The sequence below is a fragment of the Magnetovibrio blakemorei genome, assembly GCF_001746755.1.
Lineage (GTDB): Bacteria > Pseudomonadota > Alphaproteobacteria > Rhodospirillales > Magnetovibrionaceae > Magnetovibrio > Magnetovibrio blakemorei.
The window spans coordinates 1-57,671 of the sequence record NZ_MCGG01000036.1 but is presented as its reverse complement, the minus strand read 5'-3'; the positions used below and the strand labels follow the sequence as shown (position 1 = coordinate 57,671).

Annotated in this window: 51 protein-coding genes and 1 pseudogene; 24 read left to right on the top strand and 28 right to left on the bottom strand. The window is 55.1% G+C overall.

Annotated features, from left to right (window positions below):
* Positions 1 to 249: 249 nt before the first annotated feature.
* Positions 250 to 1,689 carry a glycogen synthase GlgA gene (glgA, locus tag BEN30_RS11160; RefSeq protein WP_069958425.1) on the top strand — a complete coding sequence of 480 codons (1,440 nt, stop codon included), beginning with the start codon at positions 250 to 252 and terminating at the stop codon, positions 1,687 to 1,689.
* Positions 1,690 to 1,713: 24 nt separating this feature from the next.
* Entirely contained in the window at positions 1,714 to 4,206 is a 2,493-nt protein-coding gene (locus tag BEN30_RS11155) for a glycogen/starch/alpha-glucan phosphorylase (RefSeq protein ID WP_069958424.1), read from the top strand.
* Between the two features lie 74 nt (positions 4,207 to 4,280).
* Here the strand turns inward: BEN30_RS11155 and malQ are convergent, their stop codons facing one another.
* Genes malQ through glgB form a run of 3 tightly spaced genes read right to left on the bottom strand, consistent with a single transcriptional unit; the run spans position 4,281 to position 10,850 of the window.
* On the bottom strand, positions 4,281 to 6,452 hold the full coding sequence (malQ, locus tag BEN30_RS11150) for a 4-alpha-glucanotransferase (RefSeq protein ID WP_069958423.1): 2,172 nt from the start codon (positions 6,450 to 6,452) through the stop codon (positions 4,281 to 4,283).
* A 9-nt stretch (positions 6,453 to 6,461) separates the two neighbouring features.
* Entirely contained in the window at positions 6,462 to 8,624 is a 2,163-nt protein-coding gene (gene glgX / locus BEN30_RS11145) for a glycogen debranching protein GlgX (protein ID WP_245649043.1), read from the bottom strand.
* Between the two features lie 3 nt (positions 8,625 to 8,627).
* Complete coding sequence (gene glgB, locus BEN30_RS11140; RefSeq protein ID WP_069958422.1) at positions 8,628 to 10,850, bottom strand: 1,4-alpha-glucan branching protein GlgB; 2,223 nt, start codon at positions 10,848 to 10,850, stop codon at positions 8,628 to 8,630.
* 421 nt (positions 10,851 to 11,271) lie between these two features.
* Here glgB and BEN30_RS11135 point away from each other — a divergent pair, with 421 nt between their 5' ends.
* From BEN30_RS11135 to pgi, 3 genes are all read left to right on the top strand, one after another.
* Positions 11,272 to 11,478, top strand: coding sequence for a DUF2934 domain-containing protein (locus BEN30_RS11135; RefSeq protein WP_069958421.1), 207 nt, complete (start codon positions 11,272 to 11,274; stop codon positions 11,476 to 11,478).
* Between the two features lie 102 nt (positions 11,479 to 11,580).
* The gene (locus BEN30_RS11130) at positions 11,581 to 11,847 is read left to right on the top strand and encodes a hypothetical protein (RefSeq protein WP_139134993.1); all 267 of its coding nucleotides are present in this window, start codon (positions 11,581 to 11,583) and stop codon (positions 11,845 to 11,847) included.
* 373 nt (positions 11,848 to 12,220) lie between these two features.
* Positions 12,221 to 13,876, top strand: a complete 1,656-nt coding sequence (gene pgi, locus BEN30_RS11125; RefSeq protein ID WP_069958419.1) for a glucose-6-phosphate isomerase — start codon at positions 12,221 to 12,223, stop codon at positions 13,874 to 13,876.
* Between the two features lie 18 nt (positions 13,877 to 13,894).
* On the opposite strand, the gene BEN30_RS11120 is transcribed toward pgi, so the two are convergent.
* A complete protein-coding gene (locus BEN30_RS11120; protein WP_084005416.1) occupies positions 13,895 to 14,911 on the bottom strand; it encodes a class I fructose-bisphosphate aldolase in 1,017 nt (338 codons plus the stop codon).
* Between the two features lie 184 nt (positions 14,912 to 15,095).
* Between BEN30_RS11120 and BEN30_RS11115 the strand changes: the two genes are divergently transcribed.
* The 5 genes from BEN30_RS11115 (at position 15,096) to BEN30_RS11095 (ending at position 20,860) form a co-directional block, all read left to right on the top strand.
* A complete protein-coding gene (locus BEN30_RS11115) occupies positions 15,096 to 16,130 on the top strand; it encodes a hypothetical protein (protein ID WP_069958418.1) in 1,035 nt (344 codons plus the stop codon).
* A 248-nt stretch (positions 16,131 to 16,378) separates the two neighbouring features.
* Complete coding sequence (locus tag BEN30_RS11110; protein ID WP_069958417.1) at positions 16,379 to 16,939, top strand: 2-oxoacid:acceptor oxidoreductase family protein; 561 nt, start codon at positions 16,379 to 16,381, stop codon at positions 16,937 to 16,939.
* A gap of 12 nt (positions 16,940 to 16,951) precedes the next feature.
* Positions 16,952 to 18,196 (top strand): pyruvate ferredoxin oxidoreductase, encoded by a 1,245-nt coding sequence (locus tag BEN30_RS11105; protein WP_069958416.1) that lies wholly within the window; start codon positions 16,952 to 16,954, stop codon positions 18,194 to 18,196.
* 4 nt (positions 18,197 to 18,200) lie between these two features.
* The gene (locus BEN30_RS11100) at positions 18,201 to 19,217 is read left to right on the top strand and encodes a thiamine pyrophosphate-dependent enzyme (RefSeq protein ID WP_069958415.1); all 1,017 of its coding nucleotides are present in this window, start codon (positions 18,201 to 18,203) and stop codon (positions 19,215 to 19,217) included.
* On the top strand, positions 19,214 to 20,860 hold the full coding sequence (locus tag BEN30_RS11095; protein WP_069958414.1) for an NAD(P)-binding protein: 1,647 nt from the start codon (positions 19,214 to 19,216) through the stop codon (positions 20,858 to 20,860). Before BEN30_RS11100 ends, BEN30_RS11095 begins: the two co-directional genes overlap by 4 nt.
* Before the next feature lie 55 nt (positions 20,861 to 20,915).
* Here BEN30_RS11095 and BEN30_RS11090 read toward each other — a convergent pair whose 3' ends face one another.
* From BEN30_RS11090 to BEN30_RS11080, 3 genes are all read right to left on the bottom strand, one after another.
* Positions 20,916 to 21,395 (bottom strand): CBS domain-containing protein, encoded by a 480-nt coding sequence (locus tag BEN30_RS11090; protein WP_170827032.1) that lies wholly within the window; start codon positions 21,393 to 21,395, stop codon positions 20,916 to 20,918.
* Between the two features lie 180 nt (positions 21,396 to 21,575).
* Complete coding sequence (locus BEN30_RS11085; protein ID WP_069958412.1) at positions 21,576 to 21,791, bottom strand: hypothetical protein; 216 nt, start codon at positions 21,789 to 21,791, stop codon at positions 21,576 to 21,578.
* A 162-nt stretch (positions 21,792 to 21,953) separates the two neighbouring features.
* Positions 21,954 to 22,634, bottom strand: a complete 681-nt coding sequence (locus BEN30_RS11080; RefSeq protein ID WP_069958411.1) for a hypothetical protein — start codon at positions 22,632 to 22,634, stop codon at positions 21,954 to 21,956.
* 115 nt (positions 22,635 to 22,749) lie between these two features.
* On the opposite strand from BEN30_RS11080, the gene BEN30_RS11075 reads away from it, so the two are divergent.
* From BEN30_RS11075 to BEN30_RS11065, 3 genes are read left to right on the top strand one after another with little or no spacing between them, the layout of a single operon-like run.
* Positions 22,750 to 23,052, top strand: a complete 303-nt coding sequence (locus BEN30_RS11075) for an antibiotic biosynthesis monooxygenase (protein ID WP_069958410.1) — start codon at positions 22,750 to 22,752, stop codon at positions 23,050 to 23,052.
* On the top strand, positions 23,049 to 24,260 hold the full coding sequence (locus BEN30_RS11070) for an iron-containing alcohol dehydrogenase (RefSeq protein WP_069958409.1): 1,212 nt from the start codon (positions 23,049 to 23,051) through the stop codon (positions 24,258 to 24,260). The genes BEN30_RS11075 and BEN30_RS11070 overlap by 4 nt, the downstream gene beginning before the upstream one ends.
* A gap of 17 nt (positions 24,261 to 24,277) precedes the next feature.
* Positions 24,278 to 24,715 (top strand): hypothetical protein, encoded by a 438-nt coding sequence (locus BEN30_RS11065; protein ID WP_069958408.1) that lies wholly within the window; start codon positions 24,278 to 24,280, stop codon positions 24,713 to 24,715.
* Here the strand turns inward: BEN30_RS11065 and BEN30_RS11060 are convergent.
* Positions 24,712 to 26,091, bottom strand: a complete 1,380-nt coding sequence (locus BEN30_RS11060) for a mechanosensitive ion channel family protein (RefSeq protein ID WP_139134992.1) — start codon at positions 26,089 to 26,091, stop codon at positions 24,712 to 24,714. The two genes, BEN30_RS11065 and BEN30_RS11060, sit on opposite strands and share 4 nt — an antisense overlap.
* A 167-nt stretch (positions 26,092 to 26,258) precedes the next feature.
* Between BEN30_RS11060 and BEN30_RS11055 the strand changes: the two genes are divergently transcribed.
* Together BEN30_RS11055 and BEN30_RS11050 are read left to right on the top strand one after the other, a co-directional pair.
* Positions 26,259 to 27,020 carry an AzlC family ABC transporter permease gene (locus tag BEN30_RS11055; protein ID WP_069958490.1) on the top strand — a complete coding sequence of 254 codons (762 nt, stop codon included), beginning with the start codon at positions 26,259 to 26,261 and terminating at the stop codon, positions 27,018 to 27,020.
* Complete coding sequence (locus BEN30_RS11050; RefSeq protein ID WP_069958406.1) at positions 27,013 to 27,348, top strand: AzlD domain-containing protein; 336 nt, start codon at positions 27,013 to 27,015, stop codon at positions 27,346 to 27,348. Before BEN30_RS11055 ends, BEN30_RS11050 begins: the two co-directional genes overlap by 8 nt.
* A gap of 9 nt (positions 27,349 to 27,357) precedes the next feature.
* Here BEN30_RS11050 and BEN30_RS11045 read toward each other — a convergent pair whose 3' ends face one another.
* Positions 27,358 to 28,473: an ATP-binding response regulator gene (locus BEN30_RS11045; protein WP_069958405.1), complete on the bottom strand. Its 1,116-nt coding sequence runs from the start codon at positions 28,471 to 28,473 to the stop codon at positions 27,358 to 27,360.
* A 179-nt stretch (positions 28,474 to 28,652) separates the two neighbouring features.
* On the opposite strand from BEN30_RS11045, the gene BEN30_RS11040 reads away from it, so the two are divergent.
* Positions 28,653 to 29,006, top strand: coding sequence for a hypothetical protein (locus tag BEN30_RS11040; RefSeq protein ID WP_069958404.1), 354 nt, complete (start codon positions 28,653 to 28,655; stop codon positions 29,004 to 29,006).
* A 2-nt stretch (positions 29,007 to 29,008) separates the two neighbouring features.
* Here the strand turns inward: BEN30_RS11040 and BEN30_RS11035 are convergent, their stop codons facing one another.
* From BEN30_RS11035 to BEN30_RS11020, 4 genes are all read right to left on the bottom strand, one after another.
* The gene (locus BEN30_RS11035) at positions 29,009 to 29,887 is read right to left on the bottom strand and encodes a 50S ribosomal protein L11 methyltransferase (RefSeq protein WP_069958403.1); all 879 of its coding nucleotides are present in this window, start codon (positions 29,885 to 29,887) and stop codon (positions 29,009 to 29,011) included.
* 63 nt (positions 29,888 to 29,950) lie between these two features.
* Positions 29,951 to 32,227, bottom strand: a complete 2,277-nt coding sequence (locus BEN30_RS11030; protein WP_069958402.1) for an ATP-dependent helicase — start codon at positions 32,225 to 32,227, stop codon at positions 29,951 to 29,953.
* A 36-nt stretch (positions 32,228 to 32,263) separates the two neighbouring features.
* A complete protein-coding gene (locus BEN30_RS11025) occupies positions 32,264 to 34,039 on the bottom strand; it encodes a chloride channel protein (RefSeq protein ID WP_069958401.1) in 1,776 nt (591 codons plus the stop codon).
* A gap of 125 nt (positions 34,040 to 34,164) precedes the next feature.
* Positions 34,165 to 35,214, bottom strand: a complete 1,050-nt coding sequence (locus BEN30_RS11020) for a GGDEF domain-containing protein (protein WP_139134991.1) — start codon at positions 35,212 to 35,214, stop codon at positions 34,165 to 34,167.
* A gap of 226 nt (positions 35,215 to 35,440) precedes the next feature.
* Between BEN30_RS11020 and BEN30_RS11015 the strand changes: the two genes are divergently transcribed.
* The 5 genes from BEN30_RS11015 (at position 35,441) to groL (ending at position 40,900) form a co-directional block, all read left to right on the top strand.
* Positions 35,441 to 36,205, top strand: coding sequence for a glycosyltransferase family 2 protein (locus BEN30_RS11015; protein ID WP_069958399.1), 765 nt, complete (start codon positions 35,441 to 35,443; stop codon positions 36,203 to 36,205).
* Between the two features lie 23 nt (positions 36,206 to 36,228).
* Complete coding sequence (locus BEN30_RS11010; protein ID WP_084005410.1) at positions 36,229 to 36,969, top strand: TVP38/TMEM64 family protein; 741 nt, start codon at positions 36,229 to 36,231, stop codon at positions 36,967 to 36,969.
* Positions 36,966 to 38,672, top strand: a complete 1,707-nt coding sequence (locus tag BEN30_RS11005; RefSeq protein WP_069958398.1) for an ArnT family glycosyltransferase — start codon at positions 36,966 to 36,968, stop codon at positions 38,670 to 38,672. Before BEN30_RS11010 ends, BEN30_RS11005 begins: the two co-directional genes overlap by 4 nt.
* Positions 38,673 to 38,853: 181 nt before the next feature.
* Complete coding sequence (locus tag BEN30_RS11000; protein WP_069958397.1) at positions 38,854 to 39,165, top strand: co-chaperone GroES; 312 nt, start codon at positions 38,854 to 38,856, stop codon at positions 39,163 to 39,165.
* Positions 39,166 to 39,232: 67 nt separating this feature from the next.
* Positions 39,233 to 40,900: a chaperonin GroEL gene (groL, locus tag BEN30_RS10995; RefSeq protein ID WP_069958396.1), complete on the top strand. Its 1,668-nt coding sequence runs from the start codon at positions 39,233 to 39,235 to the stop codon at positions 40,898 to 40,900.
* Positions 40,901 to 41,004: 104 nt separating this feature from the next.
* On the opposite strand, the gene BEN30_RS10990 is transcribed toward groL, so the two are convergent.
* The 8 genes from BEN30_RS10990 to BEN30_RS10955 all read right to left on the bottom strand — a co-directional run bounded on the left by BEN30_RS10990 (position 41,005) and on the right by BEN30_RS10955 (position 50,170).
* Positions 41,005 to 42,423, bottom strand: coding sequence for a glutamine synthetase family protein (locus BEN30_RS10990; protein WP_245649042.1), 1,419 nt, complete (start codon positions 42,421 to 42,423; stop codon positions 41,005 to 41,007).
* A gap of 16 nt (positions 42,424 to 42,439) precedes the next feature.
* Positions 42,440 to 43,261: an ABC transporter permease subunit gene (locus BEN30_RS10985; protein WP_069958395.1), complete on the bottom strand. Its 822-nt coding sequence runs from the start codon at positions 43,259 to 43,261 to the stop codon at positions 42,440 to 42,442.
* A gap of 8 nt (positions 43,262 to 43,269) precedes the next feature.
* Positions 43,270 to 44,127 carry an ABC transporter permease subunit gene (locus BEN30_RS10980; RefSeq protein ID WP_069958487.1) on the bottom strand — a complete coding sequence of 286 codons (858 nt, stop codon included), beginning with the start codon at positions 44,125 to 44,127 and terminating at the stop codon, positions 43,270 to 43,272.
* Positions 44,128 to 44,288: 161 nt separating this feature from the next.
* Positions 44,289 to 45,437: an ABC transporter ATP-binding protein gene (locus BEN30_RS10975; protein ID WP_069958486.1), complete on the bottom strand. Its 1,149-nt coding sequence runs from the start codon at positions 45,435 to 45,437 to the stop codon at positions 44,289 to 44,291.
* Positions 45,438 to 45,509: 72 nt separating this feature from the next.
* A complete protein-coding gene (locus BEN30_RS10970; RefSeq protein WP_069958394.1) occupies positions 45,510 to 46,604 on the bottom strand; it encodes a polyamine ABC transporter substrate-binding protein in 1,095 nt (364 codons plus the stop codon).
* Positions 46,605 to 46,647: 43 nt separating this feature from the next.
* Entirely contained in the window at positions 46,648 to 48,018 is a 1,371-nt protein-coding gene (locus BEN30_RS10965) for an aspartate aminotransferase family protein (RefSeq protein ID WP_069958393.1), read from the bottom strand.
* Between the two features lie 35 nt (positions 48,019 to 48,053).
* Complete coding sequence (locus BEN30_RS10960) at positions 48,054 to 49,412, bottom strand: glutamine synthetase family protein (RefSeq protein WP_069958392.1); 1,359 nt, start codon at positions 49,410 to 49,412, stop codon at positions 48,054 to 48,056.
* Positions 49,409 to 50,170 carry a gamma-glutamyl-gamma-aminobutyrate hydrolase family protein gene (locus tag BEN30_RS10955; protein WP_069958391.1) on the bottom strand — a complete coding sequence of 254 codons (762 nt, stop codon included), beginning with the start codon at positions 50,168 to 50,170 and terminating at the stop codon, positions 49,409 to 49,411. Before BEN30_RS10955 ends, BEN30_RS10960 begins: the two co-directional genes overlap by 4 nt.
* A gap of 303 nt (positions 50,171 to 50,473) precedes the next feature.
* Here BEN30_RS10955 and BEN30_RS10950 point away from each other — a divergent pair, with 303 nt between their 5' ends.
* From BEN30_RS10950 to BEN30_RS10940, 3 genes are read left to right on the top strand one after another with little or no spacing between them, the layout of a single operon-like run.
* Complete coding sequence (locus BEN30_RS10950) at positions 50,474 to 51,763, top strand: NAD(P)/FAD-dependent oxidoreductase (protein WP_069958390.1); 1,290 nt, start codon at positions 50,474 to 50,476, stop codon at positions 51,761 to 51,763.
* A 60-nt stretch (positions 51,764 to 51,823) separates the two neighbouring features.
* Positions 51,824 to 52,795 (top strand): agmatinase, encoded by a 972-nt coding sequence (gene speB, locus BEN30_RS10945; protein WP_069958485.1) that lies wholly within the window; start codon positions 51,824 to 51,826, stop codon positions 52,793 to 52,795.
* A gap of 27 nt (positions 52,796 to 52,822) precedes the next feature.
* Complete coding sequence (locus tag BEN30_RS10940; RefSeq protein ID WP_281201835.1) at positions 52,823 to 53,704, top strand: bile acid:sodium symporter family protein; 882 nt, start codon at positions 52,823 to 52,825, stop codon at positions 53,702 to 53,704.
* A gap of 98 nt (positions 53,705 to 53,802) precedes the next feature.
* Here the strand turns inward: BEN30_RS10940 and BEN30_RS10935 are convergent, their stop codons facing one another.
* The 7 genes and pseudogenes from BEN30_RS10935 to BEN30_RS18655 all read right to left on the bottom strand — a co-directional run.
* Positions 53,803 to 54,306 (bottom strand): hemerythrin domain-containing protein, encoded by a 504-nt coding sequence (locus BEN30_RS10935; RefSeq protein WP_069958388.1) that lies wholly within the window; start codon positions 54,304 to 54,306, stop codon positions 53,803 to 53,805.
* Positions 54,307 to 54,327: 21 nt separating this feature from the next.
* On the bottom strand, positions 54,328 to 55,674 hold the full coding sequence (locus BEN30_RS10930; protein ID WP_069958387.1) for a hypothetical protein: 1,347 nt from the start codon (positions 55,672 to 55,674) through the stop codon (positions 54,328 to 54,330).
* Positions 55,671 to 55,934, bottom strand: coding sequence for a DUF2249 domain-containing protein (locus BEN30_RS10925; RefSeq protein ID WP_069958386.1), 264 nt, complete (start codon positions 55,932 to 55,934; stop codon positions 55,671 to 55,673). The genes BEN30_RS10930 and BEN30_RS10925 overlap by 4 nt, the downstream gene beginning before the upstream one ends.
* A 177-nt stretch (positions 55,935 to 56,111) precedes the next feature.
* Positions 56,112 to 56,420: a hypothetical protein gene (locus tag BEN30_RS10920; RefSeq protein ID WP_139134990.1), complete on the bottom strand. Its 309-nt coding sequence runs from the start codon at positions 56,418 to 56,420 to the stop codon at positions 56,112 to 56,114.
* Positions 56,421 to 56,755: 335 nt separating this feature from the next.
* Positions 56,756 to 57,007 (bottom strand): hypothetical protein, encoded by a 252-nt coding sequence (locus BEN30_RS10915; protein ID WP_069958384.1) that lies wholly within the window; start codon positions 57,005 to 57,007, stop codon positions 56,756 to 56,758.
* Complete coding sequence (locus tag BEN30_RS10910) at positions 56,995 to 57,297, bottom strand: DUF4270 domain-containing protein (RefSeq protein WP_139134989.1); 303 nt, start codon at positions 57,295 to 57,297, stop codon at positions 56,995 to 56,997. The genes BEN30_RS10915 and BEN30_RS10910 overlap by 13 nt, the downstream gene beginning before the upstream one ends.
* A pseudogene (locus BEN30_RS18655) lies at positions 57,285 to 57,671 on the bottom strand (hypothetical protein); the annotation flags it as partial. The gene BEN30_RS10910 and the pseudogene BEN30_RS18655, both read right to left, overlap by 13 nt.

The following is a 57,671-nucleotide window of genomic DNA, read 5'->3' as shown; positions in this document are numbered from 1 at the left end:
GAAAAGGCATAATCCGTTTTCCCAGATCAGCTCTAAAATATGGGCGAATACTTTGTTATCGAACGCGACGCTCCAACAGATAAATGCAGATCTCGCGGACCTACACTTTTGGGCATGCAAGCCAACATCGCCTTCAGCAAGCAACTTTTCCATTTGGAAATACCCATGGCACTGTATAGACTTTCCCCTGCACGAAGCAGTCTCCTCGTTTTGAGAGCCTGAGCAAGCTAGAGGATAGACTTACTTCCCATGAAAGTTCTTTTTGTTACCTCCGAAGCATTCCCATTGTTAAAAACGGGGGGACTGGGCGATGTCTCCGGCGCTCTGCCCGCCGCCTTGGCTGAGGCGGGTGAAGATGTTCATATGTTGCTCCCGGGCTATCCTCAAGCCCTTGAAAATGCTGATCATGTCGGTGTAACCATCGCTCTGGGAAATATCTTGGGGTTCGAAGACGTCAGCCTGATCGAAGCCCGTATGCCGGACAACGGGGTTCCCCTGTGGCTCATCAATTGCCCTCAACTTTATGACCGACCCGGCAACCCATATGTCCAAGACGGCAAAACGGACTGGCCCGACAACCATTTGCGGTTCGCTTTGCTGTCCTACGTCGCCGCCATACTCTCGGTACCCGATAACGCATGCGGTTGGACGGCGGACATTGTCCACACCAACGATTGGCAGGGAGGGCTGACCGCCGCGTATCTGCACTTCTGGGGGATACGCCAGCGCGCCCGCACCGTGTTCACCGTTCACAATCTTCAATATCTTGGGCTGTTCACGCCGGACGTTTTGCCTCAAGTGGGCCTTCCCGACGCTGCGTTTTCCATCGACGGTCTTGAATTCCACCATAAAGTCTCCTTCCTTAAAGCCGGACTCTATTACAGCGACGCCATCACCACGGTCAGCCCCACCTATGCAAAAGAAATCATGCTGCCTGAATTTGGCTGTGGTTTGGACGGTTTGCTGCGCCAGCGCGCCGATTCCGTGCACGGCATCTTGAACGGCATCGACGATGACATCTGGAATCCCAAAACGGACCCGCACATCCCCCACCATTTCTCCCTTGCGCGTCGCACCGGCAAAATTCAGAACAAAGCTGCCTTGCAGCATGAAATGGGACTGCCTGCCGATCTAGATGCCCCGCTGTTTTGCGTCGTCAGCCGCCTGACCGAACAAAAAGGCATTGAGCTGATCGCCAAGTCGGCAAGCGCGTTGCGCAAACTGGGCATCCAATTGGCCATTCTCGGCAGCGGTGATCACCATTTGGAAGAGCTACTCAGCGTTATCTCAGGCCTGGACTTGGGCATTAAGGTGAAGATCGGCTATGACGATGCGCTCGCCCACCGCATCATCGCGGGCAGTGACGTCTTGCTCATGCCCTCGCAATTTGAACCGTGCGGGTTGACTCAAATGTATGCCATGCGGTACGGCACACTGCCTCTGGTCTATAAAACAGGTGGGTTAGCCGATACGGTTGTCGATTGCGGCACGGCCGGAGATGGAACGGGTTTTGTCTTCGAAACAGCCAGCACCGATGCCCTGACGGCAACAGCAAAACGGGCCACCGATCTTTATCGCCACCCAAAATTATGGCAAAAAGCGCAGCGAAACGCGATGAGCCAAGACATGAGCTGGAAGCACGCCGCACCAGCCTACATGCGTCTATACAAAAATCTTGCGGCAACCTGAAACAGACAAATGAGCACTTAAATCATGGTCACATCCGAATCGGCGATCAACAAAGAGACAGAACTCTGCTTGCAAACAGATTTTCTCGACAACTTTCACAACGTCGAGTCCATGAAGGTTGCTCTTGTGCGCACCATGCTGCACTCCGTCGGCAAGGACCCCGAAGAAGCGACCAATCGCGACTGGTTTTACGCCATCGCCCATTTGCTGCGCGGCGTACTCAATCAACGTCACATTCAAACAACCCGCCACCATTACCGCAATGGCAACAAAAAGGTCTATTACCTGTCCATGGAATACCTGATGGGCCGCAGCCTGGAAAAGGTTTTGCTCGATTTGGGTGCCGAAGATTTGGTCTCAGGGGCCTTGAGCGAACTGGGGATTTCTCTACCTGAGGTTATCGAGTGTGAATTCGATGCGGCCTTGGGCAACGGCGGCTTGGGCCGTCTTGCCGCATGTTTCCTGGATTCCTTGGCCACCCACAATTACCCAGGGTTTGGTTATGGCATTCGCTATGAATACGGCATTTTCACACAAGACATCAAAGACGGTCGACAAGTCGAGCATCCGGAAAACTGGCTGCGTTACGGCAACCCATGGGAAGTCAAACGCCCCAACGTCCTTTACCCGATCCATTTTGGCGGTCGCATTGCATGTTTTAAAAATGCTCAAGGCTCTGAAGAATGCCACTGGGTCGACACCCAAGAAGTCATGGCGATGGCTTTTGACGTGCCCATTTCCGGTTTTGACACCAACACGGTGGGGAATTTGCGCCTGTGGTCTTCACGGGCCACCCGCGACTTCAATCTGCGTTTCTTTAACGAAGGCGATTATGAAGATGCCGTGCGGGAAAAGACCTCGTCGGAAAACATCTCCAAAGTCCTTTACCCCAACGACAAAACGCAGTTGGGCAAGGAACTGCGTCTCAAGCAGGAATACTTCTTCGTCAGCGCCTCGCTACAAGACATCATCGCGCGGCATCTGCGCTATCACAAATCCTTAGATGACCTGCCGGACCTCACGGCAATGCAGTTGAACGACACCCATCCCGCCCTGGCCGTACCGGAGCTCATGCGCCTTTTGATCGACGTACACGGCTATTCTTTCGAAGAAGCCTGGCAGATGTGTACGAAGACCTTCTCCTACACCAATCACACGCTTCTGGCCGAAGCGCTGGAAACGTGGCCGGTCAGTATGATGGCGGAAATTCTGCCGCGTCATCTGGAGCTGATCTACCTGATCAACGATGAATTTTTGCGCATAACCAGACACTCCTTCCCCGGTAACACCGCCATCTTGCATCGTGTGTCGCTCATTGATGATGAACGTCACTCTGTGCGCATGGCGCATCTGGCAATCGTGGGCAGCCACAAGGTCAATGGTGTTGCTGCCCTGCATACGCAGCTGTTGCGCTCCACCATGTTCTTTGATTTTGACCGCATCTATCCGGACAAATTTGTCAACGTAACCAACGGCATCACACCTCGGCGTTGGTTATTGCAGGCGAACCCGAAACTGGCTGCTCTGATCACGGAGCATATCGGGGACGGCTGGACTCACGACCTGTCTCTGCTGAGCCAGTTGGCGCCCAAGGCCGATGATCCCGCATTTCGCGAGCAGTTCATCGCCATCAAGCGCGCCAACAAACAGCGACTTGCAGACTGGTTACAGAAAAATTTCAACGTTACCGTGAACGTCGACAGCTTATTCGACATGCAAATCAAACGGGTTCACGAATACAAACGCCAGCTGCTCAACGTGCTCAATATCATCACCCTTTACAATCGCATTTGCAAAAATCCGGGCGGCAACCACACCCCCAGAACGTTCATTTTTGCCGGCAAAGCCGCTCCGGGCTATGACATCGCAAAGCTGATCATTAACCTGATCAACGATGTCGCAGAAACGGTCAACAACAACCCGTTGACCATGGACAAACTGAAGGTCGTGTTCGTCCCCAATTACAGCGTCTCGCAGGCGGAAATCCTTATCCCTGCATGTGATCTTTCTGAACAGATTTCAACGGCAGGCACCGAGGCATCGGGTACGGGCAATATGAAGTTTGCCTTGAACGGGGCACTCACCATCGGCACACTGGACGGCGCCAACATCGAAATTAAAGAAGAAGTTGGTGCAGATAACATTTTCATTTTTGGTATGAACACGGAAGAGGTCCAATCTCAACGCATGAGCGGTTACAACCCGTGGACCTATTACGACAATATTGAATGCCTGAAACTGTGCCTCGACATGATCGGTAACGGTTACTTTTCCAACGGGGATAAATCGCGCTATCGCCCTCTTATCGACAGCCTTTTGCATGGCGGCGACCACTACATGCTGCTGGGCGATTATGAATCCTACGTGACATGTCAGGAAAACGTGGCCAGAGCGCGGCGCGACACCCATGATTGGGCAAGGCGCACTATTTTGAATGTCGTGCACATGGGCAAGTTTTCAGCTGATCGCACCATTCACGAATACGCGAAAGAAATCTGGGGCATCAGGTCATTGTAATTCAGGCAGTGCCGCCACAATATGTTCCGAGAAGCCCCCAAGCGACAAGTTTGGGGGCTTTTTGGTATGGGAATTTAAGAACGCTCGGCCTCGACCAAGGCGGCTGCGGCAACTTGGTCCGGGCCACTCAGGCGGTCAATATCGATCTCAATGCGCCCCGACCAGTTGGGATACTGATCGACGGTCCCAGGAACATTGATTTGCCGCGTGGTGCCAATGATGTCTTCAAGGTTCACCATCATCAAAGCTGCCGGCGAACGGGCGAGGAAACGGTGAATGGCATTGATCAACGCTTTCACGTCCGCGCCATCCGGGGTCTGCGGAAAATCTTTCGCCAACAGCTGCTGATCAATCAGAGCCGCAACCAACAGTTCCCGATCACGCGCCCGCTGGGCTTGGCGAGCCTTGAGTTCCTCATCATTTGCGATCAAGCCGATGTCGGCCAGCATCAGCAAATCCTCACCGCTCCAATAGCCGGCCAAGGTTGGAAAGTCGTGGGAGGCCGCTGTTGTTAGAGACAGTTTTGGATAGGTTTCGGGGCGATAAAACAGGCCGTCCGCATAGCGCTGGAAATGCAGCAGACGATACGACAAGATGCCTTCGGCCTCCATCCGCTCGCGAAAACCCTCCGGCACGGTGCCCAGGTCTTCGCCGACGATTAAGCAGCGGTTGCGGTGACTTTCCAGGGCCAAAATGGCGAACAGGTCATTTTTCGGAAAGCGGATATAAGCGCCTTCACGCCCGTCTTTACCCCTGGGAATACAGAATATTTTCTGCATCCACATGATGTGATCCACACGAATGGCCCCCGCATGGCGCATATTGGCACGCAACATTTGGATATAAGGCGCATAACCCAATTCCCGCAGACGAAGGGGATTAAAGGGCGGCAGGCCCCAGTCTTGCCCCGCAGGAGCGATGGGGTCAGGCGGCGCGCCAATGTTGACGCCATCCATGTAAGCGTCGCCGTCTATCCACGCATCGGCACCATCGACGGTGACGCCAACGGCCATGTCACGATAGAGGCCAATGGCCATATCGTTGTCATCGCACCGTGCTGCGGCCAGAGCCAGTTGGCGATCCGCCTCCCACTGAAGATAGGCAAAAAAGCTCACCCGCGTCGCATGCTCAGCAGCAAAAGCCGCACACGCATCCGAGTTCGGATCTTTATATTCGAGCGGCCAGGCGTGAACCGGCGTTGCGGCAAAATGTTCTTGCACGGCTTCGAACAAGGCGTACTGCTGCAAGGGCCTTCCGCTCAACGCAACAAAAGCCTCAAAGGCCAAACGTCTGGGCGAGCCGCTGTTTGCGGGATGGGCCTTCTCAAAGCGCGCAAAGAGATGAGCCAGCGCCTCCGTCTTCAAGGCGGCAACTTCGCCGTACGCCACTTGATCGCCGGATTGAACCGCTTGAATGCGCGCTGAAAAATCCAGATCACCCGCAACATCCGGCCATTCCGGCACAGCGGTCACATCAATATACAAAGGGTTCAAAAACGTCCGGCTTGAAGGGGAATACGGGCTGGTGCGTTCGGTTTGGCACAGAAACAACGCATGGAGGGGCGATAAACCGACCGCCGATCCTCCCCATTTTGCAACTTCGTCACAAAACGCACCCAGATCCCCAAAATCCCCAATGCCCCAATCGTTGGCCCCGCGTAAAGCATAGAGTTGGCAGGCCACACCCCACACCCGCCGTCCGCCGACACCGTCTTTGGGCATCCAGTCTGGACGGTATCCCGATGGCGGCGCCACGACCAAGGTGCTCGATGCTTTAAGCGCGTCTGTTTTCACCCGCAAGGTGTGGTAGCCATAGGCCACATCATCCGGCATAGACAAACTTAAACGAAGATAGACATCGCCGTCGATGGTGCGGCGTTCGATGACGGGCAAGGCAGAGGCGAGGACAGAACCTTCAAACGTCTGCCCGTCTTCGCAATCTAGAAACCACGCCAAAGTCCCGTCTGCATCCCGTTCCCGGACGGTGACGGTCACGGCAGGCTGCGGGCACTGTTGACCAACACGCAGAGCCGTGATCGGTTCAAGACCTCTTCTCCACGGCCCCTCTTCGATTCGCGCAAGGCTGTCGGTGAGTTCTAAGTCTGTGTTGGCTGGGTAGCCTACGGCAGCAAGAATGGCACGCCGCGTATCATCACTGGTTTCGTGATGTTGGCCATTAACCTCCCAATAATCGAGTTCGATCCCGGCCAAGTCCGCAAGGCGATGAAGCTGATTGTGATCGACCATGATGCCCCCCTAGCCCTGTACGATCTGCTGGTCAGTGGCCATGGCTGAACTGGACAACATCACCAGGCTATGACCCTCTAACGTGAAGACGTCACCCGCCTTGACGATTTTGCTGGAAATGTCTTCGGTCACAGAAATTGTATTGAGAAGTATGTGCCAACGCTCCCCATAAGCGGGGGGGGGAAGATGAAACGGCACGGTATCGTGATGAGCATTCATCATCACCATCAAGCGTTCTCCACGGACACCCTTGTACGGACAGGCCATATGAAAACCTAAGCATTTTGCGTGGGGAATATACCAATCGTCATGGGTCATTTCATGACCGGCCGGCGACCACCACGTAATGTCTTTTATGGGTCCGCCATCAATTTCTTGACCCGTAAAATATTCGCTGCGGCGAAAGGCCGTGCACCCGGAACGGATGCGGATCATTTTTTTGACGAATTCAAGAAGCCCATCATCGGAAATGTTCTGCCAATCCGTCCAACTCACAGCGTTGTCTTGGCAGTACGCATTGTTGTTGCCCTTTTGCGTCCGCCCCATTTCATCGCCGCTCACCAACATCGGCACACCCTGGGACAAAAACAACGTGGCGATAAAGTTACGTTTCTGACGCTGGCGCAATTCATTAATGGCGGCCACATCGGTGGGACCTTCCACCCCGCAGTTCCAGCTGTAGTTTTCACTACAGCCGTCTCTGTTGTTCTCTTTATTATCTTCGTTATGTTTGTGTCCGTAACTGACCAAGTCTTCCAGCGTGAAGCCATCATGGGCGGTGATAAAATTGATGCTGGAACGGGGGTGTCGGCCGCGAGAGCCGAAAATATCATCGGACCCGGTAATCCGGTGCGCCAGTTCCATCATCGTATTTTCGCCGCCACGCCAGAACTCTCGCACGGTGTTGCGATAACGGTCGTTCCACTCTGACCAGCGGCGCGGGAAACCACCCAAATGATACCCGCCGATCCCCAAATCCCAAGGTTCTGCAATCAATTTTACATGCGCCAACACGGGATCTTGACCAATTGCGGCGAGAAAGCCTGAATGGGTATGAAAGACGCCATCGATCCGCGCCAAGCTGCACGTCAGATCGAAGCGGAAGCCATCCACCAGTCCGTATTCCACCCAGTAGCGCAAGGAATCCATAACCATCTGCAAAACGCGCGGATGGGAAATGTCGAGCGTATTGCCGCACCCGGTGTCGTTCACATAATGACGGCAATTGTTGTGAATCAGACGGTAGTAATTGGCATTGTCAATTCCGCGCAACGACAGGGTCGTGCCCAGGTGGCCGCCTTCGCCGGTATGGTTGTAAACAACGTCCAAAATGACTTCGATGCCCACCGCGTGAAAACGCTGGACCATGGCCCGAAACTCGCCCATGCCGCCGGTCACATCTATTTTACTCTTCAACCCCGACAAATAACGAGGTTCCGGGGCGAAGAAGGTGTATGGGCTGTAGCCCCAGTAATTGGTGAGGCCTTTGTCAACCAAATGCGTTTCATCGGTGAACGGGAAGGTTGGCAATAGCTCCACCGCACGCACGCCCAAGTCTTGCAGGTGGTTCAAAAACGCATCTGAAGTGAGGCCAGAAAATGTTCCCCGCAGCTTTTCTTTAACGCCAGGATTCAAACGGGTGGAGCCCACCACGTGCAATTCGTAGATGATGGTATCCGACCACGAGGTGTGCAGAGGCGGTTCCGTTTCGCTGGGCAAGGTGGGATCGGTGAGGATGCACTTGGGAATGTACGGGGCGTTATCGCGGTCATCAAACGACAGATCTTCCGCCAAGCTGGCGCGATTATAGCTATAGTGTGCGTCGTGATTGATGAGCTTGCCAAACAAGCCTCGCGCGTAGGGGTCAACCAGCAACTTGTTGGCGTTAAAACGGTGACCTTGTTCAGGTGCATAAGGGCCGTGAACCCGGTAACCGTACAAAAGTCCCGGCTTAACATCCGGCAAATATCCATGCCACACATAATCTGTGCGCACAGGCAGAACATGACGGGCAATTTCATGTTGTCCGGTTGGGTCAAACAGACACAGCTCAACCTTTTCGGCGTTTTCGGAAAACAGCGCGAAGTTCGCACCAGCGCCATCCCACGTAGCGCCCATCGGAAACGGCAGCCCTTGCTCAAGGGCACTCTTTTCGGGATGAATGATCACCACGCGTCAGTCCCCTTGGCCTAATTTCAGGTCTTCCCGGCGCAACACAATGACCGCCAAGGGGGGCAAGGTCAGCGCCAGCGAACAGGCTTGACCGTGTGCGCTCACGTCTTGGGTGTTCACCAAACCAGAGTTGCCGACATTGCTTCCGCCGTAATGCGATGAGTCGGAATTGAAAACCTCACGGTATGCCCCGGCGAAGGGCACACCCAGGCGATAGTCTTCGCGCACCATCGGCGTAAAGTTGCACACGACAAAAATGTCATCCACATCGTCCAAGCCGTGGCGGCGAAACGCGAGGATGGAGCGCCCGTAATCGTGACACTCAACCCACGAAAAGCCCTCAGGCTTGTTGTCGTGATGATGCAGCGACGGTTGATCGCGATAAAGATGATTTAGGTCACGCACCAAAGTCTGCACGCCGCGGTGACGTTTATCGCCGATCAAATGCCAATCCAAGCTGTCGTCGTGGTCCCATTCTCGGCCTTGAGCAAATTCACAGCCCATGAACAACAGCTTTTTACCGGGATGGGTATACATGAAGGCAAGATAGGCCCTCATATTGGCAAACTGTTGCCACACATCGCCCGGCATACGGCCCAACAAAGAGCCTTTACCATGGACCACTTCATCGTGCGAAATGGGCAAAACGAAGTTTTCTTGAAACGCATACAGCAACCCGAACGTCAGGTCGTCATGGTGAAATTTGCGGTAAATGGGGTCAAAGGCAATGTAATCCAGGGTGTCGTGCATCCACCCCATATTCCACTTAAAGCCAAAGCCGAGGCCGCCTACATACGTGGGGCGCGAGACCATCGGCCAAGCGGTCGATTCTTCGGCGATGGTGAAGGCACCCGGATAGAGACTGTAGACCTGCTCATTCATACGCTTCAAAAAGGCAATGGCTTCCAAGTTTTCATTGCCGCCGTATTTATTGGGCAGCCACTGTCCCTCTTCGCGGCTGTAATTCAGATACAGCATCGACGCCACCGCATCGACCCGCAGACCATCAATATGATAGGTCTCTAGCCAAAACAGGGCGTTGGCGATCAGATAGTTGGACACTTCCGTGCGGCCAAAATTATAGATCAACGTGCCCCAGTCTGCATGGCGCCCCAGTCTGGGGTCGGCATGTTCGTACAGATGCGTGCCGTCGAATTGTCCCAGACCGTGGGTGTCTTCGGGAAAATGACCGACCACCCAGTCCAAGATGACGCCGATACCGGCTTCGTGACAGCGATCGACGAACACCCGAAAATCGTTGGGCGGACCGAACCGACTGGTCGGCGCAAACAACCCAATCGGCTGATATCCCCAAGAGCCTTCAAAGGGGTATTCGCTGACCGGCAACAGTTCAATATGGGTGAACCCCATATCCTTTACGTAAGGCACCAATTCATCGGCCAGTTCCAGATAGCTCAAAGACCGCAACCCTTCTTCGGGATTGCGTCGCCACGAGCCGAGATGAACTTCGTAAATACTGATGGGGTCTTCGCAGCGGCCCGTCTCTGCGCGCTGCTTCATCCACGCATCGTCGGACCATGTATACCCATCCAGATCGTAGACGATTGACGCCGTGCCCGGGGCCTGTTCCATAAAGGCCGCATACGGATCGGCCTTAAGCGGCAAAAGGCGGCCGTCTTGGGCTTTGATCTCAAACTTATAGAGCGCACCAGCTCCCAGTCCCGGAATGAAGATTTCCCAAATGCCGCAGCTGGGATGGAGGCGCATCGAGTGGCAGCGGCCATCCCAATTGTTGAAAGACCCGACCACACTGACACGCCGCGCATTGGGAGCCCAAACGGCGAACAGCACACCGCTGACGCCATCGACCTCCACCACATGCGCACCGAGTTTATCAAAAGTCCGATAATGGGTGCCTTCCGACAGCAGATGGATATCCACCTCTCCCAAAACGGGGGCGAAGGCATAAGGGTCGTCAAGCACGTGAACGCTGTCGCCGGATGTCACCTTCAAGCGATAGGCAAAACGGACTTTGTGGCTTGCCAAGTGAACCGAAAACAGGCCTGCCGGATGGGTGCGCACCATCGGGGCGACAACGTCTCCCGTGACGGCATCGACAAGATCGACGCCCTGCGCATAGGGAAGAAACGCCCGCACGTCCACGCCCGACTTCCCCCCGCCATGCATGCCGAGATAGGAAAACGGATCGTAGTGGTCAGCGTTGACGATAGCCAAAGTGGCGCTATCGTATGGGCCTTGCTTCATCATAAAAACATCCGACGGGGAAAACAGATCACTCAAACACCAGCGCCCCTTAATACGTTGAGCAAATTAAAGAAAATATATACTAGAGCCAAACACAGTTGTTTACCACACCCGAAAGCATGGGCCACACCTGCCTGGGCCAAATTACAACGCTCGAAACCCGTGCACACCAAACAATCAAAAACACTCGCCATGGCAGAACTGTATGTGAGAGACAAACAATAATGCAGGTTGAATTTCTTTCAATTTACGATATAATGCACAGCTAGTACATTTTGGCTACATAGGCGCCGTTGACGCGCGCCTCGCAATGCAGTGTAACAAATCCGTAACACTTTGATTTGCAACATAAATATACTATACACTCTAAATTAAATCGAAGTATGCAGAGTCAGGTTCTTTCAGACTGTGGGGGCATGATATGCCGACAAAAGTTCAACTTGAAATAGAACACCGTGCCTATCACATATGGTTGGCCGAAGGTTGCCCGGACCAGCGGGACTTTGATCACTGGCTTCTGGTCGAACAGGAAATTTTGGCCCAAAAAGCCACCCAGAAAAGCCAAAAGAAGCAAGCCGTACCAAAGCGTAAAACGCCGAGCCCAAGGCGGGCCGTAAAAACGGCGTAATCAAAACCCAACATCTCCCATAAAGCTTCTTGGTTAAGCGTATGGGATTTTATGTGGTTGATCGTGCTTTTGCAAAACCCGTTCAGAATGGAGGAGGTTAACGTGGCGCTATTGGAGCACAATCAAGGTTACACATCTCAAAAAAGCCCGTGCGATGCGGGCGAAAAAAATGTGGTCAGCGCTGCCCACGTCTACCGCCTGTGGGATTACCAGTCTTTATTGGCCCACCGCGCCCAAAGGTCTGCGGGAACGGAACGGTTGCTTTTGCTGGATCAAGTGGATGAAGTGAAAAAGAACATTGCGCGCTATTGCGGAAAAAACCCGCGAGACTTCGACGAATTGAAAAAACTCATGGACAAAGACCGTTAGGCCGCCCGAGTGCTGCTTGGGTATGATCTGGGCGCCGCCCTTGGGTATGATCTGGGCGCCGCCCTTGAAAAGCTCCATTTGGAGCTGTTTTTTGCCCTCTCCACACCTTCCCAAACAAGTTCATCTTGCTCAAATGACATCATATGGGGGTTCAACCTAAAATGATGTTGAATTACCGGGGTGTTGAACCGCATAATCCAAAACAATCTCGCACGGCACACTTTCAACGCGACCAAAGAGGCGGTGTATTGACGACAATTTTTAGACGGCGATTTACGTCCCCCCCTTCCCTTTGCGCCTCCAGCAGTTATAAACCGTATTTAGGCACCTCGTACCGAGGCGCACTGCCCTGCACCACAAAATGGAGACTGTCATGACCGCCCTGATGCAATCATCGGCCTGGAACGTCTTGCAAACCCATCAAAAAGAAATTGCCGCCCTGCACATGCGCGATCTGTTCGCCCAAGAGCCGGACCGTTTTGAGTCGTTTTCCTTGCGCTGCGGAGAGATTTTTCTCGATTATTCCAAGAACCGCATCACCGCTCAAACCCTGCCCTTGCTGTTTGATCTGGCCCGCGCCGCAGACGTCGAAGGCTGGCGCGAACGCATGTTCACCGGCGAAAAAATCAACACCAGCGAGAACCGAGCCGTCCTGCATGTGGCGCTGCGCAACATGTCCAACCAACCGATCATGGTTGATGGCGTCGATGTTATGCCCCAGGTACAAGATGTGCTTGAGCGCGTCGGCGCGTTTAGCCACAACGTTCGCAACGGAACCTGGCGCGGCTTCAACGGCCAACGCATCACCGACATCGTCAACATCGGAATCGGGGGATCTAATTTAGGGCCGATGATGGTGTGTGAAGCCTTGTCACCCTATGTCTCGCCTGACCTTAAGATGCATTTTGTGTCCAACATCGATGGCACCCACATTGATGAAACGCTGGCCAAACTTTCACCGGAAACGGCGTTGTTCATCATCTCTTCAAAAACCTTCACCACCCAAGAAACCATGACCAATGCGGCTGCCGTCAGAGACTGGTTCCTGGCCGCGCCGCAGACCACAGAAGCCGCCATCGCCCATCACTTTGTGGCCGTTTCCACCAACGTAGAAGCCGCCATCGAATTCGGCATAACCGCCGATAACGTTTTTGAATCATGGGACTGGGTTGGCGGACGTTATTCGCTGTGGTCGGCAACCGGACTGCCCATTGCGCTGGCCGTCGGCATGGACCGATTTACCGAATTGTTGGCGGGTGCCCATGAAATGGACCAGCATTACCGCACCGCACCGCTGGAACAAAACATGCCGGTCATCTTGGCGATGCTGGGCGTGTGGTACATCAATTTTTTTGCCGCCGAAAGTCAGGCCATCCTGCCGTATGACCACCATCTGGAGCACTTCATCACCTACCTCCAGCAAACCGATATGGAAAGCAACGGCAAGTCGGTCGCCCGCGACGGAGCAAAAGTGGGCCATCTCACCGGTCCGATCATTTGGGGTATGCCCGGCTCAGATGGTCAGCACGCCTTTTTTCAGCACCTCCATCAAGGCACGTCTTTGGTGCCGATGGATTTTCTGGCCCCCATCAACCTGTTCAAGCCGACCGATCACCACCACCGCATTTTGCTCGCCAACTTCTTCGCCCAAACCGAGGCGTTGATGAAGGGCAAAACAGAGCAAGAGGCCCGTGCCGACCTCACCGCCGAAGGATTACGCGGCGAACGACTGGAAAGCTTGCTGCCCTATAAGATTTTTGCCGGCAACAAACCCAGCAACACCATCCTCTTTGACCAACTCGACCCCAAAAACCTTGGCGCACTGATTGCCCTTTACGAACACAAAATCTTCGTCCAGAGCAACATTTGGAACGTCAATTGTTTCGATCAATGGGGCGTGGAGCTGGGCAAAAAGCTGGCCGGAAACATCCTCCCGGAACTCGCCGACGACATCCCCGCCCGCGGCCACGATTGCTCCACCACCGGATTGATCGCGCACTACAAGGCCCGCCGACACGCCGGAGATTGAGGCGGAGATTAAAGCCGATTAATTGACACCTTCTCCCGTATACGTCCCGGCGCTGGCCTGACTGTTAAGCTGTGCGCGTTTCAGCAATGCAGCCTGGGCGGCGGGTTGGTTTTCGGCCTTGCCGCTCCACGCCTCTAAGGCGCTGGCTTGAAGCGCGCGCCCATAAGAAAAGCTGAGCTTCCACGGGTTGGGGCCAAACTTTGCATTCATGGCGTTCAAATTAACCGTCGCTTCCAGTTCTGTTTGGCCGCCCGACAAAAACGTAATCCCCGGCACCGCTGCGGGTACGCACCGGCGCAGGGTTGCCACGGTCCGCGCAGCAATGTCGTCCGCGCTGGTCTGGGTCGGACAGTCGGAACCGGCAATGACCATGTTGGGTTTTAAAATCATCCCTTCCAAAAGCACCCCATGCGCTTTCAAAGCCGTAAATACGGCGTCCAGGGCGGCTTCTGTGACGCGTTGACAGGTCTCGATATCATGGTCGCCGTCCATCAGAACTTCGGGCTCGACCACGGGCACCAAGCCGCCTTCCTGACAAATCCGCGCATATCGGGCCAAGCCTTGGGCGTTGGCGGCAAGTCCGGTCGGCGTGGGATAGCCGTCGCCAATGTGAATGACCGCGCGCCATTTCGCGAACCGCGCGCCCAGCGCGACATATTCATCCACCCGCGCGGCCAAGCCATCTAAACCTTCCGTTACGGTTTCCCCAGGAAATCCAGCCAGAGGCTTTGGCCCCTTGTCGACCTTGATACCGGGAACGATGCCTTGTGCCTTCAGCACGTCGACAATTTTGACGCCGTCTGCCGCCGATTGGCGCAGGGTTTCATCAAACAAAATTGCCCCGCCAATGTAATGCCCCAAGTCTTTGGCGCGGAGCAGATTGGCGCGGTAATCGCGGCGGTTTGCTTCCGTAGACTCAACGCCAATGGTGTCGAACCTCTTTTTGATGGTTCCACTGCTTTCATCAATCGCCAGCAAGCCTCTGTTATCTGAGACCATTTTTTGGGCAATCGCCCGCAATGTTTTCTCGTTCACCGAACTTCTCCTTTGTGTAAATTGAAAGTTCCAACACAAGCTTCAAATCCTTGTCGAGTGTACACCTTAACACTCGAAATGCAGAATCGTATGAACATGGATCACCCCCGCGCCCCCTATTCTCTTCCCCTCCAAACGCGTTTATGCTGGCCCAAGGCGAACCAAGGAAAAACGAAGCACACCTATGAACAGAGCCGAACGACGCCGCCAACAAAAACGGGCCCCCAAAGCCACCCCAAACACGCTGAACGGTGCCCTGGGCGTCACCTCGGACAAACTCGTCAAATCTTTGATTGAGCAATACCGGGCGATATCGATCGAGCCGCCAAGCGAGCAGACGTGCCAACTCACCACCACATACGTCGAGAGCAATCTTGAAGCGATCTATCGCGACCTCAAAATGCTGCGTGTAGAAACGGATGCCCATTTTAGAGCGCTGTGGGCGGACATGAAAAACAGCGCCACACCAACCGATGCCAACCTCTATTGGAAGCTGTCGCAGTACCCCGTGAACTGCTGCCTTGAAATCGTTTACTTCATGATGAACTTGATGATGAAAAAGCCTGTAAGCGACAGCGCCAAAGGGCTGTTGGCGCTACGCGAACTTCATAAAAAAGGCGGTACCTTCAAGGTTGTGTGGGGGGCGCTAAGGGGGCAATACTTCCAAAACGCCATCCAAGCCGGAAACCATTACATCGACGTCGCCAATGACACTGTCAACCCCAACAAGGACAATGTGGAGATCCTGCCCCTGCACCAATCGGGATTTAAAAACATCGACACCTTCCATGAATTTTCCGACATTGGGGAGCAGTATTGGAAATGTCGCATGGTGCCCAATGTGTTTTTTCCCAACCTTGCGCCGTTTTTGCCCATCGTGACCTTTTTTGACAATGGGGTGATCCGCTTCGACAGTCTGAACAACTGTATGTTTCCCATGAACTTGGAAAGCAATTTGCAGCTTGCCCAAGACTTCGTGTTTAACAATGATCGCCGCAAAGCAGACCTTGAGGCCCACTGGACCAAGTTGGATGAGGTCCTGGCGGGCAAAAAAAATCCCCCCGCCAACCACCTGCTTCATTTCAACACAAGCCGCGATGATCTGAAACTTATGGCCGCCTTCGACATCTGCACAAAGGCGCGTCCAAGCATGCTGGTGCAAAAAATCAAAGCCGTCATCAACACACAGCAAAGCATCTGGCGGCCCAACGCGGGCTAGATCCGGTCCAAGCGCCAGTCGTCCGTGCCGATAAATAACCCACCTCCGATAAAGGTGGGGGGGGGGGGGGGGGTGGAGCCTTTCTGAACGAGCGCCCAATTTGCTGTTACATTTCTATGTTAACAACCGCCAATAATTTAACGAAAGCCGGGGTGGCGGTCAGGCCAAGATGTATGCCAGAATAGGTGTCATCAGGCCTCCTTGATACACACCTACTTTTGCGTAACATAAAGAGAATCGGAAACGAAATGTTCCAAATTCGAATTCACGGGCGCGGTGGTCAAGGTGTTGTGACGGCGACCGAGATGCTGTCCATCGCAGCCTTCATGGAAGGTAAGCACGCTCAGGCGTTTCCCAGTTTCGGGTCCGAGCGCATGGGCGCGCCGGTGGTGGCCTATTGTCGCTTTGACGACAAAGAAATCCGCCTGCGTGAACCCATTCAAGAACCCGATGCCCTGATCATTCAAGACACCACCTTGATGCATTCCGTCGATGTCTTTCAAGGCCTTAAGCCCGACGGATTCATCTTGATCAATTCGACACAAACGTTCGAAGAACTGGGCATTCATGATTTTGTCGCCAAATTCCCGGCCCATCATGTGTGTGCCGTCGGCGCCACCGAATTGGCCATGACTCACGTAAAACGACCCGTTCCCAATGCCGCGTTGCTGGGGGGCTTTGCCGCCATTTCCGGCCAGTTGCAAATGGATTCTGTTGCCCGCGCCATTTTGGAAAAGTTTCCCGGCCCTATTGGCGAAGCCAACGTGGCTGCTGCCGGGGCCGCTTTTGACATCGCTGCCAGAACTTAACAGGAGCACCTCATGCACCACCAAATCGAAGGCTCCGAAGCCGTCGCCAGAGCCGTTGCATTGTGCCGCCCTGAAGTGGTGTGCGCCTATCCCATCACGCCCCAGACCCACATCGTCGAAGGCGTGGGTGCGCTGGTCAAAAAAGGTCAACTGACAGACTGCGAATTCATCAACGTGGAATCCGAATTTGCTGCCCTGTCGGTCGCCATCGGCGCGTCTGCGGCGGGTGCACGCACCTATACCGCCACCGCCAGCCAAGGGCTTTTGTTCATGGCGGAAGCCGTCTACAACGCGGCTGGCCTGGGCCTGCCCATCGTCATGACCATCGGCAACCGGGCCATCGGTGCGCCCATCAACATCTGGAACGACCATTCCGACAGCATGTCGATGCGCGACGCGGGATGGATACAATTGTACGCAGAAACCAACCAAGAAGCGGTCGATTTACACATTCAGGCCTTTCGTCTGGCCGAAGAATTGAGCTGTCCCGTGATGGTGTGCATGGATGGTTTCATCCTCACCCACGCCTACGAGCGCATCGATCTGCCCTCCCAACAAGAGGTCGATGCCTTTTTGCCGCGGTTCGAACCGGTGCAGGTTCTCGACCCCGCCCACCCGTACTCCATCGGCGCCATGGTCGGCCCCGAGGCCTTCACCGAAGTGCGCTACTTGGCCCACGACAAACAAGTGCAGGCCCTTCAGCTCATCCCTGAAATCGGCCAAGTGTTCAGCGAAGTCTTTGGCCGCGCGTCCGGCGGTTTGATTCACGAATACAAATCTGATGGGGCCGAGACCATCGTCGTCGCTTTGGGATCTGTGAACGGCACCATCAAAGAAGTCATCGACGTCATGCGGGGCGATGGCCTGGCGATTGGCTCGGTCAGCATCTGCTCGTTCCGCCCGTTTCCGCTGGACGAATTGCGCGACGCGCTGAAGTCGGCCAAGCGGGTGGTGGTGATCGAAAAAAATCTGGCACCGGGGCTTGGTGGCGTGCTGGCGTCCAACGTGCGCATGGCACTGCGCGGCGCAACGGCAACCGTCTACACCGTCATTGCCGGCTTGGGTGGCAGGCCCATTTTGATGAACTCTCTGCACGATGTGTTTATCGCCGCCAGCGAAGATAAACTGACCGACGTGCAGTTCTTGGACTTAAACCAAGCTGTTGTAGACCTGGAACTGGAACGCGCCCGCACCACCCGCCATTCCGGGCCAACGGCCGAGTCCATTTTGCGTCAAAACGCCAAAGTTGGGGAATAGGATCATGACCGAGCACCCATCCCAATCCGTCAAATTCTATCAGACCGGCACCCACACCGTCGGCAACCGCTTGCTCGATGAAACCAAGCGCACGGTCCAAGCGAGCGTCGATCGCTCCAACGCCATCACATCGGGCCACCGTGCCTGTCAGGGCTGCGGCGAAGCCTTGGGCGCACGCTACGCCCTTGACTCCGCCATGCGCGCCACCGACGGACAGTTGGTTGCGGTCAATGCCACCGGGTGCCTGGAAGTGTTCACCACGCCGTACCCGGAAACATCGTGGCAGTTGCCGTGGCTGCATTCCCTGTTCGGCAATGCGCCTGCGGTTGCCACGGGCGTCGCCGCAGCCTTTCGCGTCAAGGGGCGCAAAGACGTTCGGGTCATCGCCCAAGGCGGCGACGGCAGCACCACCGACATCGGCTTTGGTTGCCTGTCGGGGATGTTCGAGCGCAACGACGATGTGCTCTATATCTGTTACGACAACGAAGCCTATATGAACACCGGCGTGCAACGCTCCAGCGCCACCCCACCGTTTGCCCGCACGGCGACCACCCAAGCCATCGGCGAGGCCCCCGGCAACGTTTTTGGCACCGGTAAAAACCTGCCGCTGATCGCCATGGCACACAACATTCCCTACGTTGCGACCGCATCGGTCGCCGATCTGCACGATTTGGAATACAAAGTCACCAAGGCCATGGGGATGCGCGGCGCGCGCTATATTCACATCTTGGTGCCGTGCCCGCTGGGCTGGGGCTCGGCGTCCGACGCCACCATCCAGGTCGCCCGTCTGGCGATTGAAAGCGGCCTGTTCCCCTTGTTTGAAGCTGAACACGGCGAAGTGACCCAAGTCAGCAAAATCCGCCGCCGGGTTATGGCTGAAGACTATCTCAAAGTGCAAAAGCGTTTTGCGCATCTGTTTCGCAAAGAGGGCAAAGACGTCGACAAGATCGCCGTCGTCCAGCGCATGGCCGACCACAACATCAAACGCTTCGGCCTGATGGATGAGGAGACGGCACAATGAGCAATACCGATCCAAAGCTGCCCTATGCCATCACCTTGGACCCCGGCACCAGTCTGGCCAATCACACCGGTTCATGGCGCACCTTCATGCCGGTCTATCGCGATGCTTTGCCGCCGTGCAACAACGCCTGTCCGGCGGGCGAAAACATCCAAGGCTGGCTGTACCATGCCGAAGAAGGCAACTACCAAGCGGCCTGGAATGTTTTGGTGCAAGACAATCCCATGCCCGCCATCATGGGCCGCGTGTGTTATCACCCCTGCGAAAGTGCCTGCAATCGCAAAGACCTGGACGAAGCCGTGGCGGTTCATGCGGTGGAACGCTTTTTGGGCGACGAGGCCCTGAAGCAAGGCTGGATGCCTGAAGCCACCCATGCGGACACCGGCAAACGGGTGCTGGTGGTGGGCGCGGGGCCGAGCGGCCTGTCGGCGGCCTATCATCTGCGCCGTCTGGGTCACGCCGTCACCATTCGCGAAGCCGGACCCATGGCCGGCGGCATGATGCGGTTTGGCATTCCCAAGTATCGCCTGCCGCGCGACATCTTGGATGGCGAAATTGCCCGCATCGTCAACTTCGGCGTCACCCTTGAGCTCAATCAAAAGGTCGAAGACATCCCCGCCGCCTTTGAAAGCGAAGGCTTCGACGCGGTCTTTATCGCTGTGGGTGCGCACTTGGCCAAACGCATCGACATCCCGGCCCACGCGGCGGGGCGTATATTGGACGCCGCCAGCGTGCTGCACGATATGGAAACATCCCCTGAGCCCCTGCAATTGGGTCGCCGGGTTATCGTCTACGGCGGCGGCAACACCGCCATGGATGTGGCGCGCACCGCCAAGCGCCTAGGCGCGGAAGAGGCGATGATCGTTTATCGCCGCTCCCGCACCGAAATGCCCGCCCACGATTTTGAGGCCACCGAGGCCGAGCAAGAAGGCGTGCTGATCCACTGGCTGCGAACCATCAAACACATCGACGAAACCACCTTCACGGTGGAAAAAATGGAAATCGATGCCAACGGCCGCCCGCAAGCCACCGGCGAATTTGAAACCTTGGAAGCCGATACCTTAATCATGGCCTTGGGCCAAGACGTCGATACGTCATTTTTACAATCGGTCCCCGGTGTCAAAATTGCCCGCGACGGTGTGGTCGATGTCGATGAACACATGATGACAGGCTATACTGGCCTGTTCGCAGGCGGCGACATGGTGCCATCGGAACGCACCGTGACCGTTGCCGTGGGTCATGGCAAAAAAGCAGCGCATCACATTGATGCCTGGCTTAAAGGGCAGACCTATGTCAAACCCGCCAAGCACCCGCTGGCCGCATTCGACAAGCTTAACACCTGGTATTACGACGACGCGCCGCAATTGGTTCAGCCGCAATTGGACATCATCCGCCGTCAGACCAGCTTTGACGAAGTGATCGGCGATTTGGATGAAAGCACGGCGCTGTTCGAAGCTCGGCGCTGTTTGTCGTGTGGAAATTGCTTTGAATGCGACAACTGCTACGGCGTCTGTCCCGACAATGCCGTGAAGAAGCTCGGACCCGGCAAGCGTTTTGAATTTTTATACGATTTCTGCAAAGGATGCGGACTGTGCGCCGCAGAATGTCCGTGTGGGGCAATCGATATGATTCCCGAAGCGAGCTGAAAAGTCCGCAAAGGCGCACTGCCCCACACGTTGTTCACATCCGCCGTCGAAACGGTTATTCCAACGGGCGTTGACCGCTCAGCGCCACCCGTTCGTGGAGCACACGCGCTTCCAGTTGCATTTCGGGAATGGAGAATTTGATCACGTCATCAATGCTGACGATGCCGCACATCTCGCCTTGGTTATCAACCACGGGAACGTGAAGAAAATGGAAATGCCACATAATGTGCAAAACATCGCGCAAGGACTGATCCAGTGTGCACGTTTTGACCGGGCTGCGCATGATGGCCGAAACCGGCTGGTTCAAGTACGCAAATTCGTCACCTTTCGGTGCCTCGCCCCAATGTTCGGATAAATTATAGACGATATCGCGGACCGCAACAATTCCCTCGGGTTGTTTGCCATCAGGGCTGACGATGACACAGCCAATTTTTTCAACGCGCATCCGATGGGATGCGGTGAGGATGGTGGTGTCATGGGTGACGGTGACCAGCGGGCTGTTGTCCTGCTTGAGAATGTCAGAAATTTTCATCATCAAATCGTCCTTTGTGCTGTCAAACGAGGGTCTTAATTGGCCGTTAGGTCCTAGATTGAACTCTACAACCAATGGCATTCAATTGCACGTTAAGACACATAAAATTTGTGCGCACCTTGCAATCGAAATGAAGACCATTTCACCCCACAAACATAACGGAGCGGTGTTTAGGGCCAGGACCTAAAGCTTCTGAATGGTTTTAAAGGTTTTTGTATGCAGCGCAAATGCGCCTTCCATACGCTCCGACCACATCCGATGCTCCTCGTGGTCTCCACCTATGCTTGATAAATCAATTTCCAACGCTTCCAAAAGCAAAGAGGCGATTTCGTGCCTGTTTTCTTCACAAGCGATTTGATGGGCGTCGATGATTTTATCACTGAGACGTCGGCTTTTCATGTGCGATCTCCCCGGTTCAAGCCATCGTGTGGAAATTAGGATTCTGACCCCTGAAGCATACCCTGCTCCGGCGTGGCGCATAACCCCTTCTATCGTGCCAAATAAACAAAAACCTCCTCGTTTGGGATGGCGCGGGGTCTTTTTCTGGCCGTGCAGGTCCCATCATTTCCATTCACGGCACGCGCCATTGGCGTCATAAGGGCCACCGGGTTTATCGATAAGGGCGTGCTGCGCGTTAACGTCTTTGTTAAAAGACGCGACAACGCCTTGAACGGTTTTTTGTAAAATTCTTTTTGCCGCGTCCTGCCCAGATTCCATGCTTGCGGTTTGGCGCGGGTTAAAATGGTTTGCGGCTTTTTCCAGCGCGTATTTTAAAATCTGGGCGTATTTGCGCACCCCTTCGCGGTTGACGCGCACATGTTCCATTTCATGGCGCAAAACCGTCTTGTACTGACAGCTCCCCCGCGCATACTCCTTGGGCAGTTGCACCTCGAGCTTGGCATGTCCAAAGCTGGCGTCAATGCGGTCCACACTGATGCAGGTGATGGTCCCAATGCCTTGCCCGCGAAAGCGCATGTTCATGGATGTTCCCACCTCGCTCTGGGTGAGGCCAAGAACCATACTGCCGCGCTTGAGCAGCCCATGCGCCTGGGCTTTTGAATTGATCTGTTTGAGATTGGAAGACACCACCACCTTCGGGGCCGGGTCAAGCAAACGCACATTTACGCTCACCCGTTCGGGAATAGGGCAAACATCGGCGCGGGCCGAGGTCGCAACCCAGGACAAGGCGACAACCAAGCAAGCGGCTCCAACCCAGCCAAAGCGTCCAGCACTGCTTTTCATATCTCATAGATAGTCATGAACCGCGCCAAAGGGAAGCCCGCAATCCAGCGATTGAAGCTCTATACGGTCCAGTTTATGCTCCTGCGATTGTCATGGTCGAAAGGAGTCCCGCGCGATGCCCGTCACATTGGTTTATATCTCCGTAAAACCGGAGTGCATTGACGACTTCATCTCCGCGTCCAAGACCAACCACAGCCAATCGGTGAAGGAGCCTGGAAATCATCGCTTTGACTTGTTACAAAATGAAGCGGACCCCAGCCAATTTGTGTTTTACGAATGGTACAAAAGCGACGCGGATATCGCGGCCCACAAACAAACGGACCAATATCTGAATTGGCGCAAGACGGTTGACCCGATGATGGCGGTCCCCAGGCGTGGTGTGCGCCATATCGGCCTCTGCCCGGAGCTTAACGCATGAACGATCCATTCTCCATTCAGCCGTTTTCCATTGCCCGTTTGCCCAAGATTATGTTCGGCCCAGGCACCTTGGCTAACCTGCCCACAGAAATTCTCCGCTTTGGCTCTAAGGCCTTAATCATCACCGGGGCACGCTCCTTTGTCGCGTCTCCATCGTGGGTGCACCTGCAACAGCTTTTGCACGACCTCGGCATCACCCCGACGCTCTTGAGTGTCGAAGGCGAACCATCACCCGCGTGGGTCGATGATGCCGTCACCAAGCACAAAGGGGGCGGTTTTGATGTGGTTGTGGGCATTGGCGGCGGCAGTGCCTTGGATGGTGCCAAGGCCATTGCCGGTTTGCTGGGCCCCGCCAATTCGGTCATGGACCACTTGGAAGGCGTCGGGCCGGAGCTTCCCTATCAGGGGCCGGCGACACCCTTAATCTGCGTGCCCACCACGGCGGGCACGGGGTCGGAAGCCACCAAAAACGCGGTGCTGTCCCGCCACGGTGTGGATGGTTTCAAAAAATCCTTTCGCGACGACACCCTGGTTGCCACCACCGCCATCATTGATCCGGACTTACTCGTCACGTGCCCCCAATCGATCATCGCCGCCAACGGCATGGATGCCTTCACCCAGCTTTTGGAAAGCCTGACGTCGATACGCTCCAACGCCATGACCGCGGCGTTGGCGTGGTCGGGGCTTGAACGCTTTGTCCTGGGCTTTTGGGACATGTGGCTGTTGGCGGGCGAAGACAGCCCCCGCGCAACTGAGGCCCGCACTCACATGGCCTATGCCTCGCTGATGTCAGGCATCTGTCTGGCGCAAACGGGGCTGGGGTCTGTGCATGGTTTGGCCCAGCCCCTGGGATCGCTGTTCCCCATTCCCCACGGCGTCGTGTGCGGCACCTTGGTTGGGGAAGCCACCGATATCAATATTCAGGCGCTGATTCAACGCACGCCCTCCAGCCCGGCCTTGAGTGTTTATGCCCGTGCAGGCGCGCTGGTTCTGACGCAAAACCTCCATGGCAACGCCGCCCTGGACGGATTGGTGCGTACGTTGCATGATTGGACCGACCGCCTAGACCTTCCACGTTTGTCAAACTTTGGCGTAACCCCGGGCGATATCCCCCGCATCGTCGCTTCATCCCGCGGCTCATCGATGCAAACCAATCCGGTGACACTGACGGATGAGGAAATTGGCATGGTGGTGGAACGACGTCTCTGACGCCCTATATAAACATAATGACCGAGCTTGTTTTTGCCCCCCAACTCACGCCCAAAACGATGCTCTCCATGGGCGTCTTCGGCGGCGGGTATTTTGACGAAGATCACCCGCCTGACGATTTACCGCCTGATTGGTTCGCAGACGCCCAGCTTTCGACCAACGGCTTTGATCCGTCTTGCAACTATTTTGGTGTGGCCGCCGGGCAATCTCGGGCGGTGTGGTTGGAAAAAGGCTGGATCACGCCCGAAGATCCACTGGGGTGGTTTCAATGGTATTGCCGCTACACCCTTGGCCGACGCCTCGTGAATGTAGATGCCTATCAAATCAAACGCTGGAAAGCGTTTGGCGCACGCCATGTTCCCCAAGTTAAAAAGAACTGTGAACCAAGCGATGTGTTCTGTCGTCCGCGCCAACGCCAAGCATTGTTGCAGTGGGCCTATGATCCTCTGATTTAGGGCTTAAGATCGACGCTGCCGCCTTCAACGGCACCGCTGAAATGTTCGGGTTCCGGCGGTTCCAACGTTCCATCAAACATCAAGCGCACTGGACCTTTCACGTGAATGTCGCGTTGCGGGTAGGGGAAAGCGACGTTGTTTTGGGCAAACAGCTCGTGAATACGCAAATAAATTTCACTTTTGATGTTGGACACGCCCTTTTCTGCATCTTCGATCCACACCCGTAATTCCAAGTCTAAAGAGTTGTCGCCATAACCTTTGAGCAAACACCTGGGCGCGGGGTTTTTCAAAATGCGTGAGAACTCACCACCTGCTTGTTCCGCCAGCTTGATCGCCAAGTGCACATCGGAATCGTAAGAAATGCCGATGGGCAAGCGCTGGCGCACCAAGCGGTCGGAGTGGGACCAATTTTCCACCGGCGTGGAGATCAGAACCTCATTGGGGATCAAGTGTTCGATGCCGTCACGCGTGACCACCGAAACGTAGCGCGCCCCGATGGAATTGATCCAGCCGTAAGTGCCGCCAATGGACACCACATCACCGGGCTTCACGGATCGATCCATCAGCAAGATCACGCCCGACAAGAGGTTGCTGACGACCTTTTGCAGACCGATACCAACGCCGAGACCCAAGGCACCCGAAAACACATGCAACGCAGTGAGGTCGATGCCCACCATATTGATGCCCACCAAGATCGCCAAGGTGACGAACATCACCCGTGAAAGTTTGCCGAACAAAACTTTTTGCGACGGGGTAAACTGAGAAATCCTTTTCAGGCGCCCTTCCACCATGCGTGCGGCCCAATTGGCCATCCACAGCAACACCACCATCACGACGATGGCCTTAGCCACCACCAGCAAGGACAAACGGAAGCTACCCAAGTTGACCGCCAAGCGGTCCATAATCTCCAACGTTGGGTCCAACAGTCCGACGATATCCAATGCTGTCACAGACCATACGAACACGGCGACGGCCCGCGACCACCACGGATCGGCGATGAAATTCAACAGCAAACGGATCACAACCCAGGCGGTCAACAAACTGGTGGCAAAGGCCGTAATGCCCGCAGGCCAGCCCAATTTCAGCGCGACCAAATGCTCGACCCCGGCCAACGCCAACCACGCCACCGGCAACAGCAATGGTTTAATGATTAGGCCCGTCTGATAGCGATACTTAGAAGCCCATTCCGCCGCGAGAATTTTATCCAACACGGTGGTCGCTGGGCGCGCTGCCATGCGCGCCACATAATACAACAACACCACCAGTGCCACTTGAATCAGGTTGGGAATCACCAGCACATGGGTGTGGACAAAGGCCAAAAGCCCGTCCACGAAGGCATTGAGTTGTTCGACATCGAACTCGAAGGATCTGTCCACGGTGCGACCCCTAAAATTTACACGCTTTAAGAGCCTATGATGCCATTGGGCAGATGTCCATGCCCAGTTCCCTGACGAAGGCCCTGTTAGGCCAACGGGTTAAAACCCATTGTGGTTCCGTTTTGTGCGTTGCACAATGCACAGCCCCTCCCCAACCGAGCCACATCATGAACCTCTCTACAAACCCAAATCCAAAACCATCCGCCTTCCCGTCCCCGCGATCTGCACTATGGGGGGGCTTTCGTGAAGCTGCAGGGGTGCCCATGTTGGTGATGGGAGCCAGTTTCGTCGGCTTCGGCTCGATGTTGCATGCGCTGAACTGGTCGGTGTGGGAAGCGCTGTATTCAAGTTTATCCACCTGGGCCTTGCCCGGACAAATCGCCATGGCGGACATGGCCTACAGCGGAGCCCCCTTGATGGCCATTGTGTTGTCGGTGGCCTTCATCAATGCCCGCCTGTTGCCATTGGCCGCATCGTTGTTGCCGCACATTCGCCAACCCGGCGTTCAAGAGTGGAAATACTACACCGTATCCATGTTGGTAGCCGCGACCAGTTGGGTCGGCACCATGCGCCGCCTGCCGGATTTGGCCCCGGATCAGCGTTTGTCATATCTGACCGGATACGGATTGCTGCTGTATGGCAGTTCTCTCATCGCCACGGTGATCGGATTTTATCTGTCGGGCCAAGTGCCACAACACATCACCTTGGCGCTGGTGTTTCTCAATCCGCTGTATTTTATGCTGCTGTTTTTGTTCGATCTGCACAATCGCTCCAAAGTGATGGCGTTGGTGTTCGGTGCCATCTTGGGACCAATGCTGTTTCTCATCGCGCCGGATTGGAGCTTGATCATCACCGGCCTGGCAGGCGGAACGGCCGCGTGGGCTTTGGGCCAAACGAAATGGGGGAAAAAGGGGCTGAACCGTGATTGAAAACGCCGTTTACAGCCCTGTGCTGGTGATCACATTAGCTGCGCTGGCAACCTATGCATCGCGGCTGTTGGGGGCTTTTTTATCGGGTCGCCTCACCACCGCCTCGCCCATCGTCGATTGGATCACCTGTGTGACCTATGCCTTGCTGGCGGGTTTGGTGGTGCGCATGATTTGGATGCCCATCGGCACCTTAGCGCAAACACCGGACTGGTGGCGCTTTGCGGCTGCGGCCAGTGGATTGATCGTGTTTATGATAAGCCGGAAAAATGTTGGTCTCGGCGTTTTGGCAGGGAGCCTCGTGCTGATGGGTCTCAGCTGGTCAGCCTAAGGCACGGACTTAACACAACCGTTCCGATGGAAAACTCACCGTAACCAAGGTGCCCTCACCCAGTTCGCTTTCAATTAGTATCGTGCCGCCGTGGGCCTCAACCAATCCTTTGGCCAACGGCAGGCCCAGTCCGGTTCCTTCGATTTTGCGTGCGCGCGACTCATGGGTGCGCTCAAACGGTTGCAAAACCTGCTCAATTTGATCCTTGGGAATGCCGATACCCTGGTCCGCCACCGTAACCAGCATGTTGCCGATGGGGTTCAAGGTCGCGCCGACCGTGACACGCCCCCCTTCGGGTGAATACTTCACCGCATTGGAAACCAGATTGGTGACAATTTGTTCAATCATGGTGTGATCGGCCCGCATTGGGGGGAGAGAAGGAGCCACATTGAAGCAAAATTTAATTTTATCATTCCGAAATGCGCCTTGAACAAGCTCCACAACGTCACTGATGACCTCCCCCATATTGACTCGGCCGTCTTTCACTTCAAGGCGATCGGCTTCAATTTTAGAGAGGTCCAATACCGTACCGATCAAACCGTGGAGGTATTGGCCCGACTTGTGGATATCTTGAACGTATTCAAGTTGCTTCGCCGCCAACTCACCACTGATGCCGTTGAGCATCAATTCCGAAAATCCGATGACCGCGTTCAACGGTGTGCGCAATTCATGGCTCAGATTGGCGATAAAGCTGGACTTGGAGCGCGTGGCGAATTCAGCCAGATCCCGCGCCTCACGAATTTCGCGTTCCGAAACCACACGCTGGTGCGCATACTTAACGGCGCGCAAAAGCACTCTGCGATAAGTTTCGTCCTTAACCAAAAAATCCTGCGCGCCGTGCTTCAACGCCGCCAAGCCCACTTTTTCGTCTGAATTTGAGGTCAGAACAACGATTCCGGTGCCCTTGGATACCGCATACACGGAATCAACCGTCTCCAAACCCGAAGAATCCGGCAACGTCAGGTCTAGCAAAATCAAATCAAAATCAGCTGCGCTCAGCTGTGTTTTTGCTTCTTCGACAGTCTGCGCCACCGTGAGCTCGTAGTGCTCATGGGGATCTTCATCGAGAAGGCTTCTCACCATAAGCACTGAGGTGCGACTGTCTTCAACCAACAGTATCTTCATACATCCCCCAGATGATAAAGCGACGCCCGCCCAGAGCTTAGCAGTATTCGCGTATAGAACAAGGCTTTCGCTTCACTTTTACCACGCGCAGGCACTTGAAATCAGACATTTACCCTTTTTTTAACCCTTCGACGTCATGCTGAAGGCATTCGAGCGAATCGAAAGTTTCTGGACACAGCATGGCACAAGTATTCGGCATTCTCGGTTTTTCCCTGTCGCTGTTGGCGGTGTACTTCGCCAGCGAAGTGATGCGGCGAACGGCGCATCGCATAGCCGAGTTGGATGCCGCGCTGTTCAAGGCCAACACCCGCATTCAAAAAATGGAAAGTGGCATCTATCACGTTGAAAAATTAGCTGCCGAAATCCGCCACCAACGCAAACGTCAGGCGGAAACCATCACCGCGTTGGCCAACAAAGGCGATTTACAACGCGCAACCCATGCAGAAGGTTCGGGAGATCGTTTTACGCCGTCGACGCATGCCCAGACGCCCCCAACCCAAACGGTCCCACAAACAGGGCGCAAAGCGGGTTAGGATTAACCGCGCTTTTTCAGCACCAGCGTCAACCACCCGTTGCGCACGTAGCGTCGTTTCAGCACTAGGCCCTGGGCCAAATACGGCCCCAGCACAAAGCGCTCATCACGCACAATCAAACCTGACAGCACCGCGTAACCTTTGGGCGACAAACGTCTGGCCAAATCCGGGGCAATCGCCGTCAAGGGCCGCGCCAAAATATTGGCGACAATCAAATCAAAGCGCGCGAACTCAGAAATCGGTTTAAAGCCGGCCCCGACGCGAAAATCCAACAGGTTGGCAACCCCGTTCAAAACCGCATTTTCACCCGCCACCCGCACAGCCGTCGGGTCAATATCGGTGCCCAACACGGGCAGCTTCCACAACTTTGCCATGGCGATGGCCAAAATACCCGACCCGGTGCCGACATCCAGCGGGGCCCGAAAACGATGGCGGCGACCTAAATCTTCGATGGCTTGCAGACACCCCGACGTGGTGGCATGGGTGCCGGTGCCAAACGCAGCGCCGGGATCGATACGCATGGGAATGCGCCCCGGCAAAGGCCGCTCATCCACATGGCTGGCGTAGATAAAAAAGCGCCCGGCATCAATGGGCGGAAAAGCTTTCAAGTTTTCTTCCACCCAATTGCGCGGGGCCAACTCTTCGATGTGCACTTCAGGGGCTTTCATACCCAAGCTGTCCGCCAAGGCCTGCAAGGGTGCCAATATGGTGGGGGCGTCGGGCGCAGAGGTGGTGAAGCCTTCCACCCGCTGAAGACCGCGCGGCTCATCCACCGTCCACATCAAAGATTCCACAAGCGGTTCGAGCACTTGCTCAAACGCATCCACGTGGGCGTCCGCAATTTCAAAAGAAATGGACCAGATTTTAGATGTATCGTTCATGGCTCAGGTATGGAAGAGGCGGAGGTCCGCGTCAATGCAAATTAAGATGCCCCCGCGCACCCCTCACACTTTTTCGACAAAGCTGACCATTACTTTTTTCATTCCGGCCTTTTCGAACTTGATGTCGAGCTTGTCGCCGTCCAGTCCTTGAATGCTGCCATAGCCGAATTTCTGGTGAAAAATACGTTGTCCCACTTCCAGACCACCCGAGGACACCCGCGCCGGAGCAAACACCAAATCATCTTGAGGCTTTCTGTTTTGGGCGCGTTTCCAGCCTGCTCCATAGCCCTCAGAGGCTTTGCCCGAAACCTTGCCAAAAACGGCCTGATCTTCGGCAAAACCGCCCCGGCTCAAGCCCAATTCACCTGCCCGTTCAATGTGCCCGGCGGGCAATTCATCCACAAAACGCGACGGCAGCGACGATTGCCACTGGCCGTAGATGCGCCGATTGGCGGCAAACGTCACGGTGGCGCATTTGCGCGCCCGGGTCAGTCCGACATAAGCCAGGCGGCGCTCTTCTTCCAAACCGTTGGTACCGGTTTCGTCCAAGGCGCGCTGATGGGGGAACAGACCTTCTTCCCAACCGGGCAGGTACACGGTGTCGAACTCCAACCCCTTCGCGCCATGCAACGTCATCAAGGTGACTTTGTCGGTGCCCTTATTTTGTTCGTTTTCCATGACCAAGGAAATGTGCTCCAAAAAGCTGGTCAGGGTGTCAAAGGCGCTAAGCCCCACCACAAGCTCTTTGAGGTTTTCGATGCGTCCCGGCGCGTCAATGGATTTGTCGAGCTTCCACATTTCAGTGTAGCCCGATTCGTCGAGCACAATGTCCATCAGCTCTGCGGGGGAATGGTCGTGGGCCTCAACCCGCCAGCGATCAAATTCGTTCAGCAAGTCGGTGAACAGCTTTTTCGGCCTAGATTTCAATTCATCCGTGGTGGTCAGTTCGCGAATGGCCAAGCTCAATGAAATGCCCCGTGCGCGAGCATGCATGTGCACCGTCTGCATGGAGGCATCGCCCAGACCGCGCTTGGGCACATTGGCGATGCGTTGAAACGCCAAGTCGTCATCGGGTTGCGCGATCACACGCAGGTACGCCACCGCGTCGCGAATTTCTTGGCGCTCATAAAAACGCAAACCGCCGATCACTTGATAAGCGATCCCCAACGTGATCAAACGTTCTTCAAATTCACGCGTTTGTGCTGATGTGCGTACCAAAACCGCCATGGTCGCCAGGCTTTCGCCACGCATTTGACGGGCTTCCATGTCGTCAACGATCCAGCGCGCTTCTTCCGTGGAATCCCAAACGCCGTGCACGCGCACCTTTTCGCCTTCGTTCAAGTCCGTCCACAAAGTCTTGCCCAAGCGGCCTTCGTTGTTGGCGATCAGACCCGACGCCGCGCCCAAGATGTGCGGGGTGGAACGATAATTGCGCTCCAAGCGCACCACCTTTGCGCCGGGGAAATCTTTTTCAAAGCGCAAGATGTTGCCGACTTCCGCACCCCGCCACGAATAGATCGATTGATCGTCATCGCCCACGCAGCAAATGTTTTGATGGCCCTGGGCCAGCAACCGCAGCCATAAATATTGCGCCACGTTGGTATCTTGGTATTCGTCCACCAAAACATAGCGAAAACGCCGCTGATAAGATTTCAAAATGTCCGGCTGGCTTTGAAACAAGTCCACGCACAGCATCAACAAATCGCCAAAATCGGCCGCATTTTGCCGCAGCAGCTCACTTTGGTAGTCTTTGTAAACGTCGATAGCAGTGCCGTCCAACGCCTCGACCGCTTCCCCTTGGGAGACTTTTTCGGGCCCCAAGGAGCGGTCTTTCCAGCGCTGGATCACGGCGGAAAAGGTGCGCGGCGGAAAGCGTTTGGTGTCGATGTCGCGGGCCGCCAAAATCTGCTTGATCAAGCGCACCTGATCGTCGGTATCCAAAATGGTAAAGTTGGGTTTGAGCCCCACCGCTTCGGCGTGACGGCGCAATATGCGCGCGGCCAGGGCGTGAAAGGTGCCCACCCACCAGCCTTCGACCGGCGTGCCCAACATGTGGCCGACCCGCTCTTGCATTTCGCGTGCGGCTTTGTTGGTGAAAGTGACCGCTAAAATTTCACCGGGACGGGCGCGCCCTTGCAACAAGATGTGCGCCAAGCGGGTGGTCAGCACGCGGGTCTTGCCCGTGCCTGCACCCGCCAGAACCAACACCGGGCCTTCGGTGGCTTCAACCGCCTCGCGTTGGCTTTCGTTCAGACCATCCAGATAAACGGCTGGACGCTCCGCCGGCGTCGTGGGGCGAGGGTCTTCGGATGGGTCTGTGAGTTCAAATGGATCGTTCATAAGCCCGTTTATAGCACGCGCTCCAACGACGAAAAGTTAAACGTCGCGTTCTTCGTAGCGACTGAGCAAAAGCGCGCGATTATAAGCCGCCATGACGTGCTTTTCTTCAATGACACCCAGAAATTTACAATTTTCAGAGTTGTCCACCACCGCAATCAGACTTTCTCCCGAATCGCGCATGGTCAACAAAGCCGTTTCCAAGTGATCATTGCACAACAGCATGGGCGGATTGCGCCGCATCACGTCGGCGGCATTAACCAGGAAATCCAATTCCGAATCAAACGCGGCTTCCGTCAAATCCGCCAAGGTGACGGTGCCCACCAGCCCCCCATGATCATCGACCACAAACAATTCTCCCGTCGATGATTCTTGCAAACACACCCGCAAAGACGCCAACGGCAGATTGCGATTGAGCAATTCGGCGTTTTCTTCCATCACATCACACACCCGACTGGCGCGCAGCAGACCACTTTCAAAACCGCCCTTCAAATCCAAGCCCCGGCGTTCCAATTGCAGGGCAAAAAAACTGGTTTTGGAAACGTTTCGGGTGATGGCGGTGGAAATGACAACCGCCAGCAACAGCCCCATGGTCAGCGCGTAGTCGCCGGTCATTTCAAACACAATCAAGGTGGTGGAGATCGGCGCCCCCAACGTGGCGGCGGCCACAGCCCCCATCCCAATCAAGGTGTAACCGCCTGTGCCGGTGTTCAGTTCCGGCATGAACGAGGTCACGACAATGCCAAATGCACCGCCCAACATGGCACCGACCACCAAGGAGGGCGAAAAGATTCCGCCCCCAAAACCGAAACCAAGACTTATGCCCGTGGCGATGATTTTGCCCACCAGAACCGCCACCAACAGCCCCAGCGCAAGGCTGTCGCCAAGCGCATCATCGGTGATGCCGTAACCGACACCCAGCACTTGGGGTAGAACCAAGGCCATCACCCCGATCATAAAGCCACCGATGGCCGGAAGCCCCCACGGGGGAACGGGCAAAGTTTTGGACAAATCCTGGGCCGTGAAAATGGTTCTCAACAACAAACTTGCCGTCAACCCCGCCAGCACACCCAAAAGGATGAAGGCGGGAAATTCGAAATACGACAAGATCTCGTGGGGGGGGAGCACAAAAGCCGGATAGTCCCCATAATAGGCCCTCGACACCACCGTTCCGGTCACGGACGCAATCACCACCGGGGCAAAAGCCTTCAGGGCATAATGCCCGATCACCACTTCATTGGCGAACAGCGCGCCTGCAATCGGGGCGTTGAACGACCCCGCCACCGCCGCCGCCACGCCGCACCCCAAAAGCGTGCGCGAAAGAGACCGGCTCAAGTCCAGTTGTTTGGCAACCCACCCGGCAAATGACGCGCCCAAATGCACCGCAGGGCCTTCCCGCCCCACCGACGCCCCACAGCCGATGGACAACGCATTGATAAAAGCCGCGCGCAGACCCGTCGTCAACGACATCCGCCCACCCTTTAACGCACTGGCTTCAATCACGTCCGCAACACCATGAGGGCGCTGGTCCCGGAGACCGTAATGGATCAAAACGCCAACCACCAAGCCCCCCAACGTGGGGACCGCCAACAGGTGCCACCAGGGGAGCCCGGCGGCGACATCGTATAACCGTTCCCCGATCGCGCCGTAAAAAGTCGCCTGAAAAAACAAAATGCCTTCGCGAAAGGCAATCACCAGCGCCCCCGTCACAATGCCAATGATCACCGACAGCATCGCCAACATCAGTTGATCATTGCGAAAATACTGTCGGGCGGCCTGAAACAGCCGAGAGGATGAATACAACGGGCGCAACATGGATAGCCCCCCCCTGGCGTCCGGGAAACGCCGCGTGCACGTGGGTCACGTCCTTGAAACAAAAGGACGATCAGCTCCACCGACTTATGTAAGAGTCTAGGGCCGTCGAAACCTAAGATTAGGCCCTAGTCGAAACTCAGCGCTTCACTGACCAAAGTTTCTTGGCTGACCACACAATTGCGGCCGTTGCCTTTGGCTTTATATAAAGCCTGGTCCGCACGCTTGATAAAATCCGATAGCGGTTCGCCAAAGTTGAACGATGACGCCCCAATCGAAACTGTAATCCGGCCGAGATCTTGATTGGTTGCTCGGTTAACCAATTTTTTGGTCGAAATCCGCTCACGAATGTTTTCCGCCACATGGATCGCGCCGGAAAGATCGGTCGCGGGCAAAATCACCGCAAATTCTTCACCGCCGTAGCGAGCCGGAATATCAACGCCCTTAACCGCTTTGGTCATGGTCACAGCCATCAATTTCAGCACTTCATCGCCCGTTTGGTGGCCGTAGGTGTCGTTGAATTTCTTAAAGTGATCGATATCGAGCATCAAAAGGCTTAAGCCTTCACCTGCTTCCATGGCATCGCGGGCTTGACGGCGCAGCTCCATATCAAACAATTTGCGATTGGCGATGCCGGTTAAAGCATCCGTTAGAGCCTCACGGCGCATATCTTCCAAATCGTCGCGCAACTGGCCGATTTCATCGGTTGATGTGGCCAGCTGGCTTTCCAGAGCTTCGTTGATTTCTTCCATTTTGCGGGTATCGGCAAGCAATTTGGTCACGGCATATTTCAGGCCGTCGACATCCTTCGCCCCCAAAATATCATCTTCGGCGGATTCCAGGGTTTTGCCGTAATCAGCAGCGCCCAGACCCGCATCGCCGACATAGCCCAGAATGCGCTGCAATTCGCCTTCAATGCGCGCCGTCGTTTCCTGCAAGGTTAGATCTTCGATTTCGGTGGTGAAAAACTTCACGTACAAATCTGAACAAACGGCTTCGGAAAACTCTTGTTTATTGTCCTTGAGAATGGCGATCATGCGCGTCAAATCCGGCTCGCGTCCAGAAACATGCGTGTACCAAACCAAAAAATTATTCGGTGTCGTCGGAACGCCATTGTGGACCATCAGCTCCATCGCATTTCGCGCATAGGCCAGGGCTTGATCAAAGGAGTCGTGCAAGATATTCGTGTTCCTGTTTGGAGTGTATTCTTTTTTGTAACACTTTTCGATGATACCTCGAACTGAAAAAACTCCAAGAAAGAAATGCCCCCAGTGTATGCAATTAAAGTCTTTTTCGCAAAAACCAAGCCCTCAACACTGGCAAGACGGCGTGAGAGCGTGTAAAAGCAGGACGCGCCATGCATTCGTGCTGATATTCTAAGCTTGGGGACATTTTCGGACCGCCATGACAGATCACACCAAAACCGCCCCCATCTATGAAATCGCCGTTGTCGTGCCCGTGCACAACGAAAGCGAAAACATCCGCCCCTTGATCGAAGAAATTTCCGCCGCGCTGAACGGCGTGGCCCATTATGAAATCGTCTACGTCAATGACGGATCCACCGACGATACCGCCGAGCAATTGAATATCTTAGCAGCCGAACAACCGCGCCTCAGCATTTACAAGCACGCCACAGCCTGCGGGCAAAGCGCCGCCGTGGCGACGGGGGTAAAGCACGCCCGCGCAACCTTCATCGCGACTTTGGATGGCGACGGACAAAACAACCCCGCCGACATCCCCGCATTGTTCACCCGGCTCAAGCAAGCCCCCGATGCGGACCTGTTGCTGGTCGCGGGCTGGCGGGCAAAACGCAAAGACACAGCGTGGAAGCGCTTTCAGTCCAAGTTGGCCAACGGCGTGCGGCAAAAGCTGCTGGGCGACAACACCCCTGATACCGGCTGCGGCCTCAAAGTTTTCACCCGCACCGCGTTTCTCGACATGCCCCGGTTTGACCACATGCACCGTTATCTGCCCGCCCTCATGATCCGCAGAGGCGGCGAAGTGGTGTCGGTCGAAGTCAATCACCGCCACCGTGAACGCGGCACCTCCAAATACGGCATGTGGGATCGTTTGTCGGTCGCCGTGCGCGATGTTTTGGGGGTCATGTGGTTGACGGCACGGGGATCAAAACCCAAGGTCAGTTTGGTGCGTGAAGCACGTCCTGAGTAATACCGTTTGAGAATAGGCACACCATGAGCAAAAGCCTGAATCCCAGCCTGATCTTGCGGGGCGTCGCCGTAATGGCGACGTTGGTGGCGGCGCTTTATGTATGGCAAACCTACGACTTGGGCAACGTGCTGACCAACGACTGGATCGACAGCCACATTAAGGGCCAAGGGATCGCGGGTGAGGTGCTGTTCATCGGCCTGGCCGCGCTGGCCACCGGGGTCGGGCTGCCGCGTCAAGTGGTCAGCGGACTGGCCGGATACGCCTTTGGCTTGACGCTTGGCACCGGGTTGGCGCTTCTGGGTACGGTGCTTGGCTGCATCGGCTCCTTTTATTATGCCCGCCTGCTCGCCCGTGCGCCGTTGCAAAAGAAATTTTCCACCCGCGTGCGCAGCCTTGACGATTTTTTGCACGATCACACCTTTTCCATGACCTTGCTGGTCCGCATGTTGCCCATCGGCAGCAACGTCGCGACGAATTTGGCGGCGGGCGTGTCCAGCGTCCGCGCGGTCCCGTATTTTAACGGCTCGGCCTTGGGCTATTTTCCGCAAACCCTGATTTTTGCCCTGCTGGGCAGTGGTGTGTCCGTCGACCCGGCGTTGCGCATCAGTTTAAGCGTTGTTTTGTTTGTCGCCTCAGGCCTTTTGGGGGTGTATCTTTACCGCCACTTTCGCCATGGCAAATCGCTGGACACGCACATTGATGAAGAGCTGGGCGCCGACGACGAACCGCTCAATCCCAACCCCCAAAAGACGAGTGCACCTTGAAACCCTTCGCCCCAAAGTTCGACGCCCTGCTGACGGTCCTGATTTGGGGAGCCCTGGTTGCGGCTGCCATCCTTTGGCGGCCCTTGCTGCCCATTGATGAAACCCGCTACATCACCGTCGCCTGGGAAATGTGGCAAAGCGGCAATTTTTGGGTGCCGACGCTGAACGGTGAACTTTATAGCCACAAACCGCCATTTTATTTTTGGTTGATGAATATAGGCTGGGCGGTGTTTGGCGTTTCTGAAACCTGGGCACGCTTGGTGGCCCCGCTGTTTGGCTTGGCAACGCTAGCGCTCACCGCCAAGTTGGCCCATGCGCTGTGGCCCGAGACCTCTGAGACCCTCCGCGCCAAGCGCGCCGCCATGGCTCCGCTGATGTTGCTGAGCGGACTGTATTGGACGATTTTTTCGACCATGACCATGTTCGACTTGATCGTCACGTTTGCCGCTCTGGTGGCGATTTTGGGCACCGTCAAGGCCTGGACGGGTTTTGCGACTGGCAACGGCTTTTGGGCAGGTGTCCTCTTGGCAGGCGTCGGCATCGGCATCGGCGGTCTGGCCAAAGGTCCGGCGATTTTGGTGCACACCCTGCCCTTGGCGCTGGCAGCCCCACTTTGGGGACCGGTTTTCATCGAACGGCAAACGCATGCCCTGATGAAACCCAGCTGGGGCAAATGGTACGGCGGCGTTCTGGCATCGGTTCTGTTGGGGGTCGCCATCACCCTGGCCTGGGCCATTCCAGCGGCCTGGATCGGCGGCGAAGAATACCGCAACGCCATATTCATCAAGCAAAGCGCGGACCGTATGGTCAAATCGTTTGCCCACCGCAGGCCTTTTTACTGGTTTGCCTTGGTGGTGCCCTTGATGGTGTTGCCATGGACCGTGTGGCCAAGGCTGTGGCAAGGCGGACGTTCGATTGAAGGGCATCAAACCGGGCTGCGCGAGTTTTGGGCCGGCAGGGTATGGACCAATGGCGGGATGCGGATTTTGCTGATCTGGTCCGGGGCCTCATTCCTCATTTTTTCCGCCATCAGCGGCAAACAGCCCCACTACCTGTTGCCCATTTTCCCGGCGTTGGCTTTGTTCGCCGCCTATCTTCTCAGCCCCAAAAACGCCCCCATTCAAACGCCCAGCCGAGGCCACCGCGTGCCGGTGATGGCGCTGGGGGTTCTGGGGCTGATTTTGCTGACAGGCCTGGTGGCGGCGGAGCAGATTGTGCCGTTGCTGGGCAAACCGGTGCCCGATTGGGCTGACGCCGCCGAGCCTTTGTGGCTGGTTCCGATTATCCTTTTGGCTTTCATCAGCGCGGCTTTTAAAACCTCGGGGACTGAGGCCGAAGTGCGCCTGATCACGTCTCTCACCGCGGCCCTCATTGTCATGCTGCATCTGACAGCCGCTCCGGCATTTTCCAAGGCCTATGACTTAGAACCCGCCGCCCAACGCATTAAGGTTTGGCAAGACCAGGGTCGCAACGTGGCCTACGTCGGCAAATATCACGGCGAATTTCAATTTCTGGGCCGCCTCACGCAGCCGGTCGTGAGCCTGGAAACGATGGAAGAGGGCCGCACCTGGGCCCAAGCCAACCCAGGTGGCGTCGTCGTCGCCACCCTAAGTGAGAACGAAATTCCATCCAGCCCCCTGCCGATTGCCCGGCAACCGTATCGTGGCAAGGTGTTGGTGATGTGGGAAGCGTCTGGTTTTTAAGTCGCCAAACGCCGCGAAACCCCGCTTTCTCTGAAATTTCATAAATATTTATCTGCGCCACAGTTGACAGACCCCCCCTAGCCCCCTTAAATCCTTGGCACTCAGTTGGGGGGAGTGCTAACAACGGCGCTTGCTTAACCCGCAACATTCAATTTCTCAAGAATTTCTGGAGGATTCAGAAATGAAGTTCAGGCCACTTCACGACCGCGTGCTGGTTCGTCGTCTCACATCAGAAGCGAAAACCGCCGGCGGCATCATCATCCCCGAAACCGCACAGGAAAAGCCTTCTGAAGGCATCATCGTTGCTGTCGGCACCGGCGCACGCCGCGACGACGGCACCATCGTGCCCATGGAAGTCAAAGCCGGCGACTGCGTTCTGTTCGGCAAATGGGGCGGCACCGAAGTCAAAATCGACGGCGAAGACCTGCTCATCATGAAAGAGAGCGACATCCTCGGCGTGGTTGACGGTTCTGCCAAAGGCAAAAAGAAATAAGCCAAGCGGCTGTTTCTTTTCTCCACACTCATTGCTTTAAGCCAATCCAAACGTAAGGAAATTCAACATGGCTGCTAAAGACGTAAAATTCGGCACAGATGCCCGCCAGCGTATGCTCGCTGGTGTAGACTTGCTGGCGAACGCCGTCAAAGTGACGCTGGGCCCCAAAGGCCGCAACGTGGTTATCGACAAGTCCTTCGGCGCTCCGCGCATCACCAAGGACGGTGTCACCGTCGCCAAAGAAATCGAACTTTCTGACAAGTTCGAAAACATGGGCGCGCAGATGGTCAAAGAAGTCGCATCGCGCACCAACGACGAAGCCGGTGACGGCACCACCACCGCAACCGTTCTGGCTCAGGCTATCGTTCGCGAAGGCTGCAAGGCCGTCGCTGCGGGCATGAACCCGATGGATCTGAAGCGCGGCATCGATATGGCCGTAGAAGCCGTCATCAAAGACGTGCAAAAGCGCTCCAAAAAGGTCAAGACCTCTGCTGAAGTTGCACAGGTCGGCACCATTTCCGCCAACGGCGAAGCCGAAATCGGCGCCATGATCGCTCAGGCGATGGAACGCGTCGGCAACGAAGGCGTCATCACGGTTGAAGAAGCCAAAGGCCTCAGCACCGAACTCGACGTTGTCGAAGGCATGCAGTTCGACCGCGGTTACACTTCGCCCTATTTTGTCACCAATGCCGACAAAATGACCTGCGAAATGGAAAACCCCTACATCCTCATCCACGAAAGCAAGCTGACCAGCCTGCAGGCGATGTTGCCGGTTCTGGAAGCCGTTGTGCAGTCCTCGCGCCCGCTGCTGATCATTGCAGAAGACATCGAAGGCGAAGCCTTGGCGACCTTGGTGGTCAACAAGCTGCGCGGCGGCCTCAAGGTTGCTGCGGTGAAAGCTCCGGGTTTCGGCGAACGTCGCAAAGCCATGATGGAAGATATCGCCATCCTGACCAACGGCACCGTGGTTTCCGAAGATTTGGGCATCAAGCTCGAAAACGTCACCTTGGACATGCTGGGCACGTGTAAACGCGTTTCCATCACCAAAGAAGAAACCACCATCGTCGACGGCGCTGGCGCAAAGAAAGCCATCCAGGCCCGTTGCAACCAGATCCGTGCTCAAGTCGAAGAAACCTCTTCCGACTACGACAAGGAAAAACTGCAAGAGCGTCTCGCCAAATTGGCCGGCGGCGTTGCTGTTATCCACGTTGGCGGCAGCTCTGAAATCGAAGTCAAAGAACGCAAAGACCGCGTTGACGATGCCCTGCACGCGACCCGCGCTGCCGTTGAAGAAGGCATCGTCCCCGGTGGCGGCACGGCGCTTTTGTACGCGTCCAAAGCCTTGGTTAAACTGGAAGGTGAGAACCCCGACCAGAGCGTTGGCATCGACATCGTCCGTCGCGCAATTTTGACCCCGGTCCGTCAGATCGCTCAGAACGCGGGTGCCGATGGCGCCGTGATCTCCGGCAAGCTGATGGAATCCAAAGACACCAACTGGGGCTACAATGCTCAAACTGGCGTTTTTGAAGACCTGGTCAAAGCTGGCATCATCGACCCGACCAAGGTCGTGCGCACCGCTTTGCAAGACGCTGCATCCGTTGCAGGTCTGCTGATCACCACCGAAGCCATGATCGCTGACAAGCCCGAACCGGCTGGTGCTGGCGGCGGCATGGGTGGCGACATGGGCGGCATGGGCGGCGGCATGGGCGGCATGGGTGGCGGCATGGGCTTCTAAGCTCACGCTTCCAAGACCTGAGCCCCTTAAGCGTTCAGCTCAAGGCTCAAAACAAAAACCCCCGCACTTCGGTGCGGGGGTTTTTTGTTCGTTGAGGCAACGTATTACAAGTACCAGTCATATTCGCGCTTGGATATGTAATCGCGGAAACTGGTGACTTCGGCGATTTTGGTAAGCTGATAGATGTCGCAATACCACTCGCCAAAATAATCGCGCAAAATAGCCCCCTCACTAAACGCCGTGAGGCTGTCTTCGATGGTGCGCGGGAAATCTACGTCAGGCTCAACACCGCCATTTCCTGAGGTGGCCTCGCCGGGATCAATTTCATGGACGATACCATAATGCAGGGATGCCAAAACCGCAGCCAGCGCCAAATAAGGATTGGCGTCGGCGCCCGCGACCCGATGTTCGATACGCCGCGCGCTGCCTTCACTTAACGGAATGCGGAACGCCAAAGACCGATTGTTGACCCCCCAGGTTTTGCCCATAGGGACATAGATGTTGGACTGGTAGCGACGGTAGGCGTTGATGCACGGGGCAAACACCGCCATGGATTCAAACAACCCCGCCTGCATGCCGCCGATGGCATGCCGCAGGATCATGTTTGCGTGCGGATCATCCCCGTTGGCGAAAAGATTGATGCCGTCTTTGTCGCAAACACTCACATGCATGTGCAAACCGTTGCCCGCCTGATCCAAAAACGGCTTGGCCATAAAGGTCGCGCGAAAGCCGTGCTCAAGCGCCACATTGCGCACCACCCGGCACAACAGGGCAGCATGATCCGCCGCCGAAACGGCGGGAGAGGAATGCTTCAAGTTCACCTCAAACTGCCCGGCGGCGTATTCGGCGCTGGCGGTGTATGCCGGTATGCCTTGAGCATGACAGGTTTTTTCGATATCGCTGAGCACGGCCGAATAGTCTTCCAGTTCTTCCATGCCATAAACTTGGGTGGAAATTTCCCGTTCGCCCGTGGCGGGCGAAATCGGCGCTTGCGGGCGACCATCCGGGGTGCGCTGAGGATCGATGAGATAAAACTCCAGTTCCATCGCGCACACGGTGTACAAACCATCTGCGTTCAAACGAGCTTCCACACGGCGCAAAATATTGCGCGCTTCCAGAAATTCTTTGCCGCCGTTGGTGCCGTCAAAAGAAACGATGCACTGCGCCGTCGGCTCATGCGCCCACGGCACCGGCACCAAGGTTCCCGGCACCGCGTACATCACACCGTCCGGATCGCCATCGCTAAAACCAACCCCGCCCGCGTCCGAGGTGTTGCCCGTCACATCCACGATCATGGCCGAATACGGCATCAACATGCCTTTTTCAAACAGATGGGGGATTTCCGTGCGCGGATAGCGCTTGCCGCGCAAGATGCCGTTGATATCAAGGAACAACGCATCCAAATGCTCGATCCGGGGGAACTTTGTCAAAAAGGCTTCCGCTTCTTTGCGTAAGACCTCAGGGTTGGGCCGGTCCAGGCAGGTGGCGGTCATAAAATCATCTCCATTTGTACGCTTCGACATGTGTCCCTCAAAGAGTTCAAGGGATTGCCGAGGCGAGTAATTCATCATTTTTGCGTTGGCTTTCGCGACGCTTATGCAGCACCGACGCCAACAGGACACCGGTCGCGATGATGCCGATCAAGATGGTCGACACAGCATTGATTTCAGGCGTTACACCAAAACGCACCATAGAATAAATTTTCATCGGCAACGTGGTCGCACCAGGCCCCGTGGTGAAGCTGGCAATCACCAAGTCATCCAACGAAAGCGTAAAGGACAACAACCAGCCCGACAAGACGCCGGGCAGAATAATCGGCAAGGTGATGACAAAAAAGGTTTTTAACGGCGGACAGCCCAAATCCATCGCGGCTTCTTCGATGGAACGGTCAAACGCGTTGAGCCGCGCTTGGATCACAACGGCCACATAGCACATGGCGAAGGTGGTGTGGGCCAAGGTGATGGTCCATAGGCCCCGATCCAACGAGATGGCGACAAACATCAACAGCAATGATAGCCCGGTGATGACTTCCGGCATCACCAACGGCGCGTAAATCATCCCGTTGAACAACGTGCGTCCGCGAAAACGACCGAACCGCACCATGGAAAATCCAGCCATGGTGCCGAATATAGTCGCCAATGTTGAGGATAAAAACGCCACCTTCAAAGTCACCATGGCAGCATTCATGATGCCTTCATTTTGGAACAACTGGCCGTACCACTTTGTGGAAAATCCAGCCCATACGGTGACCAGTCGAGATTCATTAAAGCTGTAGATCACCAGCAATATGATCGGCACGTACAAAAAGGCAAACCCGACAATGAGCGAAACCTTGTTGAACCAACTCCACGATTTGATCATGTGCCCCCCTATTCCCCCAGCTGAGAACGGTTGGATTGGAAGCGTTGGAACCACACGATCGGCACCACCAGCAACAGCAACAAGATTACGGCTGCGGCGGACGCCAGCGGCCAATCTCTGTTGTTGAAAAATTCAGACCACAAGGTTTTGCCGATCATCAAGGTACTTGATCCGCCCAAAAGATCAGGGATCACGAATTCCCCCACTGCCGGAATAAACACCAAGAAACAGCCCGCAATGATGCCCGGGCGTGACAGCGGAAACGTCACCTTCCAAAACGCTTTGTGCGGCGGGCAACCCAAATCCGCAGCCGCTTCCAACAGTGAATGATCCATTTTTTCCAAACTGGAATAGAGCGGTAAAATCATAAACGGCAGATAGGAATAAACGATGCCAATGTAGACCGCGATGTTGGTGTGCAAGATCACCAACGGTTCATCAATCACGCCGGTCCACAGCAAAAACATATTGAGAAACCCTTCGGTTTTCAAAATACCGATCCAGGCATAAACGCGGATCAGAAAAGACGTCCAAAAGGGCAAAATAACCAACATCAAAAGCGGCAATCGCCAAGACTTAGGCGCGCGCGCCATGCCATAAGCAATCGGGTACCCCACCAGCAGCGTCAGCACAGTCGAGACCACCGCGATCCGCAAGCTGCTCAGATACGCATGCATATAGAGATCGTCGTGAAACAAACGCTGATAGTTCGCCATATGCAAATTGAGCTGAACGTATAGACCATCGATCATTTCAAACAGTGGCGCATACGGCGGGATGGCAATACGGATTTCGGAGAAACTGATTTTAACGACAATCAGAAACGGGGCCAAAAACAAAAGCACCAGCCACAGATACGGAACCATCACCGTCAGAGAGCGGCCTTGCAGGCCCCATCGATAACACCGAGACGCCGCCCAGCGATACGGTGGGCACTCGCAAATCATGCTCACCAAACCGCCCGATACGAGGGGCAAACCTTTGTGTTTTTTCTTCATCGGGTCGGGTGATGTCATAGCCACCCCGCTCAGCTCATCAACACGACAGAGGCGTTCGGCGCCCATGACACGTAAACGGAATCTTCCCACGTGATGGTGTGTTCCGTTTCCCGGTAGCGATTGGTCATGGCCACCGTCACCATGCGCTTATCTTGCAAGCGCACATGATAGACCGACAACTTGCCCAAATAGCCGATGTCCCAGACTTCCCCCTTCAAGACATTTTCCGTCATGTTTTTGGGCGGGTTCAACGAGACGATCATCTTTTCCGGGCGCACAGCAACCCACACGGTTTCGCCCAGCGCGGCTTCAACGCTGCGTCCGGTGCGCACCGGAACGTCGCTGGCATTGATGAGGATTTGCGCGCTGTCGGCCTGAACGTCGGCGACACGGCCTTCAAAAATATTCACGTCACCGATGAAGTCGGCAACCTTGCGCGAATTTGGAAATTCATAGATCTCCGCGGGTGGTGCGACTTGCGCCACGGTGCCGCTGTCCATCACGGCGATCCGCGACGAGACGGTCATGGCCTCTTCTTGGTCGTGGGTGACGATGACGAAGGTGATGCCGAGTTTTTCTTGAATGTTCATCAACTCGAATTGTGTTTCTTCGCGCAGTTTTTTATCCAGCGCGCCAAGGGGCTCATCCAACAAAAGCATCTTCGGATTTTTCGCCAAGGACCGCGCCAACGCGACCCGTTGACGCTGGCCGCCAGACAGCTGTTCGGGTTTGCGCTTGGCAAACGCATTCAGCTTCACCAAATTGATCATGCGCTCGACTTGGTCCGCAATCTCTGCCTTGGGCAGGTGGTCTTGTTTCAAGCCAAAGGCGATGTTTTGTTCGACCGTCATATGCGGGAACAGCGCATAAGATTGGAACATCATATTCACGGGCCGTTTGTGCGGCGGCACCTTTGACATGTCTTCGCCGTCAATAATGATGCGCCCAGAGGTGGGGATTTCAAAGCCCGCCAGCATGCGCAAGAGCGTGGTCTTGCCGCACCCGCTGGGGCCGAGCAGTGCATAAAATTCACGCTCAAATATATTCAGAGAGATGTTGTCGATGGCGACGAAATTACCAAATTTTTTGGTAACGTTCTCAATCCGCACAAAGGGTTCTTTGTCCGCTTCATTCCACGGCGCAAACACCGTGTGCTCTTGAGAATTGGCTTCGATCATGGCGCTTGGCACCTTTTGATGTGGGCTGAAAAACCGCCCCACCATAAGGTGGGACGGCTGATTTCTCAGAACTTATTGACCACTTTTCACCCGCGTCCAGATGCGCGTCAAAACGCGCTGAACATCCGAGCTATAGGGTGTGATGATAAACAGCTTCTTCAACGCTTCGGGAGTCGGATAAATCGCCGGATCACCGATCACGTCAGGGGTCAGAAACTCCTGCGAGGCTTTGTTGCCATTGGCGTAGAAAACATAGTTTGACGCCTTCGCCATCACCTCGGCGCGCATGATGTAGTTGATAAACGTATGCGCATTGTCGGGGTGCTTGGCATCTGCCGGAATGGCCATCATGTCAAACCACATTTGTGCACCGCCATCGGGCGTCACATAAGCGACCTCGACACCGTTTTTGGCTTCGGCAGCGCGATCACGGGCTTGCAAGATGTCGCCCGACCAACCGACCGCGACGCACGCATCGCCATTGGCCAGGGCGTCGATGTATTCTGAAGAATGGAATTTGCGGATAAACGGTCTGATCGCCATCAACACGGCTTCGGCTTTTTCGATCACGGCCGGGTCTTTGCTGTCTGGGTTTTCCCCGATGTAATTCAGCGCGGCGGGAATCATTTCATCGGACGTGTCCAACATATAGATACCGCAATCGGCAAACTTGGCAGCGACTTCTGGGTTGAAGACCAAGTCCCACGAATTCACCGGTGCATCCGCCATGCGCTCAGCCACTTGCTTGGTGTTGTAGCCAATGCCCGTGGTGCCCCACATGTAATCGACAGCGTACTGGTTGCCTGGATCCCAAATCGAGGTGCGATCCAAAACCATATCCCAAAGATTGCCCCAGTTCGTTAGCTTTGATCGGTCCAGCTTCTGGAACACACCGGCATTGATTTGCCGCGCCAAGAAGGTGCCCGACGGCACCACCACGTCGTAACCCGACGAACCAGCCAACAATTTGGTTTCCAACACATCATTGGAATCAAAAACGTCATAGACCACTTTGATGCCGGTCTCAGTCGTAAAATCGGTGAGAATCTGTTCATCGATATAGTCCGACCAGTTATAGACGTTTACAACTTTTTCTTCTGGCTTATCGCCACACGCGCCTAAGGCCAACCCGGCCACGGCCAAAAGTGCTGCACTTAACTTTTTCATCAATTAGCTCCCACAAATCATAAGAAACTCAAGTACACAGGCCTTACATGAAGCCAAGATCTTTTGCCGTCATATCGAGGCACATGTGGGCTTTTTCCATCAGTTCATCAACTTCTGTTTTGGTGATCACCAACGGCGGCGCCAATAGCATCGCATCCCCAGTCGCACGCATGATGATATTATTCTCAAAGCAATGATTACGACAGATCATACCCACTTCGCCAACTTTTTCGAAGCCTTTGCGCGTTTCTTTATCTTTGACCAATTCCATCGCCGCAATCAAGCCGCGACCACGCACTTGGCCGACCAGCGGATGATCCACAAATTCTTGTAAACGCCCCTGAAAATAAGGCCCGATATCGGTTTTGACCCGCTCGACAATACCTTCGTCGCGCAAAATGGTGATGTTGGCGTGAGCCACGGCGGTCGACACCGGATGGCCCGAATAGGTGTAACCATGATTAAAATCACCGCTGTCTTTCAAAACTTCGACGATGCGATCATGCACCATGACCCCGGAAATGGGGATATAGCCCGACGACATGCCCTTGGCCATGGTCATCAAATCGGGCTCAAAACCAAAGGATTGGCAACCAAACCATTCCCCGGTGCGGCCAAATCCACAGATCACTTCGTCAGATACCAGCAACACGTCGTATTTGCGACAAATGCGCTGAATTTCCGGCCAGTATGTGTCGGGCGGCACGATCACGCCCCCCGCCCCTTGAATGGGTTCGCCGATAAACGCCGCCACATTGTCGGCGCCCAGTTCCAGAATTTTGTCTTCCAGTTTGCGCGCAGCCACCAAGCCGTAAGCGTCTGGGCTTAAATCGCCGCCATTGAAGTACCAATGGGGCTGCTCGATATGCTCAAATCCGGCCAGGGGCAACGGGCCTTGTTTGTGCATATAGCCCATTCCGCCCAAGCTGGCCCCGGCAAGGGTACTGCCGTGATAGGCGTTGTTCCGGGCGATGAAGGTCTTTTTGCTGGGCTGGCCCTTGGTGTCCCAATAGCGCCATACCAAACGCACCACGGTGTCGTTGGATTCGGAACCCGAGTTGCCGTAAAAAACGTTGTTAAAACCTGCAGGCGTCACTTCTGATAACAGCGTCGCCAAAGCCGTGGCAGGCATGGTCGTGGTTTGAAAGAAGGTGTTGTAGAAGGCCAATTCGTTCATCTGCTTGGCCGCCACATCGCTCAGTTCTTTGCGGCCATAACCCAAATTGACGCACCATAGCCCCGACATGCCGTCGATGAGTTTTTCGCCCTCAGAATCCCAGATATACACGCCCTCGCCCCGGGTGATGACGCGCACCCCCTTTTTGCTCAGCTGGGCAATATCCGTAAAGGGATGCAGGTGGTGGTCGCGATCTTCTTGCTGCCATTCGAGGGTGCTGTTCAGAGCATTGGACATTGAATTATCCTTTTTTGGGGGAGACACACGTCAGATCAAACGTTCAACAACAGATGTTCGCGTTCCCACGAACTGATCACTTGATCATAAGTCACCAATTCTTCCCGCTTAACGATGCAGAACAAATCGACGAACCGATCGCCCAGGATCTTGCGCACCGACGCGTTCTGTTCAAAGCGCTTCAAGGCGTCGGACAAATGCGTCGGCAGGTTTTTGGGAAGAATATAGGCGTTGCCGAGTTCCGGTGCCGTCGGCGTCAAGTTTTCGATCATGCCCAAATAGCCACACGCCAGGGTCGCCGCAATCGCCAGATAAGGATTAACGTCCGCACCCGGCAGCCGATTTTCGACCCGCCGAGACGCCGGGTCGGAACGCGGAATGCGCAATCCACAACTGCGGTTGTCCAGCCCCCAATGGGTGTTGATGGGGGCCTCTTCATAGGCAAAACGGCGGTAAGAATTCACGTTCGGCGCAAACAAGGGCATCATCACAGGGGCGTAGGTTTGCATGCCGGCCACACATGACATAAACAAGGGCGTATCGCCGTCCCCGTCATCGCTGAATACGTTTTTACCTGTCTCCAGGTCGTAAAGACTTTGGTGAATATGCAAGGCGCTGCCCGCTTCTCTTTGCATGGGTTTGGCCATAAAGGTGGCGTAAACGCCGTGATTTATGGCGGTTTGACGCAAAGTGCGCTTGAACAAAAAGACCTGATCGGCCAAATCGAGGGAGTCGCCGTGGAGGAAATTCACCTCCATCTGCGCGGCACCGCCTTCGTGATTGAGGGTATCGATGTCGATGCGTTCGGCCTCGCAATAATCGTAGACGTCTTCAAAGACTTCATCAAATTCGTTGGCGGCATCGATGCCGAAAGCTTGACGGCCCGTTTCCGGACGGCCGGACCGACCAATGGGCGGTTCCAACGGATAATCGGGATCGATGTTTTTCTTCACCAGATACATCTCGACCTCGGGCGCGATCACTGGCTTCCAGCCTTTGTCTTCGTAAAGGGCCAGCACCTCGCGCAGCACTTGGCGCGATGAAATGTCCACAGGCGTGCCATCGGTGTAGACGCAATCGCAGATCACCTGCGCGGTCGGTTCCGTATACCAAGGCACCGGGCGTATGGTGCTGGGGTCGGGGCGCATCACCACATCTTTATCGACCACCGACACCAAATCGAAGGTTTCGGGAAAGTCGCCCGTAACGGTCTGGGTGAACATGCTTTCCGGCATACGATGGGTATCGGTCTGAATGCCCTTGAGAAATTTTTCAGACGGCAAGATTTTCCCGCGCGGAATGCCCGAAATATCGGGGATCAGGCATTCAACTTCGGTGATCCGGTGCTCAATGCACCAGGCATCGATATCGATAATTTTATCTGAATGTGTCATCGCTCATTTCTTTTCTCAGCGCGCCCCCGGCAAGCTTCGCCGAAACGCTCAAACAATGCACGTGCAAATGCGTTTTCCATGACTTTCCATTCGGGATGCCACTGCACGCCCAGGGCAAACGCCTTGGCCCCTTTGACGCAAAACGCTTCGATCAGACCATCCGGCGCTGTGGCCTCAACGTCAAGGCCCGGTGCCAGTTGCGCCACGCCTTGGCCATGCAGTGAATTGACGCTCACGCGCGATGCCCCGGCGATACCGTGCAACAGGCCGCCTTCAACCAACTCAACCTCATGGGCGGGCCCAAAATAGACGTCGGGGGTCTGCGTGCGGTCTTCGCGGTGGTCGATCTTGCCTGCTACGACATGGACTTTTTGATGCAAGGTGCCGCCAAAGGCGACGTTCATTTCTTGAAATCCCCGGCAAATGGCAAACACCGGCACACCCTCTTGGACCGCCTGACGGATCAACGGTATAATCGTGGCGTCGCGCTGGGGATCGTGCAAGGTCCCGGCTTCGCTGGGCTCACCGCCAAAATGATGGGGTTCAACGTTGGAAACGCTGCCGGTCAGATAGAGACCGTCACACACCTTCAAAACGTCTTCGGCATGGGTGGAGGAACCGAGCGAAGGTAAAATAATGGGCGTCACGCCTGCGGCTTCTGCCAACGCGTTGACATACTTTATGCCGACCGCATAGTTCGCATAGCCGTCGACATCTTTAATGCACGAAGAAACTGCAACAATGGGCACGGAGCGCATGATTGTCTTTTCACCTCAATGAAAACAAAGCCATAACGGCAAAACGTTTGATATATGCAACACTACCATGCCCACAAACGACCAACAAGGCACGAATAGAACCTTTATAAATTACGCCTGGCATTGTAAATTACCCGCTGTTGCAATTGATTATGCCCTGCTAGCAGGCAAAATCTGAAATAACGCCACAGACCTTTCCCTATTCACGCCATTAAAATATAATGGACAATATCCGTCGCACACAAAACCCCAACAAGGCCATCGACGCACCCCTTTTGCCCTAAAACGTTTTAGAGTGAGCCCATGAGCACGATACACAACACCCGTCATGCGGACTCGTATTATGCAGCCTCCGCCAACCCGTCACCCCAGCGCGCACCTTTAAAAGGCGACGTCCTGTGTGACGTGTGCGTGATCGGCGCGGGCATCACCGGGTCTATGGCAGCATTACATTTGGCGCAACAAGGATTCAAGGTGGTTGTGTTAGAAAGCCATCAAGTCGGTTGGGGCGCGTCAGGGCGCAGCGGCGGACAAGCCATCATCGGTTACAACAAGACGGTGCGCGAAATAGCGTCTCTGGTGGGACCTGACGATGCCAAGAGACTTTGGGAGCTGGGCCTGCAAGCCAAAAATTTGCTGGCCGAAACAGTTGCCACCCATGCCATTTCGTGCGATCTGAAATGGGGCCATTTGATGATGGCCATCAAACCCCGCCAGCTGCACGAATTGCAAACGCTCAAGGATGAACTGGAAAACGATTGCACTTATCCAGGCCTAAAGATGCTGGATCAGAGTGAGGCCCGCGCGCGGGTGGGCAGCGACAAATACATCGGTGCGCTCAGTGATCCGGGCAGCGGCCATCTGCACCCGCTCAATTATACATTGGGCTTGGCGGCAGCAGCGGAGCGCGCGGGAGCCGTCATCTATGAACACACCCCCGCCACCCACATAGCGGAAGCCACCGCCCCCGTCATCACCACCGCCCAGGGATCGGTCAAGTGCGCCCATGTGATTTTGTGCGCCAACGCCTACCTGGAAAAGCTGGAACCGCAACTTGCCCGCAAAATCATTCCCGTGGGCACCTTTATGGTCGCGACGGAACCGTTGGACGGCGCTTTGGCCAAAAGCCTCATTCGCGACGACGATGGCGTGGTCGACATCAACTTCGTGCTCAACTATTGGCGACTGTCCGCCGATAAACGCATGTTGTTTGGCGGACGGGTCAGCTATTCCGGCTTGGTCCCGTTCGATTTGAAACAAACCATGGGGGCCACCATGAACAAGGTTTATCCCCAACTGGCGGGGACCCGCATCGATTATGCGTGGGGCGGCAACGTCGCCATCACCGTCAATCGTTTGCCGCACTTTGGCCGCGTGGGCAAAAACATCTTTTTCGCCCACGGCTTTTCCGGGCATGGGATTTTGCTTACCGGACTGGCGGGGAAACTCATGGCTGAAGCCGTTCAAGGCACAGCCGAGCGGTTTGACGTTTTCACCCGCATTCCCCACATGTCGTTTCCCGGCGGGGTGCTGATGCGCAAACCGGCCCTGGTTTTGGCCATGGCGTATTTCAAGCTGAGGGATTTGCTGTAACCCTTTATCAGCCACCAAATTGCCGTATACTGAGGTTTGCAATCTGAGGACAAAATCATTATGTCGGACCAAAATCACGGCGACCAAGCCTTTCGCAAAGACGATCTGTATGGCCGCTGGCCGGAAATGACCTATGGCGGCGCGGTGAGCTTTTTACGCCGCAAATACACCGAAAACCTGAGCGGCGTCGACGTCGCGGTCAGCGGCATTCCTTACGACTGCGCCACCACCTATCGCTCCGGAGCCCGGTTGGGACCGCGCGCCATTCGCCAAGCGTCCGTACAATTGGCGGAACTTTCCGCCTTTCCGTTTGGATTTGATCCGTTTGACCATTTGGCCGTGGTGGACGTCGGCGATTGTTTTGTCGACGCGCAGTATCCAAACCAAGTTGTTGATGCCATCGAAGCGCACATCACGCGTATTTTAGACGCCAACGTCTTACCGCTCAGCTTTGGCGGCGATCACTTCGTCAGCTATCCCATCTTGCGCGCCGTGGCCGCCAAGCACGGTCCGATCGCGCTGGTCCATTTCGATGCCCATCCCGACACCTGGGAAGATGACGGCAAACGTTTTGATCACGGCTCCATGTTTCTGCGCGCCAAAAACGAGGGCCTGTTGAAGGTTGAACACTCCATCCAGGTCGGCATCCGCACCCACAACGATTCAGATCACGGCTTTGACATTCTCACCTCGCCTTGGGTTCACCGCAACGGCGTGGACGCCACAATCGAAGCAATATTAGAGCGGGTGGGCGATACCAAGGCCTATTTGACCTTTGACATCGACTGCCTGGACCCGGCCTTCGCCCCCGGCACCGGCACGCCCGTGCCGGGCGGGCTGACGTCGGCACAAGCGTTGGAGATTGTGCGGGGCTTGGGCGCGCTCAATTTGGTCGGCATGGACGTGGTCGAAGTTGCCCCGGCTTATGACGTATCTGAATTGACAGCCATCAATGCCGCCACGATTGCGCACGATTTATTGTGCCTTCTGGCCGAAAAAAAGGGCGCCGTGCGCAAACCTCTCGGCCGCTAACACCCCAAAGCATACGCCCAAAAGGAATTGATCAAGCCCATGCAAAGTCTGCTGCCATTAGGCCTCGCCTTCATCATGTTTGCCATCGGATTGGGCCTGACGCTGCACGATTTCACGCGGGTGTTTCGCGCGCCCCGCGCCATTTTGGTGGGACTGATCAATCAAATCGTCCTGTTGCCTGTGATCGCCCTGGTCGTTCTGATCGGCTACAACGGACGCCCCGAATTTGCTTTGGGTTTGATGATTTTGGCGGCGGCACCGGGGGGCATCACGTCGAACTTGCTGACCACCTTGGCGGGTGGCAGCGCCGCGCTGTCGGTGTCCATGACCGCCATCGCCAGCTTGGCCAGCGTCGTCACCGTACCCATCATCTTAGGTTTGGCGCAAACCCATATCTTGGGCCTGACCCCCGACGCCGCAACCACCATTCAGATGCCATTTGGACGCATCATCGCCTCGATTCTCGTGGTCACCAGTTTACCGATTGTGCTGGGCATGGCGTTGCAATCCAAGCGGCCCAACTGGGCCAATTGGGCGCGTCCCAAAGCCCGCCAATTGGCCACCATCATCTTTGCCCTGATCGTCGCCAGTGCATTTGTCGGCCAGATGGACAACATCCTCACCTATTTCACCGAAATCGGCCCACGCTTGGTGATGCTCAATGTGGCGACCATGACGTTGGGGGTTGTTTCCGCTTTGGTCCTCGGGTTGGGACGTGCCGATTCCATTGCGATTATGTTGGAGTGCGGATTGCAAAATGCCGCTTTGGCCATCTTCATCGCCGTATCGGTACTGGGCAACCCGATCTTGGTGGTTCCAGCCATCACCTACGCTTTGATCATGAACATCACCGCAGCCGCCGTGATTGTGTGGTCACGCCGCGCCGCCTATCCAGCCATCGCCAAATAAAAACACGTGGGTCCGTCACAGGTGTGTCAGCTGCGCGGAAGATTGGATGAAACAGCTTCGGTTGGGGAATGCCGATTGAGAAACGGTGTAAAATTCCGTTATTTTGCTGTGGCAAATGCGACCGTTAGGGCTTGGTCTTCCTCGGACGTGATGACATGTTCCAACAGCGGCAAAAAGCCCATCTCTTCTTTTTGAATATGGAAAACTTCGCGTTCCGCCAACTCCATGCCCATGTCGTAAACCGATGCCCAGATCTCGGACGTTATGCCACCTGCCAACAGGGCTTCGATTACTTCGGTCAGCTTTTCCGCCAACGGACGGATCGTGTCGTGTTCACTGCGCAAGATGGACAGCATCGGCATATCTCCCATTTGTTCGAGGCGGACAAATAAATTTTCTTCCTCGAAACGGAAGTGGCTGGAGATTTCCGTTTGCATAATGGAAACCAGCCCGTTCAACAGGTTGGTAAGTTCGGGTGAGAGTTCGTTCGGTGCCGTGTTACGACCGATCTTGCTCAGTGCTTCCTCCAAATCTTCAAGCATACGAACCGTTGCCATATGATCACTGTGCAGGGTCTTACAGATGTCGAGGGAATACTCCATCCAATGTTCTCCTTTTTTTGTTTATTTTGATTGTTCTTCTTTGCCGTACAGCGTCATAACCGTTTCACTGACGCCCAGGGCAAACCATAAGAAGGCAACAGCCCCCACCACACCAAAGCCGCCGCCCAGCAGAACCAACACGTCCAGCTCCAAAAGAATGCCGAGCGATACCAAAACCAAGGCGGCGCCATGACACAGCGCATGCAGTTTCAGCGTGATATTTTGATGCCCCATTTCCGACATGCGCGGGGCGGGACGGCCAATTTTGTGGGCATGCATCGTCGCCAAAAATGGCAAAATGCGTTGTAAAATCCCCGTAAGGAAGGTGAGCAACCAACCGAAAATGAGGATAAAACCAAACAGGTGCAATAAGTTGAAATCTAGCGGTACGATTGCGGCCAACCCACCGATGACGATCGATGCGATCAACAATCCCCAACTGGCGCGAACCATCACGAACGACAAGCCGAGACGGCGTTTCATCCCCGTGCGCAGCGCCTTAAGCAACAGATGCAGATAAATACCTGCCCCTATGAGGCCCAGGACAGCCGCCACGATCATGGCGGCGGTGTTGCCAGACAGGACTCCGCCGATGGCCAGTATGAGTCCTGCCAAATTTACGCCCAAGGACACGCCCGCAAGCTTTGGGTTGGGTGTTGGCGATAAAACGAACATCGGCACCAGCACGTAACTGAAGCCCATGACCAAAATCCCCATGAAGCCATACCCGCCGAGCAAGCCATGGCTAAGCGCCAACTTGGCATGCTCGGGCAATAGGCCAACACCCAAAAAGCCCGTATTGAAATCAACGATCAAGGACAACCCCGCAACGACAAGCAAAGTCATACTGATCAAGGCGACCCAGCCATGGCGCACCGTCGCTTGCAGGGACTTGGACTGCCAAAACACGGTGCCAACGGTCACGCCGAACAAAGCCAACCCAGCAACCGCCAGCACGCCGCCCAGCAACATCACTGGCGTGTTGCCAATAAACATGGCGGAGACCAACAGCCCTGTTCCCGGAATGTACAGCCAAGACGACAACCGACAGAGCAAAAGCGATTTCAGGACAACGCCGGTGGCCACACTCAACAACTGATATGAGGCGCCCATAGCGGTCATCGCCAAAACCCCCAAAGTCAGCGCATGCAGCGCAGCCAAAACAACGCCATAACCGCCGAAAAAAGCCGAAACGTCCGCATGCCCATACGTCAGCAACCCCCACGCCACAATCTGGAACATGCTGGCCGCGACGAAAAACCGCAACGGTATCCCGTACGGGATCAAGCGGCTCTGCGCGCCAGCCAGGATCGCACCGGGAAAAGCTTCCGGCTGAAAATTGGGAAGTTCGGGGCCTTGATCGCTCACCGCGTTACATCCGGTTTCAACTCGATCATCACAACGGCCTCACCCGACGCATTATTTTGTTCTTCATTCATGAGTCGGCCAGACCAGCCCCGCTCTTCCAGTTCCTGATAGAGAAAGATGGGGTCGCGTTCCAAGTGGACAATGATCGGATAATCCGCACCGCCGTCGATTTCCGACAGGACTTTGATCATGGGTTCCGGCGGCGCAAGCCCTCGTAAATCAAGGTGCACAACATCATTGTCCCGCCATCGTTTCACCATGTGCCGCACCCGATTGATCCGAATAATGTGGTCATTATCTAAGTATTGGAGACGGCGTCATTGATAGGGATCAAGCTGATCGTGTGGATATTCCCGCAGCGCGTAACAGGGAATGGGCAAGTTCAAAATTGGGAGAAACAGGACACGTATGTCGTAGGCTATGCCGTTTCAGAACCTTTACGGCTCTTCTACGGTGTATTCATACGGTGGCAAGCAGACTTCTCGGCCACCATGATCGACCAACCGCGTCCCAGTGTTTTTGAGGTAGCTTTCGGTGAATAAAATGGCATTTGCCAAGGCTTCTTCATGATCACCGCCAATAATCTTCAAATCTCGGCTTCTAATGTACGGGCAGCGAACCAAGCAAAAATGCCCGAGCTCCTCAATCCCCCCACGAAAAATAGAAAGTGAAAATGGCACCCGTTCGCCCTCGCCATTAATGGCGAGGGCATCAAGTTTGAAGATGGGGTCGGTCAGTTGTTCCATGTATCCAGCGGTGGCCATTGATCACGCGGCTTGCCCGCCAAGCAGGCGGAGTATCGTTCACTCGCCGTTGCACGGCAGCGCGCTCCAGCTTGTTTCCCACGGCGTTTCAAAATCTCATTGCACGACGGAATGGATTTCTCATTCAATAAAGCTACGAAACAAATCTCGCCGTTTCAAGTTGGTTTACTCTGACAATCCCGGTGAGTGAACTCAAAGCAGAGAGAAAAAGGATCGCTGGACTCGTATGTCACAGGCTACGCTGTTTCAAAACCTTTACGGCTCTTCTGCAGCGTATTCATACGGCGGCAAGCACACTTCCTCTCCGTCCTCATTGATCAGAAATTCACCCCCGTGTTGAGATATGTTTCGGTGAATAAAAGGGCTCCCGCAAGAGCACCGGCATCGTCAACGCCAAAAATCTTCAAGTCCCGGTTCCGAATGTGCGAGCATCTTACCCAACAGTAGTGACAGATATCCTTTTCTTCGATCCCTCCATAAAATATGGAAAGAGAAAATGGTGCCTTTTTGCCATCCCCGTTTACGACGATGGCATCAAGTTTGAAGATGGGGTCGGTCAGTTGTTCCATGTATCCAGCGGCGGAAGGTCAACTTGCTGCTCATTTTCGTTTATGAGTTGCGTGTTCGAATGTTTTAAAAAGTTTTTTATGAATTCAAGTGAATCTTTGAGTGACTCCGATTTACCTATATTAATAATCTTCAGGTCATAATCCCGGATATAAGGACATCGCACCCAACAATAATAGTTTGTCCCCTCCTTGCCCCCGTCATAAATGGATAGGGTAAAAGGTGCGCGATCACCATCGCCGTTTACGGCCATGGCTTTAATGGCGTACTCAGATTTTCCTAGTTGTTCCATGTGTCTAATGGCGGCCATTGAGCACGAGGTTTACCAGCAATACAAGCTGCGTAGCGCTCATTTGCTGAAGAAAAGCACCTTTGAGCTGCCGCCTCACCTCTTCGTTCTTTGATTGCATTGCACGTCGGCACGTCGACATTATAGAGCTGATAATCGCAGTTGTCATCCTGAGGCGTATCGCCCTTTAGCGGGAGAGCCATGCCCAAAAGCCCGGCGGCTCCGGCTGCCCATCCTGAAATTTCTGCCGCAAACCAGGGGAGCGCCAGCGCTGCCGCTGGCGCGGCTGCCAATTGCACACCATTTTTCTTGTTCCCCTTGTTTTGGGACTCGGAAAACAAATCCGGTTTTACCGATTTTAATTGAAGAAAGCCGTT

Coding starts and splice junctions, on each gene's coding strand:
- BEN30_RS11135 (WP_069958421.1), top strand. CDS start 11,272: ATGCCGACAAAAGTTCAACTTGAAATAGAACACCGTGCCTATCACATA.
- BEN30_RS11045 (WP_069958405.1), bottom strand. CDS start 28,473: ATGAAGATACTGTTGGTTGAAGACAGTCGCACCTCAGTGCTTATGGTG.
- BEN30_RS11095 (WP_069958414.1), top strand. CDS start 19,214: ATGAGCAATACCGATCCAAAGCTGCCCTATGCCATCACCTTGGACCCC.
- BEN30_RS11070 (WP_069958409.1), top strand. CDS start 23,049: ATGAACGATCCATTCTCCATTCAGCCGTTTTCCATTGCCCGTTTGCCC.
- BEN30_RS11065 (WP_069958408.1), top strand. CDS start 24,278: ATGACCGAGCTTGTTTTTGCCCCCCAACTCACGCCCAAAACGATGCTC.
- BEN30_RS10965 (WP_069958393.1), bottom strand. CDS start 48,018: ATGTCCAATGCTCTGAACAGCACCCTCGAATGGCAGCAAGAAGATCGC.
- BEN30_RS10980 (WP_069958487.1), bottom strand. CDS start 44,127: ATGGTTCCGTATCTGTGGCTGGTGCTTTTGTTTTTGGCCCCGTTTCTG.
- BEN30_RS11000 (WP_069958397.1), top strand. CDS start 38,854: ATGAAGTTCAGGCCACTTCACGACCGCGTGCTGGTTCGTCGTCTCACA.
- BEN30_RS11035 (WP_069958403.1), bottom strand. CDS start 29,887: ATGAACGATACATCTAAAATCTGGTCCATTTCTTTTGAAATTGCGGAC.
- glgA (WP_069958425.1), top strand. CDS start 250: ATGAAAGTTCTTTTTGTTACCTCCGAAGCATTCCCATTGTTAAAAACG.
- BEN30_RS10910 (WP_139134989.1), bottom strand. CDS start 57,297: ATGGAACAACTAGGAAAATCTGAGTACGCCATTAAAGCCATGGCCGTA.
- BEN30_RS11010 (WP_084005410.1), top strand. CDS start 36,229: ATGAGCAAAAGCCTGAATCCCAGCCTGATCTTGCGGGGCGTCGCCGTA.
- BEN30_RS10950 (WP_069958390.1), top strand. CDS start 50,474: ATGAGCACGATACACAACACCCGTCATGCGGACTCGTATTATGCAGCC.
- BEN30_RS11075 (WP_069958410.1), top strand. CDS start 22,750: ATGCCCGTCACATTGGTTTATATCTCCGTAAAACCGGAGTGCATTGAC.
- BEN30_RS10920 (WP_139134990.1), bottom strand. CDS start 56,420: ATGGAACAACTGACCGACCCCATCTTCAAACTTGATGCCCTCGCCATT.
- BEN30_RS10935 (WP_069958388.1), bottom strand. CDS start 54,306: ATGGAGTATTCCCTCGACATCTGTAAGACCCTGCACAGTGATCATATG.
- BEN30_RS10925 (WP_069958386.1), bottom strand. CDS start 55,934: ATGGTGAAACGATGGCGGGACAATGATGTTGTGCACCTTGATTTACGA.
- BEN30_RS10990 (WP_245649042.1), bottom strand. CDS start 42,423: ATGTCGAAGCGTACAAATGGAGATGATTTTATGACCGCCACCTGCCTG.
- BEN30_RS10985 (WP_069958395.1), bottom strand. CDS start 43,261: ATGATCAAATCGTGGAGTTGGTTCAACAAGGTTTCGCTCATTGTCGGG.
- BEN30_RS11100 (WP_069958415.1), top strand. CDS start 18,201: ATGACCGAGCACCCATCCCAATCCGTCAAATTCTATCAGACCGGCACC.
- glgB (WP_069958422.1), bottom strand. CDS start 10,850: ATGAAGCAAGGCCCATACGATAGCGCCACTTTGGCTATCGTCAACGCT.
- BEN30_RS11040 (WP_069958404.1), top strand. CDS start 28,653: ATGGCACAAGTATTCGGCATTCTCGGTTTTTCCCTGTCGCTGTTGGCG.
- BEN30_RS10960 (WP_069958392.1), bottom strand. CDS start 49,412: ATGACACATTCAGATAAAATTATCGATATCGATGCCTGGTGCATTGAG.
- malQ (WP_069958423.1), bottom strand. CDS start 6,452: ATGGTCGATCACAATCAGCTTCATCGCCTTGCGGACTTGGCCGGGATC.
- BEN30_RS11115 (WP_069958418.1), top strand. CDS start 15,096: ATGAACAGAGCCGAACGACGCCGCCAACAAAAACGGGCCCCCAAAGCC.
- groL (WP_069958396.1), top strand. CDS start 39,233: ATGGCTGCTAAAGACGTAAAATTCGGCACAGATGCCCGCCAGCGTATG.
- BEN30_RS11155 (WP_069958424.1), top strand. CDS start 1,714: ATGGTCACATCCGAATCGGCGATCAACAAAGAGACAGAACTCTGCTTG.
- speB (WP_069958485.1), top strand. CDS start 51,824: ATGTCGGACCAAAATCACGGCGACCAAGCCTTTCGCAAAGACGATCTG.
- BEN30_RS10955 (WP_069958391.1), bottom strand. CDS start 50,170: ATGCGCTCCGTGCCCATTGTTGCAGTTTCTTCGTGCATTAAAGATGTC.
- BEN30_RS11105 (WP_069958416.1), top strand. CDS start 16,952: ATGCACCACCAAATCGAAGGCTCCGAAGCCGTCGCCAGAGCCGTTGCA.
- BEN30_RS11090 (WP_170827032.1), bottom strand. CDS start 21,395: ATGATGAAAATTTCTGACATTCTCAAGCAGGACAACAGCCCGCTGGTC.
- BEN30_RS10970 (WP_069958394.1), bottom strand. CDS start 46,604: ATGAAAAAGTTAAGTGCAGCACTTTTGGCCGTGGCCGGGTTGGCCTTA.
- BEN30_RS11015 (WP_069958399.1), top strand. CDS start 35,441: ATGACAGATCACACCAAAACCGCCCCCATCTATGAAATCGCCGTTGTC.
- pgi (WP_069958419.1), top strand. CDS start 12,221: ATGACCGCCCTGATGCAATCATCGGCCTGGAACGTCTTGCAAACCCAT.
- BEN30_RS11085 (WP_069958412.1), bottom strand. CDS start 21,791: ATGAAAAGCCGACGTCTCAGTGATAAAATCATCGACGCCCATCAAATC.
- BEN30_RS11025 (WP_069958401.1), bottom strand. CDS start 34,039: ATGTTGCGCCCGTTGTATTCATCCTCTCGGCTGTTTCAGGCCGCCCGA.
- BEN30_RS11030 (WP_069958402.1), bottom strand. CDS start 32,227: ATGAACGATCCATTTGAACTCACAGACCCATCCGAAGACCCTCGCCCC.
- BEN30_RS11055 (WP_069958490.1), top strand. CDS start 26,259: ATGAACCTCTCTACAAACCCAAATCCAAAACCATCCGCCTTCCCGTCC.
- BEN30_RS11110 (WP_069958417.1), top strand. CDS start 16,379: ATGTTCCAAATTCGAATTCACGGGCGCGGTGGTCAAGGTGTTGTGACG.
- BEN30_RS10915 (WP_069958384.1), bottom strand. CDS start 57,007: ATGGAACAACTGACCGACCCCATCTTCAAACTTGATGCCATCGTCGTA.
- BEN30_RS10975 (WP_069958486.1), bottom strand. CDS start 45,437: ATGATCGAAGCCAATTCTCAAGAGCACACGGTGTTTGCGCCGTGGAAT.
- BEN30_RS11080 (WP_069958411.1), bottom strand. CDS start 22,634: ATGAAAAGCAGTGCTGGACGCTTTGGCTGGGTTGGAGCCGCTTGCTTG.